Origin of the sequence: Bacillus sp. FJAT-29814 (genome assembly GCF_001510715.1) — a bacterium.
In the GTDB taxonomy this organism is placed as follows: domain Bacteria; phylum Bacillota; class Bacilli; order Bacillales; family Cytobacillaceae; genus Neobacillus.
This window is the reverse complement of record NZ_LMTJ01000001.1, coordinates 343,484-401,154: the sequence shown is the minus strand read 5'-3', so window position 1 is coordinate 401,154 and position 57,671 is coordinate 343,484. Positions and strand designations below refer to the sequence as shown.

Here is a 57,671-nt window from a genome sequence, read left to right as displayed (position 1 = left end):
TGCGGAATACAAACTATTTATATTTGTAAAACCCTTCTCCGGTCTTTTTACCTAATAAACCAGCCTCAACATATCTTTTTACAGTCCCCGGTACCCTGAACGCATCACCGTATTGTTCAAACATTCCTGTGCAGGACATTAAAAATACATCCATCCCGACATGATCCGCTAATTCTAAGGGTCCCATTGGGTGATTCAGTCCAGTCTTGATAATGCCATCTAACGTTTCTTTGTCGCAAATTCCCTCTTCCAAGATTCGCACTCCCTCAGCGATGACCACAGCTGCGATCCGGCTTACAACGAAACCTTGAGCATCATTCACAACGTACGGGGCTTTCCCAATGTCTTTTGTAATCTCCACAACTTTTTCCACAGTATTTTCATCTGTTTTTAATCCACGGATTATTTCAACTAGCTCCATCCGGTGCGGAGGATTTGAAAAGTGCATTCCTAAAAAACGATTCGTTAATTTACACGCACTAGCAATGGAAGTTACACTAATTTGTGAAGTGTTTGTGGCCAAAATGGTATCTTCTGACACCAACGCTTCAATTTCCCTAAAAATTCGTTTCTTAAGTTCAAGATTTTCTGGGACAGCTTCCACAATAAACGGATATTCACTTATTTGCTGGTCAAGCGCTTCGTTTGTTTTAATTCGCTGAATAATGGCCTCTATTTCTTCTTGATTATGCTCAAATGCCAAATACTTTCTCATATAATTAAATGCTCTGTCTAGCTGTTCTTTACTGTTATCAATTAACAATACATCCCATTCAGCCATTGCGAATACTTGTGCAATCCCCCTCCCCATCGTACCTGCTCCAACTACACACACTTTTCTTTCAAACATAGGAATCACCCTCCTAATTATTTTCAAATAAATTGATATTTTGGTTTGTTTGTGAAAACTCATTAGCAATTAATAATTTTTCTTGAACACCTGATAAATGGAGTACCATAAATTCTTCTGCTTTTTTAATGTTTTGTTCTTTAATCATTTCAAAGATTGAACGATGCTCCATTAATAATCTTTCTGGCATACCATCTGTTTCATAAAGTTTTTGTCTGCTCACTTTTAGTGAATTTCTTACAGTTGCAGAAAGTTTTTTCATTAACGAAATTAATATTTTATTATAACTAGCTTCTACTACGGCAAAATGAAATCTCCAATCGGCATCCTCCCCAAAATTTTCTCGTTTCCTAGTTAGATCTAATTCCATTTGTATTAAAGCGCTTTCAATGCGAATTAAATCTTCTTTTGTTCTTCTTTCTGCCGCCAGAGCCACAGCTCCCCTCTCAAGCATTTTACGAACATCTAATAAATCAATAATGTCATCTTTTGCAATAAGGTGATAATCAGGTATTGATTTATTCAAAATGCGAGGGTCAAAGTTACGGACAAATGTCCCTTCCCCTTGTTTTGTCTCAATTAAACCCATTGTTTTTAATACACTTAATGCCTCTCGTATTGTCGACTGGCCAACATTAAATGATCTTGATAATAGCCTTACTGAAGGTAATTTATCCCCCGGTTTCAGATCACCATTTTCAAGGATTTTTTTTATTTGCTCCACTACATCCTCGTACACCTTACGAGATTTAGCTTCATTCACTTCCCACAATTTATTTCCTCCTCAAAATTATTTGTTATTTTAATTACTCCGTTTATTAGGCTAAGTAGAGCTTAAGTTTTTGGGAAAGTTAAATTTGTTATTTGTGGTAATTTAGGTAATTTTTGTAAATAAATGACACAGGAAATGGCTAATTGATTTTATACATATAAAATTCAATTTTTTTATTTCTGCTGTTTGTCTAAGAATGGGTTTACTATTATGGTTATAGTGGTAGGCAACGATGTGTAGTAATTTGTGCAGTGAGTAAAGTGGAATGATTAAAAGAAATAAAAAATCTAGAGGTAATTAATAATAACATGTTGCAAGAAATGGGTATTTAAACCAAGATGTCACCAATCTATTCTTATGTTCATGTGATTCGGTCATCAGATGACTAGATAATATGCTGATTAGGTTTTATAGGTAGTATCGTACCAGCAGTTAAATAAATAGTCAATATATTTTTAATATTTGAAACTTTCAAATGTTAATAACGTTTTATATAAAAAACTTTTAAAAGGGTAGGATCTTCATTCCACCTCTGTTTGTACAATTTTTTTCTATAAAATTGTTTGGATAAAAAAACAAAAAATTTCGGGCTTTCTACCTTCAGGGAAATGTTAAAAATAAATAAAGTTTACAATTTCTGAATGTTTTGAGAAAGTAAGATTATTATGATTGTAGAAAGGGTGATAAAATATGGATCTACTTTTGGTAATATTGCCTGCGTTTTTAATTTTTACAGCTGGGTATATCGGACAAAAGGTTCTTAAATTAAATGTCAAATCCATTTCTACTATGGCCCTATACCTTATGACACCATTCTTAACATTTGAAACTTTCTACAAAAACCAATTAAACATTGACTATTTTTACATGTTTATTTTTTCAGTATTACTTACTGGGATTCTTATAATCATATCCATTATTGCAGGTGTTATAGCAAAAATGGATAAAGTACACGTATCTGCTCTGATGCTGGGGGGAATATTTCCTAATAGTGGGAACTATGGAGCACCGGTTGCTTTGTTTGCTTTCGGTCATGAGGCATTTAACTATGCAGTTATCATCATGGTGATCCATGGGCTCTTAATTAATACAGTTGGTATTTTTATTGCATCTTATGGTAACAAGAACGCTTCAAGTATAAAGACCGCGTTGATGAACGTGGTGAAAATGCCGATTATTTATGGAGTTATTTTAGGATTGTTATTCCAGTTTTTAAATATTAGATTACCGTCTACCATTCTTGATAGTATAAGCTTAGTAGGAGACGCCACCATTCCAACAATCATGCTGGTTCTGGGTATGCAATTATCGGAAATGAAAGTTCAAAATTTCGGTAAAAGATATGTAAATATCATTACTTTTGTGAAAATGATTCTCTCTCCTGCAATTGCAGCAGTTCTAGTTCTCTTCATGCCCGTCGATCAGACGATCAAGCAAGTTTTCATTTTATTAGGTGCTATGCCGGTAGCGGCAAATACTATCATATTAGCTCTTCAATTCGAAATCGAGCCTGACCTCATTTCATATACTACTCTAATAACAACTCTTCTTAGTTTAATAACTGTTCCGTTTACTCTTTTTTTAATTTCTTGATTTTAGAAGGATTTCCTTAAGGTTTTTAACGGATAAAATAAATCTCCATTTAATTGAGGTTTTACTACAAATTTTTTTATAATAAAAAAATTCCTTACATGGTTCTCAAATTTTAATTTTTATATTTTTCTTTGCTTTCTAAGTATTACAAAGTTCCTTTTATAAGCAACAATCCTGATTTTTACCAAAGGATTAAATTTAATTCAACTTGTATTAGCTGCAAAGATCATTAGTAGAAAATATAATTAAACAAAAAACACCAAGCAACTTCCCTAAAAATGGGTGTTGCTTAGTATTCAACTACTAAGTCTGAGCCACTATCCATGAATTCATTTCTCCTAAAGTATACTCAGGCTGTTTTCTACAAAATGAACAAAAGGCAGCGCGTATGCGGCTGCCTTTTTACACTTAACCACTAATTATGTTATATCAAGAAACCATTTAAGGTTCAATTGAAAATTAATGGATTTCAATCCGTTTCTTATCTATGTTGGTAACCATTCTTTTTGGACATTTCAAGGTCAGGATTCCATTTTTGAAAGTTGCATAAATAGCATTTTCATCAAGATCTTCCACATAAAAACGGCGGACAAAATGGCCAGACCGTCTTTCCTGACGGATATAATGTTCATTTTCAACTTTCATATCTGCTTCCCTTTTTGCAGAAATTGTTAAATAATGATTGTTGTATTCTACTGAAATTTCATCCTTATCAAATCCCGGCAATTCCGCCTCGATGACATATTCATCTCCACTATCTTTTATGTCAGTACGGAAATGGTAGGTGTCACCAAGCACAGGTGCAAAGAAATTATTATTGAAGAAATCTGAGAAAGCGTCCCACACATCACTCCTTCTATCACTTGCTTTTCTTTTGAACGGCGATAAAGTAGTCATGATTGATTCCTCCTTTTCTATTCAATTAAAATATATAATTAACTATTAGAATATTCAATATTAAAAATGTGAATTTTTCTCAGTTTACTATTGATTTTAAAAAAATCAGACAGCCATTTTCCGAACCAAAATAAAAAGAGCAAACAGTTTATTCCCGACTGTTTGCCCTTTGCTAAATGATGACTCTATAATTGAGGAACTAAAACGTGATGAGTAAGGAAACTCTAAATAATTCGAATTCTACCAACTCTTCTATTTCGATTATGCTCTTGATTATTCAGTGCTCTTTGGGAATCTGGAATACCTGGAAACGAAATGAGGCCAGCCTTAAACAGAACATATCCAACAAAGGTTGTAAATATCGTGCTGCCGATTAGAAACCAGATGAACTTTCTGCCAACAGAACGCATCATATTTTCACCTCTTTACCCTCTCATTGGTGATAAATATGATGAAATCATTTGTTTTATGTCGGCATATTCAACTCTACCCTAGTTTCATAGATGAATAGTGGTCCGCCAGCATTGAATGTGTGTTTTTCGAAATCCAAGTTTAACCTATCTCCTTGGAACGCTGGCCAGCCATCCTCCCCATCGCAACTTTTACCGCATAAAGGACAGGAACCCCAAGAAGTGACAATCCAGCTAGCAGTCCAAATACAGAGACAGCATCCCCGTAGCCGAAATGATCTAGTAAAAGGCCGCCCAGTGAAGGGCCGACGATACTTCCAATTTGCGTGAATCCCATCGCCCCAAAGTAAGTGCCTCGCAAATCTGATTTTGCGATGGAATCAATAAAGGCATCGGTCATGGCGAACATGAGAATTTCGCCAATGGTAAAAAGAATGATGACTGCTCCCCAAGACGGAATCGACTCCGCAAGTGAAAAAGCAAACACCCCTAGCGCACAAAGCATGTTTCCCACCATGATGGAAACAATCGGCGAATACTTTTTCCCTATTTTTAGCAGCGGATATTGCAACGAGATCACCGTTACCGCATTCAGGATCAAGAAACCTGAAAACATGCCTGCCCCTTTATTCTGGCCAAATGCTCCAGATAGGAACTGGGGCAACGTCGAGTTAAACTGTGCATAACCTGTTGTGGCAAGAATGATGCCAAGCAACGACATAAGGAGTACCTTATCTTTTCTCACTGCCATAGCTGCTTCGGAAAATGTAGCTTTCTTTTGCGAAGGCGTCTCCTCAGTATTCTCCTTGTACCCGGTCTTGCTAAAAGTGAGCACGAGCGATAGCCCATAAATGACATATACACCAGCTGCAATAAAGAAAAGGAAAGTCGTTTCCGATGAGCCGAAATAAAAGCCGAGCATGGGACCGAAAATGACTCCAATATTGATCGCGGTATAACGAAGGTTAAAGATAGCCAGCCTGTTCTTTGGCTTGGTAAGGTCAGCAAGAAGAGCTCTCGATGCCGGTTCAAACACGGATTTACAAAACCCGTTCAGAGCATTGGCAAGAAAGAAGCCAGCAACAGAATCAGCCACCCCGAAGAGGGCAAAAACAGCTGCCCACAAAAAAACGGATAAAAACAGAATAATTTTCCTGCCAAACCAATCTGATAAGTACCCGCCGGCAAAACTAGTGCAAATCCCGACAAGGGAACTTACAGCAATAATCATCCCTGTTTGAGACGGGGAAACGTGCTTGACTTGCGTTAGATAGATCGCCAGGAAAGGAATGCTCATCGAAGTGGCCATCCGACCGAACATGGTGCCGACCAAAATATTAATGGTAAGCGGGTGCAGATTTCGCAAATTCTTTATCAAAATACAATTCTCCTCTATTAAAATTCAAAACCCTAAAGCAATTCAACATTCAATTGTCTAAGCAGCCATTTTGGCACGACAAAACGGGCTGTTACCAGCGGGTCGACTACCTGGCAGATTTCAGTCTGGCCTGCTGCACTCATTAGCATCGTTACTTCACTTAATGGAAGCCCCGTTTTTTCCACAATGCGGTCGATCATTTCTTCCGTCGCGAGTTTAACAGCTTTGTCAAGCGTTTCTGCGGAGGCAATTTGTGTGATTACTTCCTTATTTTCGAGCATCGGATGATTGATTTTAACATTTTTAAGCACTTCAAGTGTGACGGTTACTTTTCCAGGAATTTCAATTCCTGTTACGCTTATTTCTCCGTCCCCCATGGCCGCATGCAGGTCGCCTAATCCGAATAAAGCCCCTTCAACAAATACTGGCAAATAGAGAGTTGCCCCTTCCGCAATCATCTTATTATCCATATTCCCGCCATGTGGACCTGGTGTACCGCAGTTTACCCCTTCACCCTCTGGAGCAACGCCAATTACACCAATCATGGGGTTTAAGGGAATTTCAAGCTCATTAAACATCGCTTTTCCATTAAGGATTGGAATCATTTTCGCTTCCATTTTTGCAATGCGATGGCCCATAACACCTTGATTCGGCTCAACGACCATGACACCTTGTTTCCCAATTTCTAGTTTTTCAATTTTCACCTTTAAAACATCTCCAGGTATTGCCCCTTCGACGAATATAGGTCCGGTTGCCGGATTAATTTCATTCCAATCGAGCTCGTTTAAAGCCATTTCTGCCGATACGATTTGATTTTTAAAGCAATCATAGGTTTCAATTTCAATCGTTGTACCAGATGCAACTGATTTAATGGGCCGATGATTCTTGTTAAAATCATAAACAATGCCCGATTCCTTTGTGATAAAATCCATCTTTCCCCTTTTCCCATGTATGCCGCGGCATCACATGCAGTAAGTTAATTTTATTTTTTACGTTAAATACTCAATAATTAAAAAAAGACCGAATATGCAGTAACATGTCCATCCCTGCATCTTAATTATATTATGTTTATATTATGTTATCACATTATATAATTGTCGTTCACATAATATATTCGACTTAACCTTACCTTCAACAATTTCGTCTAACTAATACAGTTATCCGGCCTACTTTTTCAACATTTTTAAAAATGTGTTGGATATCAGACACATCCAAGAAAGTATTGGTGTTTTTAGATGATAGGAACCACTAAACTAGAATTAAGATTCCTCCAAGGTCATTTGGGGAATCATACTTTACAACTTCAACTAACAAGGGAGAAAGTACAATGGCTTATGTATTACAAGTGGATTTTAAAATGAATGGACCTTTCGGTGATGAAATGGCCGAGGCATTTTCGGACTTAGCAAGAAGTATTAATGAAGAAGAAGGATTCATGTGGAAAATCTGGACAGAGAGTCCTGAAACAAATGAGGCCGGTGGAATTTATATGTTTGAAACAAAAGAAACGGCCGAAAAATATTTAGACATGCACTCAAAACGATTGGCAGGATTCGGAATACCAGAAGTAAACGCAAAAATCTTTGCTATCAATGCGAAACTTACTGAAATTACGAATGGTCCAGTAAAATAAACTTTAAAGATTTGATATCGCATGAATCAAATGAAAAAGGGAGTAGATTGCTACTCCCTTTTTCATACCGCCAAATCATCCTAATGCCACATCGAGAATCATCATTAAAACAAAACCAACCATTAAACTCATTGAAGCCAAATCCTTATTGCCTTTTTCTTGTGAGCTTGGAATGACTTCTTCAGCAACGACGAAAATCATCGCTCCCGCCGCAAAACTTAACGCATATGGTAACAATGGCTCAACAAATGATACAGCAAACGCACCCATAACAGCGGCGATCGGCTCGACCATCCCTGAAAATTGTCCGTACAAAAAGCTCCTCCTTCGTGACATTCCCTCTCCTCTTAAGGGCATGGCCACCGCTACTCCTTCAGGTAAGTTTTGGATGCCGATTCCTAAGGCAAGTGCCAACGCACCCGCTAACGAAGCTTCCGTACCCCCATTGGCAACGGCCCCGAAAGAAATTCCGACGGCCAACCCCTCTGGGATATTATGGAGGGTGATGGCAAGGACTAGCAATGTACTTCTTTTTCTCGCTTTAGGATAAAATCCCTCTGCATGGCTGAGTGGAGTATTCGGATGAAGATGAGGCAGAATCTTATCAATTCCCCATAAAAAAATCCCACCCAATATAAATCCAAATGCTGCAGGAAACCAAGCTCCAACGGCATGGTCCGCTGACATTTCGATTGCCGGTCCCAATAAGGACCAATAACTGGCTGCAATCATGACACCACCGGCAAATCCTAACATGCTGTCTAGTAAGCGCTGGTTTATTGTTTTTGTTGCAAAAACTAGCGCAGCCCCGATTGCCGTCATTCCCCACGTAAATAAAGTAGCGATAAATGCTTGTCCTACAGGACTAAATTGTTGAAAAAAATGAACCATCAAAATGGATTCCCTTTCTAAATAATAAATTTAGTTTACCATGTTTCCTTTAAGGAAAAGTACTATTCTCTATTTTCTCGCAATAATATAGGAGCTTCCTCCAGCTATTATGTTTTAACCCGTATTTTAACCAATACTTCTTCCATTTAGCCGTTTTTCCAAACTAAAAGATCCTCCCCATTTGCATCGATCAATCCTTTTTATCCTTGTTCATCATCTCTTTGTAATGATTGTAGTGAAATAGTAATTCAAAGAGGACAAACATTGGCGCATAAGTATGGAAAAAGCAAAAACTTTTTTTAAAAAGGAGGATTTTTTCGATGGGTATCTTAGCGAAAATTAGTTGTAAGGTAAAGGGTCACGTTTATGAAGAAAAAAATGAGAAACCAGATGGCTTTGGATATATTGCGACTTGGTTAAAATGCAGCCGTTGTGGTCATGAAACAGTCGTCACAAGACGTGAGGATGATGTGTAAGTGTTTAGTTTACAAGTATTACGTTTTTACGAAAACATTATTTAAGATTACATCTTTTTTTCAATCAGATTAGCAATTAGTAACTTTTGTATATCTCCATTTTTAAAACATAATTGTTTAATTACCCTTAAAAACCTCTATCTAAAATCGTTGTTACTTTTAAGGGAGAAATGGAGGGTATGAATGAAATCTTTTATAAGAAGGAAATCAATTGAAGATTTACAAAAGGAGAGCACGAATAGTGTAGGTTTTCAACGGGTTTTAGGATTATGGCAACTGACAGCCATTGGTTTAGGGGGAATCATTGGTGTAGGGATTTTTGTCCTGACAGGTGTGGCAGCCGCAGAACATGCGGGGCCTGCTGTCATTTTATCCTTTCTGATCGCGGGGCTTGCCAGTGCGGCAGCGGCATTGTGCTATGCGGAATTTGCCGGATTGATTCCGGTTGCGGGCAGTGCCTATACCTATAGCTATGCGGTGCTGGGGGAAGGAGCCGCTTGGCTGATTGGATGGGATTTATTGCTTGAATATACCCTGGTCATCGCAGTAGTGGCGATTGGATGGTCAGGTTATATGCAAGAGATGTTGCAACAAATCGGCATTCATCTTCCATTGTGGGCACAGGGGGCTCCAGGGACAGGTGATGGTCATAAAATCGACCTGATTGCGATGTTGATCAGTTTGGCCATAGCAGGGCTGCTTACCATTGGGATGAAATGGGGAGCACGATTTAACAACTTAATGGTCATCATCAAATTAAGCATCGTGGTAGTGGTCATTGCAGTTGGAAGCTTTTTCATTGATACCGCCAACTGGCACCCGTTTATGCCATTTGGGTTTCATGGCGTAATGGGCGGTGCTGCACTAGTATTCTTCGCCGTATTTGGATATGACACCTTAACTACGGCAGCGGAGGAAGCAAAAAATCCACAGCGCGACTTACCTCGGGCAGTGGTTATGTCCTTAACGATTGCTCTCTGTCTTTATATCGGCATGTCGCTCGTGATTACAGGAATGGCCCCATATGAGACATTGGGAAATGCCGCCCCGATTGCGAAGGCTTTTAATCAAGTAGGTCTGAATTGGATCACCTTAATTATCTCTGCAGCTGCCATCACGGGGATTTTATCGGTACTGTTTTCCTTTATGCTCGCCGGTTCACGCATATGGTTCGCCATGAGCCGCGACGGGCTGCTGCCCAACTGGTTTGCCAAAGTCCATTACAAATTTAAAACACCCTATCGTCCAACTCTCATTATCGGTGTGGTTACAGCCATCGTATCAGGTTTAACCCCGATTAATGAGGTCGCTGAGTTAGTGAACATCGGAACACTGTCGGCCTTTATCCTAATTTGCGCCTCTATCATGGTACTGCGTATCAAGCAGCCTAATCTAGAAAGAAGATTTAAAACACCATTTGTGCCATTTGTTCCCTTAATCGGTATTGGTTTTTCAGTTTATCTGATAATCAGTCTGCCCTCGATTACCTGGATCCGCTTTATGATTTGGATGGCGGTGGGCGTGGTTATTTATCTTTTATATGGTATTCGTAAAAGTAACCTTTCAAAAAAATAAGCTTCAATGGCATTGCTTTGCTTGGTGAGAAGATTAACAAGAGAGTTGGCAGACGCCAACTCCCTTTGTTATTTTTTTCCAAAACTACACTGCTGCCTTCACCTAATAAAGGAACAGTTGATCGTGTAACAACACCTTCCTCGGCTGATTAGACTTTTAATTTGTTTCACATTGCTCTTCTTTCATTTGATCCACATAAGTATATTTATAAGCATCCTCTAAATCACTTAAAGTCCATTCATAAAGATGCTTATTATTTCTTTTATAAACACCTAATTGAACAAGACGCTCGATTAAAAATTGTCTTCTTAGCTTAACTACTTTTCTTAGTAATATTCCCAAAAGGATAACCTCCCGTTTTCATATAGAATAATAGTATTTAAATGTCCTACAGTGCTGCAATGGATGGAAGGCAGGGCTCAGTAGTAAAAATGAATCTCCCCCTTTCTCACAAATGCCATTATAAAGCGGCATAAATTTGGAATCTGTCGATTGGGCTCGAATGAGTCAAGTCTTAAAGGAAACGTTATCTTACTTTAATAAAAGTAAGATAGATGTGTTATTTGAAAAAAGGTTTGTTATATTCACAGGGGTGCTCCATCCCTACTCTTATTTGACCGCCCATCGCAATCGTTGTCATTTATAAACGGGAACTAAAACAAAACTTTGGTGGATTACTTTGAGGAAAGCTATAACTTACTAAAAGAAACAGGCGTATTTACAATTGTAGATACGCCTGTTTCGCAGATACGTCTTTTCCTATAAGTTGGACGTTTTAATCAGCAAATCTTAGTATGGGTAGTAATGGTGGTGGTAGTATGGGTAGTAATGATAATACGGATAGTAGTGATGGTAATGCGGATAACCATAACCATAACCAAACCCTGGACCTCCAAATCCGAGACCTGGTCCAAAACCAAAACCTGAACCTGGTCCACCTAAACCAAGACCCGGCGAGAAACCAAAACCTGAGCCTGGTCCACCTAAACCAATCCTGTCATCCATTGTATATTGGGCATAATAATTTGGAATCATGTTGATCCTCCTCATTTCTTTTTACAGTAAAGTTTATGTATAGGTGGGTAAAAGTTCTTGGGTATATGCCCTATTTGATATGAATTTATAATACAATCACAAAATTAGACAGCTGCCTATTATGTTAATTTTATTCAAAACAAAAGGACTTAAATCAATGAAGTCCTTTTGCTTTTTGTATTTAACTAGAACATTAAAAGATGACGTTACATTCGTTTGCCCAAATTGCCTCCTGTTTAGATCAATATTTCCCGATTATTAAGATCCAACACTTCCAACCTCACACAACCACCAAGATGGTGTGATACTAAATCAGACAACTCTTTAAGCGCCATATGAAACTCATCGCTTCTTGTTTCATCGATTAATTCAATACAAAGGAAGGCATTTTTCGTGTTTTCTGTTAGCATCGTCCGCTGTGCTTCACGCCAATTCCAGCATCTGCAAATGGCGCCGGCATCATCTTTATAAACAATTTCCCCTTCGTACGGCGTTGCATTTTCTTCACTTCCCAATGGAATGAATCGTTCATCCCCTTTAGCCCTCGTTAGCAAAATATCTCCAACAAAAGCGTCAATATCTTCTCCGCCACAGGGTAGTCCATATCGTAATGAAATGGAATTATAAAGGTCAACAAGTGGGTTTATGGTCCCGATAGAATTGCCATTCTTCACTCTTTTTAATAAGGCTTCAATGGAACACCTTGCCCCTTTCTTGGTCTTGAATTTCTGAAAAGCTTCCCGCCAAACGGAAATGACCCCATTGCTGCTGAATTCCTCTTGGGCAATGAATTTATGTGCTTCTTTCTCTGCCTCTCGCAGCAGCTGCTCATAGTTCTCAGCGTCCCTTTTAGAATTATCAATTCCCTGACAAATAACAACGCCTATTTTTGCATGCGGGAATAAGGTCCAAAAATCATCTTTAATGATAAATTTAGTCATAAACGCTTTCTCCATTTCTATCCTTCTTGTGACAACACGATAAATTTCATCCTATACCATTCCTAGGATTATTAAACCAATTATTTAAAGACCCAAATTCATATCTCTGCTGGGTACCTTCATTCAATAGATCTCTTTTATAAAAATAAAATTCTTCATCAGTTCCTTTTCACCGATTGATATCCGGTTCGCTAAATCATCGGTTCTCAAAACAAACTCTTTAACCCCAATAAATTCAGATTCACTTACTAAGAAAAATGGAGTCCCTTTTTTATATCCATTAAACTGACGTTTAAGTTTATAAACCTTCATTGCATACCCTCTTGTGAATATATTAGTTATATGTAAACTGTACCACAAAATGCCAGGTACCACTTCAATCATATGAAGGTGCCTGGCATTTTTCTTGTTCGCTTTTAAAACTCCCGGTTTTTAAAGAAGGTCATCGAGATGAAATATGAGATGGCTAATATCATGAGCAGCGGGATCAGCATGATGATCATCCATTGAGGCCCACTATTCATTAATTCCTGCATACTCTGCCCTAAGGTATAATGATCGTTTTTCATCAAATTGCCAATCGTAAAGGTGCCCCCAAAAACGGCAACAAAGAGAAGAATTATGTTGATTATTTTCGATTTTAAGTAGCCATATTTAAAAATCAACGGAAAGCTTATAGAGAACAAAACGGTAATCGCTGCTAGGCTGCCCATTAAGGTTGATGAGTTAAAAGGAACATGAAATGGCACGTTAAACAGGCTGGTCAATAAATCAACGACGTAGAATCCAAGTATCACATAGGCAGCAAAGACATAGATGGAAATATATTTGGATAATACGATGGTCCTTTTGTTGATTGGTAGACTAATGAGAATAATCTCACTGTTTACTTTTTCCTCCAATGCACTTGCACCTAAAACTAACTGGTAGGTGACGGTAATAATCCCCACGATCAGCCCGACCGTCCCCATGTTTGAAAGAGTGAATGAAAAAAAGATAATTAAAACAAGGGACAACAGCAAGGAATTCTTTTGCACCAATACATCCTTTTTAATAAGTTGATACACGGTTAACACCCCTTGTTGAAAATACTAAAATATCTTCTAATGTCGGTTTTTCAATCAACACGGAATCGCCGAATCGTCTCCTAACATCCTTTTTACTAGTTGATAAGGCTTCAAAACCATACGCATTTTCTCTAAGTCCGATGAATGTTTCACGATTGGCTGCATGGAGCTTTTCTTTATCGCCTTTTACAATGCAATACTCTTCGAGCAGTTCATCCTTTGGTTTACTTAACATGATTTCGCCATTGTGGATTAAGGTGATAAAGTCAGCAATTTTATCCAAGTCCGAGGTAATATGCGTTGAAAAGAATATCGATTTATTTTCATCCTCTAACAAGGACTGAAGAACCTCTAATAGTTCTGACCTAACGAGCGGATCCAATCCTGAAGTTGGCTCATCCATAATTAAGAACTCAGCATGGTGCGAAAGGGCGATAGCTAAGGAAAACTTCATTTTCATTCCTTTCGATAACTGCTTAATCTGCTTCTTAACTGGGAGATCGAACGCCGCTACATATTTTTTAAATACCGCCTCGTCCCATCTGCTGTAGAATGGACTGATGATGCTTTTTAATTGTTGAATCGTCAGGTCCTCGTAAAAATGATTTTCATCATAAACAAAGCCGATTCGATCCTTAATCGTCAATTCATCTTTTTCATTATCTAATCCAAACAGGGTAATGTTGCCGCTATCCTTTTTAATTAAATTCATAATCAGTTTGATCGTCGTGCTTTTACCGGCTCCATTTGGGCCGATAAAACCCATGATATACCCTCTTTCCAAGGTAAGATTTATATTTTTTAATGAAAAATCTTTGTAGCTTTTTGATACATTGCTCATTTCTAATATGTTCGTCAACCTATTCACCCCTCATATAGTAACTGCAGCATTTCTTGAAGTTCCTCTAAGGATAACCCCACGAGTTTTGCTGTATGGATGGCTTCAGTCATTTTTTCCTCAATACTTTTCACTTTGGTTTCGCGGAGCATTTCTTTGTTGATAGCGGCCACAAACGACCCTTTTCCGGCAACTGTTACGATGAATCCATCTTTTTCCAACTCATCATAGGCTCTTTTTGTTGTAATGACGCTGATTTTCAGCTCTTTTGCCAGATTTCGAATCGAAGGAAGCGGTTGAGATTCGGGCAATTCCCCCGATACGATCTGTTCCTTGATTTGATTCATAATTTGCAGATAAATTGGTTCATCCGATGAATTTGAAATGAAGATATTCACGGCATTGCATCACCCTATCGTTATTAGTGTATATATACAATATATACAGATATAACAGTTGTGTCAACATCAGATTTTACGTTCAGCAATTAAAGGCAGAAATAAAGAAATAAAAAAACCGAACATGCATTAACATGTCCGGTCCAGATTGGCTGGGTCCCTTGGCCTCCAGTACTCTGTCTATTTTCAACTAAGAAATCTATGCCATCTTTGATTGATTTTCGCTCTCCATCATTACTTCCGTCACTTTGATGTTGGAAGGCAGCAATGGATGGTTTCGAATCACATCCGCATTCGTTTGCGTACTATTGGCTGAGGTTTCGCCGCTTCCCAGCCATTCTCTGATACTGCCATTAAAGTATTCTGGCTTGCAATTTTTAAATAGATAATCCAATGTTTTAATTTTCGTTTGTAATTCTCGATTATCATCTATTTTTTTAAGTGTCTCTTTAGCATTCTTTTTATTAACTTTTGGAACCGCAACAAAAATTTCTTTCACCTTTTCCCGATAAACAGCAAGGATGATGTCCCGCATGAGATCACCGAAGGGTTCAATCTTTGATCCATAAGATTGCATGACTATGATATTTTCCCGTGTATAGCTGGTGATTTGTTTCATCATTCTTTCCGGATTTTGTTCCATTCCCATCACAAACAGAACTTTTTTCTTTTCGTCGGTCTTCATTACGTTCACCCCATATTCAATTGAATCTGTGCAAAACCTCATCAATTTGATAGTTTTTTCTCCAAATCTCCTGTAAGTTTAAAGACCATAACCCTTTCGCCAGTTTGGGTACTGATGTCGGTATAAAAACTTGTTACTTCTTGACCGGTTATTGAAAAAATAATTTGCTTTATATCTGCTTCGCCTGACTCAACAAGACTGTTTCGAGTCATTTTTATCGATAATAAACCCTCTTTGTCCTTACATAAGGCATATTCAGCAGGGGTTAATATTCCATTCAATGTAACAATCACCATATCGCGTAAAATATCTGTCTTGACAGCAATGGAACCACGGCCAAGATAACTTTTCTCCCATTGCGTTAAGGCTTTACTAATTTCGGCTTCAATCGATCCTTTTGACTTCTCCATATGATTTCTACCCTTCTCTACTATATATAAGGCTATATTATTTAAATCCAAAGTTCCTACTTTTCATTTAAACCGAGTCGTACTATGACCAGTTTTTCCAGGTTCCTTCCGGATCAATCGATGCAAGCCGAAGCCAACCGTTTTGTACTTTTTGCCGAAAGGCCCGATCGTGATTCAATAATCTTTCGACATATTCCGTTGGTGCCTGGATAACCACCAGCAGCCTTAATGGTGCATGATAGGCTTGTTGGTCCGATTGCATGACCGACTGCCATGGCAGCCCAGATAATAAATCACTGGCATTTCCCTGCATCACCCCAATTCCCGAGGTTACCGTTTGGGTCGCTTTATTTCCGCTGCCATAATAATGAGGCGCCACGGTGGATGCATAATATTGCAGGTTGATCCATTGACAAACCGTTCCCGGGCCGGCAATGATACCGGCAAGCAGCGAACCGTTTTTATCCTTTTTCCAGTTGTAGTTATGAAGAAAAACTCTTCCCTCCAGATTGCACTCCTTGGTCAAGCTTCGTTCTCCGATGACAAATGCCGCATTACGGGCCAGTCCCCATTCCGGACGCATCTCACTCCAGTCCTCTGAAAACCGTTGTGCTTCCGATTTTGGATGTTTGAAGGTATTTTTGAGATTCGGCAATTTCGAGATTCGCTCGGCGTTAGCCTCCTCACTCACCTTCGGCAGCTCGGCTTGGATTTGTTTATAGGCTTCTTTAGCATCACCCGAAAGATGTGGCAGATAAACCCATTTTAGTTCATCCAGTGATGTGATATGTTCTGCCGCCGCAAAAACGGTATCTTTCGGAATCGAGATCCCTCTTTCCTGGAGGGCCTGGCGTACATGGGGAAGATTACACAATTCCGCCAGCACCCGCGCATTAAAAGCGCTCGAAGCCCCGCCGCATGCTCCGCAATCAAGCGAAGTGGCATATGGATTATTCACGCTGCGGCTCCCATGTCCGCATATCACTACGAATGGAGCGAAATGATCGGTGAGCCCCATCATTTTCAAAGCCTGCTCCGCATATTGCACTTTTTCTCCCTTTGAAAATCCGACCGGTAACTCCGTATTTGTGTGATCCATTCGGTCAAGCGTTAGTTTCACATCAGGTTTTCTGAGCCATGTATCAAGTAGTTTCCTAAAACTGCTGCCGGTACTCCTTGGTAAAAAAGTTCGTGCCAATGTCTGAATACTGAGCCAGGGTCCGCTGACCTCTGGCAGCAATAAGCTGGCAAGCAGGTTGTGTTTCATCTGTTTGAATGTACCAGTAAGTAATTGGACTGCCTCTGTACGCTCATGGAATCGTTGGTACTCCAATTGGTGCAAATATTCTTTTACCTTAAATTGCGGTTTTGACATGATTGGCAAGGATGGATGGCTATGATGGTGATCCAGTTTGCAGGTTTCAATCGGCAAATTGAAAAATCCGGCTGTCCCAAAGGTTTCAAAACCATCTATCTGTTCCAGTTTACGGCGAAAAGGCTCTGACCGCACATCGATACAAAAAACGAATTGTGCCCTTAATGGTTTTGTTTGATAAGAGGTCAACAGTTGCATCGAGATTATTTTATCTTTTAGCTGGTTTTCATACGTTTTTTCCCATGCTTCCAACCAAAGTCTATTTCGGGTAATTTTATCGAACTGCCAAGCAAGGTTCAAACGTGCCCTTTGTTCTGCAGCGGGTAATGGGTACCACTGATTGATGGATAAGTTCCCCCAATGGAGCCAGGCAGAAATGAGCGTTTCCAGTTGCATTGCTCCTTCCGTACCGTGTGTGGGCAAAGGAAGATAAGGCTTCAATAATACAAGCTCCATTGAAATTCGTACAGCTAAATAGTCAGTAAGCAAGGAACGTTCATTTATATTTTGCTGCGAACGCCATAGCATCATTCCCGCCCATCCTGGCAGGGCTAGCAAATGGGCTTCAAAATATTCTTGCGTCTCTGAAAAAGAAATGCCTAATTGGGATAATGCCTCTGTTAAGGCGCTGTCTGCTTCTTTTGGCAGATCCCTTATCTCGTTTCGTGCCTGTTTCGTTAAGGCAGAGTCAAAAGATGCCATTTGCCGCCAAGCAGAATAAAAACCTGCCTCGCGGTTTGGCATTGGCCAGACTGCCTGGGATTCATCCAGGTACAATTTACACCACTTAATCATATGGCGATTCAGTTCCCTTAACGCCCACTCGCCGTCTATCTGTCCGAACCGCTGACTGAGAGTTTTGACGGACGGTCTTGCTTTCAGATGAAACTTGAACCCTTTCAGTTTCTTTGCCAATCGTTTCACTTCAGGAAGTGCCGTCAAATCTTGAGCCGGCAGTTCCTGTCTAAGCGCCGCGCGGCAAAATGGCTCCACTACTGTATGAGGGAGATCGAAAGAATGCGTCTTAAGCCATTGCTGCAGCCCTTCTTCTAAAAAGTTTACATCAATTTCCCCTTGATTCCGTGCCGATTGTAAGACAGAATCATCGGGAAATAGCTCAATATCAGATATACTTTTGAACCGGCGCGCTGTCTGTTCAAAGGATTGCCGTTCCAAACCGGCCCAGGGGCTGCGTGCCGCAAACCTGCTAATCGGGCCGAGCGGTACAATGACTTCGCTAGCAGCTTTTACCACATCCTGAATCGAAAGCTCTTCAACTCGTTTTTCCCAATTTAATGTCTTAGCCAATGACGTTGTCATCTAAAATACCCCCTGTCAGAAAAGGATTTTGCCAAATAGGTTGGATGGCTTTCCACTACATCTTTGTGCGGCTCTCCCAAATGCACCAGCCAAAGATAAACGATGGTAAATGCCTTTGAGGAGCGATTGTTTGCTAACCATAAACCAAAAGCGCTGCCTCCCAGCAAAATAAACAATACCAAGATGGTGGCAGGTGCGGGAGGTTGCATCCCGGTCATGATTGTTTCAAGCAGCAGCTTCTCTAAGGCCATGTGGATGAATTTGAACATCAATACCGCTGCGGCAAGGGTGATAAATCCTGCCAACCGGCCAATCCGGCCGTTTCCAAAAGCAACCAGGCCGGACCAACCTAATATCACGGACCAGCCTAAAATGAGGGCGCTGATGATTTGATAACCCCCACCGCCAGAAGTCAGCCAATACCAAATACCCGTCATGAAACCTAAAATCCCCCCAGTGATTACCCACAAATAGGGAAATGGACGATGATTGAAGGAATGAGTCCTGCTGTGCTGGATAGCGGTTCCAGCCTGTAGAAATAGGCTCGCTTTAAACAGGCCGTGTAAAATCGCATGAATAATGGCAGCCAAATAAGCGCCTAATGCACACTGGATCAGCATGAATCCCATTTGAGCGATAGTGGAGCCGACCAGCTGCCGTTTATAGTCGACATGGACAAGCATCATTCCGGTCCCCATCAGTACGGAAAAACCAGACAAAACGAGTAAAATCAGCTGTGCTGAATCACCGTTAAAAAGGGGAGCAAATCGAGTAAACATAAGACCAGCGGCATTGACAATACCGGCATGCATGACAGCAGAAACCGGCGTTGGAGCCACGACCGTGTCGAGCAGCCAGCGTTGGAAAGGAAATTGTGCTGCGGGAATCATCATCGCCACTATTAACAGGAGGTTGATGCAGGTTCCTTCCCATGATGCAAGTTGTGCAAGATTATTTTTTTCAAGTACAAGCGATAGCTGCCATTGTCCTGTCGATTGTGTAATCCAAATGACAGCCAGAAGCAGGATCATCCAACTGAGTAAAAATAGCCGACCAGCAAAGGCGGCAGCCTTTCTGGCCACATGCCACTGTTTATTTAACCGGATCAGCAACGTCAGTCCCAAAAGGGTGACTCCCCAGCAGACCAACAGCAGGCGAAGGTCATCGCTGAGCCAGGCAAGGGTATCAGCAAATGTAGTGAGTGTGAGTAAAGTAAAATAGTTTCGGTAAAAACGATCGCCAAATAAGTACCGAACCGAAAAGCGCTGCACAATCAAACCAAGGGTTAGGACAAAAAAGGCCAGAAGCCAAGAAAGAGAGTCAAAACGCCAAGGTCCATACAACACCGATCCTTTGTTAGAGAGAAGCCCCCACAAGGCGACGATTGGAGTTAACGATACGATACCGATGTGATAACCAACATAGTGTAAGGGAACCTTTTCCCATAGTAGGAAAATGGCGCTTACCATGGATAAGGTAAGAATGATGAAAAATACAGCTGGTAATGTGATCAACTCAAGATAATGGGACATTCTATCTCTCTCCCCCATAGATTTTTAGAATAGGATTCTGTTTACTTTATAGTTTTTTTAAACAAAAAAACCGGCAAACTCTCAAGTTAATGGCCATGTCAATACCATTAAACATTGTAGATTGCCGGTTTACCTTTAACTGCCTATCAGGCTTTTAAATAGTCTACCTTTATAGTATGTAATTCCAGAAATAAACGGATGCTTATATGATTTTTCTAAAGAATCCCTTTTTCATAAAGCCAATAGGTTCTGATTAACGTTATGCTAAAGGGTTTTATTTTTGAAAAAATCATCAAGTATTATTTGCATTAAAAATATTACTATTGAATAAACTTTCTGTCAAGTTCCTTTTATCGGATGTTGTTTCCACATCAAACGAAAAAGAGGACATTCATGCCCTCTTTTTCTTGATTAGTATTCTATCTTTTACAAAGTATTATCAGTTTGACGGATGTGGATTCTTGATGCGCGGCCCAGCTGGCATAATGTCTGTATCATAAAAAGTTGGGTCCACCTGATATACTTCGCCAGTGACGAACGCCTTTAACGTCTCGTATAACCCATCATAAACCATTTTCACAAACATCCCATTAGCCTTTTGTCCAGTATCGTATATGGATCCACCGCGGAGTTCATAAAGCATAATGGCAGCCCCGTTTAATGTAAATGCGCCAAGCGCTGTTCCTGGGAGATTGACAGCACCATATTTTGTAATGTTAGTTGTAGGGGAATTTCCTTTTTGAGTAAGTTTCTGATAAACAAGACTATTTACTTGCTTAGATAATTTTTCAACCTCAGGATCTAATGGATAATACTTACCATCTAAATCCGTATATCCTTTTCCACTCATAACTTCTGCCAGTATCTGCAAGGAGTTCATCCCATTATCTTCAGTGCTTTGAGCGTAGGTAGGATATTGATGATGAAGATCAATGAAAAGCTTTGGCTTTAGCGCCTTAAACAGAGAAACTGATGCATGAGTTTCAGGTGCCACCATAAACCCAGCCTGAGAACTCGCTCCCCGGTAGGTTGGAGTAGGTTTGTGCTTTGTCTCTGGATTAAGTTTAAAATTGAGGTTTGGGTGATAGTCACGATTAAGATCGAAACCGTTAATACCGAATCTTTGACCATAATAATGTGGTGCTAAGGTATTGGCTGGGAGGCTCCAGGCCTCAGGTGTCCAATTTTGTGCATTGAGGCGTTGCGGCCATCGTTCCCCATCCACTTCAAACATTACGCCGTCAGGATTTAACATGGGAACAATCCAAATCGTTAATTTATCCAGCATTTCTGATACTTCTTTATTTCCGCTGGTCGCCAAAGTCTTAATCAAATCAATAGTCGAAATAATATGTGCTTCCTCGTCTCCGTGGATAGCTGACTGAATCATAATACCCTTTTTACTATCACTCGGTTCCCCGAATTTAGCTACATAGATGGGTCTATCTTTATTCGAATAACCAGCAACCTCCAGTTTCATCCGTCCTTTTGAACGAGACTCGATATTTTTAAGTTCTTTTCCAAGCTCTTCAATCGTCGTAAACGCTTCCAATTTTACTTTTTGATTTGGTTGTACCCATGGACCATTCGGTGTTGTTTGAGGCTCAGCTGAAGCAATAGTAGTAAATAATACGAGGCACATACATACCGTCAATAAGATAGATAACTTTTTCAAATTTCGCTTCCTCCTTTTTTTCTAAAATGTATTTTTGGCCAAATCAATATGCCGCTTCGATTCTTTCCCCCTTCTACTATGTAAATTTATGGACAGCTGACCTTTAAGGTCTTAAACATTATATCATAGTTATTTTAGAAAATTCAGAATAGGTAAATATTTACTTTGATATTATTTCGACAATAGTAACATTCCTTCGACATACTAGGTCAACTAAAACTTTACAATTTTCAACCATTGATTGAAAATAATATATAGGGAAAAATCTCCAATGTTTTAAAGGAGTTGAAACATTTGGTTACACTCAAGCAAATGGAGTACTTTGTTGCGGCTGTTTTATCCGGCAGTCTTACAACCGCTTCTAAAAAACTATTTATCTCGCAACCCGCTCTTACGAAACAACTTCAACAACTAGAAGAGGAACTCGGTTGCCGGTTATTTTATCGAAAGACAACAGGCCTTGAAATCACCGAGGCAGGACAATACTTCTTCGAAAATGCTAATAAAATTGTAAACGATGTTGAAAATCTGACTGAGGATATGAAGACGTTTAATCACAAAAACATTTTACGTATAGGCGCTTTACCCAGTATTGGCAGCTACTTGCTACCTGCCCTTATTTCTAAAATAGGCCCAAACTATAAAATGGAACTCACGATTAAAGATACAACCTCTCAACTCGTATCATTAATAGAAAGTGATAGAATTGAACTTGCGTTTGTTCAAGATGCTTCTATGTACGATGAAATTATTGTTAAACATTTATTTAATGAACCCTATGATGCGATATTATCCCAAAATTCCAACCTATTAAACGTAGAAACGGTTCGTTTAGAGCAACTTGTAAAAGAACCATTCATTATGCATAAAGCTCCTTGTGATATCAGAGCTTTTGTAGATAGGTATTGTGAAAAGATAGGTTTATCGATCAAACCAATAATAGAATTAGAATTTAATGATTCCATCGTTACTTTTGTAACAAAGGGGATTGGTTCCTCTTTTATCCCACGTATGGTATCGACGCAGCTAAAACACTCTACTCCTTCTGCTATTATTAAATCCATTGAGGATCAATACTTCCAAAGAAGCATCGATTTACTTTATAAGGATGCCTACAAAAAGAAAGCAAATGAGGTTTTAACACATTTGGAGGGAGCTTTATAAAACCGGTAAAGAGGTTACTCTATACCGGTTTTTTCATTTCCTATACTTTGAATATGAATTATAACTTTTTCTTATAAACGTGTAATTTTTATGTATTACCATCCTTTGCCAACAAGCTGTATTCTTTAACTAATAAATATGCTTCGACAGGATGTGTAGGGATGACTAAAAATTATTTTTTATTGGTAAAAGAGAAAAACTTTTTGTATTTTTTTATAGCTACCCTAATCGGTGTTCTAGGTGAGGGAATGTTTGGACTTACCTCCATCGTATTAATTTTGAGTAAAACCGGTTCCGCTTTTGAAGTTGGGAAGATGTTCGTGCTCACCCTGTTCCCATCGGTGATTTTAGCGCCCTTTGCCGGTGTGTTGATTGACCGATACGACAAGCGAAAGATAGCAGTGCTTTGCAACTTGGTGCGTCTTATCGCCATTCTCATCATTCCCGTTAGTTTCTACGCTGGGGTTTTTACTATTTCCATTTTTTCTATATCGATTTTCTTTAGCTATATTGCCTGGTATATTCTAGAACCTACGAAAGAAAGCATTTTAAAATCCATCCTGGATAAGGATCATTACCAACAAGGGATTGCCTTAGTTCAAGGCGCTTGGCAGGTTGGCCTCTTGGCTTCGGCAGTCATTGCAGGAATAGTAATCGATTGGATTGGAGTGGAATTTTCCATTCTTATATCGGGGATGACCTATTTGCCAGCTGCCATCTTTTTTCTGCTCATCAAACGGCCGCAAATTCCCCTCACGGTGGAACAGGAAAGCCATCCATTTTCCCTTAAGAAATACACCAATGTTTTCTGGGAAGGATGGACCTATTTCCTTCAAAATAAAAAGGCAAAATTTTTTATATTAACGACAAGCGTCACTTTGCCTTATTTTTACGGAATTAATGTACTCATTGCCCCTTTTAATCATCATGTCCTAAATGGGACTGGAACTACATTAGGTCTCATCGACAGTGGAGCTGGGATCGGAAGCTTACTATCGGCAATGATATGTACTTTTCTAGCAGCAAAAATGAACTCGCAAAAATATCTATTTGCTTCCATTATTTTATTAGGGGTTTCAACAGTTTTATTCAGCTTAACCAATTCAGTGTTAGTTGCTTTTTTTACGTATATCATAATTGGTTTTTTTATAGGAAATGTGAAGGTGTTATCGAGAACCCTTGTTTTCGATTTTGTAGAGGAGAAATTTATCGGCAGGGTGATGACGACTGTTTCACTGCTCAGCTTGGCACAAGCTATCATCATGTCTTTGTTAGTATCTTATTTGGCAGACAAAAGTATATTATTCTCCTATATAACCATTTCATTTCTATTAATTTTCCCGCTTCTGTATACGATTATGGGAATAAAAGCTGCGAAAGAAGCAGCGCGGTATGATCAAAGTTCAAGGAAGGAACATTTCTTTAGGGGGAAAACAATTTAACGTGTTTTATTATATTGGTATTTTATGAAGAATTTGGATATCCAAATAGTTCATATGACGATCCGTTTAGCGATAATCCGTTTGTTCTTAATTTAACAAATGCAATAAAAAATGGCCATCAATTCGTATATGAATTTGATGGCCGTTTTTTTTATTAAGAAATTTCTATTAAAATAAAATCTTATTTTAGAAGACACCATTTTCATTAGGGGAATCCTCGGGTATGGGCTGACCTATATCCCACAATTCGACGATGAGGTTATGATGAAAACGGAAGATATGGACCACAGCCGCCCCAAGGTCCTCTTGATTTTGCTTTATATGGGAGTGAACGACAACCATTTCACCATCAGCAATCACATGTTTTACCTCAAAGACTTTGTGAGGATTCATCGTGTGGTTCTCTTCCATTGCGAGCATAAGAGAGTCAGCATCTCCACGGAAAAAGGGATTATGATGGCGGAAATCCGGTGCAAGGTACTTTTGGAAGGCTTCGCGAATCTCCCCCGAGACAACCAGTTGCAAAAAGGATACAGCCTTTTCTTTTAGAGAATCTTTCATTACACATCATCCTTTCTTTAATGAAATAATATATCTTCATCGTATCTAATGCCAACTTTTTGTTTATAGGAAATTTGTATAAGAATAGGGAATGGAGAAATCCATTCCCTTATTACACGCATATCAAGCCAATTAGTTTTTACAGTAATTTTCCTCCAGAAAAGAAATCATCTTTCTAAATTCATCTGGATGAATAAATTCATCACCTGTCCAATTCCTTTTAATCCATTCAATTAATTCGGTTGGGTTATTAAAAAATTCACCGCTAGAATCTGATTTCCTAAGCATATACCTGCCATTGTCTTCATCAATTGTGACTTCACAAGGCAATGCACTATCATAACAGTTTAAATAAAACTCCATGCCATTACACCTCCTTAACAAATTGTTCCCTCAATGACGAATCATCCGTTCAGCCAAAGTATTTCCATTTGGCGGTATTCCTATTGACTCAGCTCTATTATCTAATCGTCTTATTTCTGATTGGACATACCTGGCTCCCATCCATCGTAAAGGTTCTGGAACCCATTTAGTGGAGGAATGTTGCACCATTGGTAGTTCGGTAAGACTTGATTTTTTTTCATAAATTAAATCACTGAGAATTCGACCTGCCAGGTTAGCGGTCGATACACCTTGTCCGAAATAACCAAAAGCTTTGGCAACCCGGGTTTGCTTATTAAATTGAAAGTTTGGTGTCCAATCACTTGTAACCCCTATGGGACCACCCCATGCATGGGTAAACTTAACCTCTTTTAATAACGGGAACCATTCTTTAAACCTTAGCTGTAACCAGTCGAGAACAGGTTCATATGTGTCAAAGGAATCACTTATTTTTGATGCAAAACGATAGGGACTTCCGTTCCCAAGCCCAAACAGGATTCGGCCGTCAGCAGTTTGCTGGAGATAATCCTGACTCAAGGTATTGGATCCGACTGCTTCCCGGTTTTCCCACCCTATGGCAGACCATTGATCTGTGGACAAAGGCTCGGTTAAGATCATGGATGAATACATGGGAATGATACGACGCCGGAATTTGGCCATTTTACTCAGGTATGCTTCGCCGGCTATGACCACCGCCACATTTGCCGTTACACTGCCGCCATTTGCGACCAATTTGGGAGGTGTGGTGGCTGTTCCTTCCACAAAGTCGATTACTTCCGTCTGCTCATATATGCTAACTCCCCGTTGCTCAAGAATTCTAGCCAGGTTCCTAACCAATTTTCCAGGGTGAAGTACAGCTGAAACCTTGGTCAATATACCACCCTTCAGACTATTTGCCATCATTCGTTCCTTTGTCTGACTCTCGTTTAATAATTGGTAGTAGTCTTCTAAACCGAGCTTCCTGAAGGTGGACATCTCGGTCTCCAAATGAGACAACATATTTTCTCTTAATGCCACCTTTAAAAACCCAGCCTTATTCCAATCTGCATCTATCTTCTCGTGGTTAATAACCCGTTCAACCTCATTTACTGCATCATACATCGCCAATTGTAATTCTTTGGCAGTTTCCAACCCAAACCGCTCAATCGCGATTTCAGGGGTAATCGAAAATTTAGGAGAACACCAGCCTGCATTTCTTCCGGAGGCTCCAAAACCAACAATATGTTTATCCATGATTACGATTTTTAAAGATGGATTCTGCTGTAATAAATAATAGGCAGTCCAAAGACCTGTATAGCCAGCCCCTAAAATCGCGACATCTACATGTAGTTCTTCTGTTAACTGCGACCTGGGACTTAAATCATCCATACTACTTTCAAGCCAATAACTTCTCGAAGCATAGTAGTTGAGTAAATTTGTCTGTCCTTCTGTCAATCTTGAGCACCTCCTGAAACCTTTCCAAGCACCCAGTCAGATTGCAAGCCTAGTTTTTTATCAAAACTAGGCCCGCAACCATCAATTATTTAGGAGAACTTTTTAGGTTAGCTTTATATCCTCCAATTTTTCAGTAGAAATAGCTTGCTTGCTGTCTGGAGCTACCAAACTGACAACCACCCCTGCAATCAGAGCAAGAACTAAGGTTGCTCCACGAGATGTAACGATGCCCTCAAGTGGTGTATTAATCCAGATGATAGTACTAATACAACCAGTAAGTAATGCGGCAAGAACCCCAGCTCCGGACATTCGTTTCCAGAAGAAGGTGAGAAGAATGGCGGCAGCAAAGCTATTCCCTACACCAGCCCATGCCCAGCCAATGACCACATAAATCAGAGATTTAGACATCAGTCCGATGACCAGGCCAAAGACTCCAACAAGCGAAACGATAATACGGGAGATCATGACTAATTGTTTCTCCGTAAATTTCATCTTCATGATCTTGACTAAAACATCTTCACTAATGGAACTCGCAACAACTAATAATTGAGAAGAGGCTGTTGACATGATGGCCGCGAGGATACCAGCCAGTAGAATGCCGACTAACCATCCTGGTAGTAGTTCAGTTAGCATAAACGGCAGGATCATTTCAACATTATCAATGCCATCTTTCCCGTATAAGGTTAAACCAGTTAAACCAATCATGAAGGCACCGCCGTAGGCAATGACTCCCCAAAAGATCGCTGCATTTCTGCCAATTCTAGCGTCCTTTTCACTTTTTAACGCCATAAATCTGGCACTAATATGCGGCTGTCCTCCCAAATACCCCAACGCCCAGGAGAGATTTGCGTAGATGAGCATCCCCGCAGCAAATCCAGTAACGCCGCCTGTCCAAGAATCAGCTCCATTTCCAGCCTGTACAAGAGCATCGGTGATCGATAAATCCATCGAAGATATTTTGATCAAAGCAACAATTGGAAGAACACCAAGTGTCAAGATCATTAAAATGGCTTGAATGGCATCTGTCCAAACTACTGATAAGAATCCCCCAAGACAGGAATAAACGATAACAACCACTGCTACAATTATGATGCCAACTAAAGGCTTAATACCCATCGTTTGTTCTAATGTTTGACCAGTTCCTCCGAATTGAGTCCCTACATATAGCGTAAAGAAAGGAACGATGATGATAGCCCCAATCCCTCTGATCCAGTTTGCATGGTTAGGAAATCTCGCTGATAGATAATCCGGAAGAGTTAGGGCGTTGTACTTGATTCGTTCTTCCATGAATTTTTTAGCCAGAAATAACCAGGAAACGATTATGCCTAGTAACATTCCCACGAACAGCCAAATACTGGAGAGACCGGTTGAAAAAGCAAATCCGGTAGCCCCGAGTAAGAGCCAGGCTGAAGCTTCCGTTGATCGTTCGGAAAATGCCAAGGCCCAGCCCGGAATTTTATTGCCGCCAAGGTGATAATCGTCATACCCCAACTTTTTACGGCTAAAATAAACCCCGATTCCAATCATGGCCACAAAATAAATGATAAGTTCAATAAGTACAACCATATCCATACATATCCACTTCCCTCTCCAATTTTATACAGGCAAATACCTTTTATAGGATTCATAATACTGCGAATACTCACGACAATTCTTTATCAATGTAAATATTGATTTTAGAAAGTTACTTCGGTCAAGTTGTCAAAAGCAAGGAATGGATTTTGGAAAATCAAGTTGGTAGTTTTGCATTTTTAATTGGCTGTAGAATTTGAAGTTCCATTAAAGAAATGAGTTATATCTTAGAAGTTTTAACTATAATGGGGCATTTTTAAAGATGAAGCATCTAGTCCTTAAACAAGAGTTTAGATGCTTCATCCCGATTAACTAATGTTTCTTCCAATTAGCTGGATATAAAGAAAATAGGAAGGTACCGTGAGAAAGGGCTTCATATATGATTGGAGTCCCTTTCTCAATAAAAAAGGAATCCCCTTCTTTTCCAACCATTCTTTCACCATTTGATTCGATGATGATTTCACCTTCTGTTACATACAGGATCTCATCATATCGAACCGTCCAAGGAAATTTGCAGTTTTCCATTTTGACGATTCCTCCGCCAAGAGTAGCGGATAGTTCGTCTGTAACAAAACGGGCTATTTTTGCCTCGCCAGGTCCAATTGTTCCATCTAACGGTTCAAAGAGATATCCGGTCTCTTCTAATAATTTTACACCCATGAAGCTCCTCCTTCATTACCATCCGCCATAGGCGACCCAGCCGCCATCCACATTATAAATGGAGCCTGTTACATAACTTGATTCATCGGATGCCAGAAATAAGACAACATCCGCCACCTCTTTTGTCGTACCGAAACGTTTTAATGGCGTTCTCCTAATGACATCTCCGTCATCATATCCGCCTGCTTCCTGATCCGTTTCATCTAGAGGTGTTTTAATATAACCCGGAGCAACCCCATTCACGCGAATATTCTGCTCCGCCCATTCCACTGCCAACACTTTTGTCAACCCGTTCAGAGCGAATTTGGTTGAACTGTAGGCAGCCCGCATCGGAACACAGACCTGGCCGTAAACGGAAGTAATATTGATAATCGAACCTCCACCATTTTGCATATACTTGGCAGCTTCCTGCGCACCAAAAAAGGTACCGGTAAGATTCGTGTCCAAAACAGTCCGCCAGTCTTCTTCACTTAATTCAATAGAGGGTCCAATCCGATTAACGCCGGCATTGTTGACCAAAACATCGATCTTACCAAACGCTTCAACGGTTTTCTTCATCAATTCCACGACAGACTGCTTATTGGACATATCTGCCCCGATAGCGATGACATCATACCCTTTTTCCTTTAAGGGTGCCGCCACCTTGTCTGCCCGTTCTTGACTTCTGGAGTTTACAACAACCTTTGCGCCCTCCTCGGCAAAGCGTTGAGCAATTGCCTCACCAATTCCCATGCTGGAACCTGTTACAATACACACCTTATCTTTTAAACGCAATTTTAATCACTCCTAATCTATCAATTTATGAATTAAAAATGGACACCTGTTTACGTAACTGTTTTGCCTTACCCACACTCTCAATTCTTCGCTCTGCCAATAAGTCAGCCGCTTTGTAGGTTGGAATATTTTCAGTTTTTGAGATATGGATTAAATTTGTCATCGTTTCATAGATGCGTTTGACTGAATTGATTCCTCTTTGCTCATTAAAACCGCCGGGCTTAATGCGATCCGTATCGAAAATAGTCCCTCCAGCATTTGCAATATAATCAGGGGCATAAAGGATCCCTAACTCCTGTAGGAAATCACCATGTTTTTCTTCGGTAAGCTGGTTATTGGCAGAACCTGCGATAATCGAACATTTAAATTCTTCTATTGTCCGGTCATTGACAACCTTCCCAAGTGCACATGGAGAAAAAATATCAACATCCAGAGCATGTATTCGATCAGGTGTTTCAATATTTGCGCCGAATTCTTCGGCTACTTCTTTGACCCTTTTTTCATCAATATCAGCAATGGTAAGGATGGCCCCATCTTTAGCCAAGTACTTGACGAGATTGTAGCCTACACTCCCGACTCCCTGAACAGCAACCCTTACACCTTCAAGACTGTCAGTGCCTAACTTCTCCTTCGCACATGCCCTGATAGCTTGGTAGACACCTAGTGCTGTACTTGGTGAAATTTCCCCCGCTCCGCCAAACTCTCTCGGAAGTGTGACAACATAAGGCGTTTCCAGCCGGATGGTTTCCATATCGCGCAAAGTAGTTCCCACATCTTGGCCAGTGATATAGAGTCCATTTAACCGATTAATAAACCGCCCAAAGGCTCTAAACAAGGCTTCGCTTTTTTGCTTCTTAGGATCGCCGATAATAACTGCTTTTCCTCCGCCAAGGTCAACCCCGGCCGCAGCATATTTATAGGTCATTCCTCTTCCAAGGCGAAGGGCATCCTCAATGGCATCCCATTCATTTTGATAGGTCCACATCCTTAAACCACCTGTCGCTGGCCCCAAAGTGGTGTCGTGGATGCAAACGACACCCTTCAAACCCGTTTCATTATCATTAAAAAAGAAGAGATTTTCATAATTGTACTTCTCTAAGTATTCATAGATTTTGCCTTCCATTATCTTCACTCCCGTTTATAGCTTATAAGTATTTTAGATTTAAATAATATTTGATTTTAAGTAGGATATAACGTCGCTTTCTACAACCTGTTTCCCCTTATATCGAGAACCGCTCGTTTTCTTTTCCCAAAGCACGCCGACATTGAAAGGGTTTTCAGAAAGTAACGATACTAGTTCAGGCGCTGATGCTGCTGGCTGTTCCTGATAGGTGATATTCTGTTTATAAAAATCATACCCTTGTGCTTTATTGAAAACGACACACGGACTAAATACATTTATTAACGAAAACCCTTCATGCTGGATCCCTCTTATAACCAACTCTTCCAAATGTTTTATGTCTCCTGAAAAGCCTTGGCCGATAAAGCTGGCACCGGAAGACCAGGCTAACAGTAAAGGATTAATGGGCTGATCAAGATTTCCCGTAGGTGAAGTGGATGATTCATATCCTAATGGACTAGTTGGTGATGTCTGCCCTTTTGTATTTCCATAAACAGAATTATCCATGACGATATAGGTAACTGGCAGATTTCGTCTTGCCGCATGGACAAGATGACCAACTCCGATTCCATAGCCATCCCCGTCACCGCCTGCAGCAATAACGGTCAATTCTGGTCTTGATGATTTGATTCCTAAAGCGGTTGGCAGGGTTCTGCCATGTGTAGTATGAATCGAATATCCGCCAAAATAATGTCCGATTTTTCCGCTGCAACCTATTCCTGACACAAGGACAGCATTTTCTGGTTGAACATTTAATTTTGCCAATCCCCTTTGGATCGCGCTTAACACGCCATAGTCTCCGCATCCTGGACACCAAGTTGGGGAGTTCCCATTGGAAAAGTCCTTTGCCTTAACAGTTTCCACCATTTTATCCCCCCTAATTTGTTAGATTACTTGTAAATCCGTCTAATATAGCAGCAATTTCTTGCTCAAACTCTTGGTCTGTAAAATGTTCCCCATCAAACCTTAATAAGGAATGGACCTCTTTGTCCGTTAAGGCAGCTTCGAGGATGGTACGAATCTGAGCTTTGGCATTATATTCTGCCACTACGACTCTTTTTGAATGCTTCAAGGCTTCCTGTAATTCTTGCTTTGGCGACGGTGCAAGTTGTCGAACAAGTAATCCTTGGTAAATGGCACCGTTCTCCTTCACAAAGTTTTCTATAAGTTCTCCCATTGCGCCTGTACCAATTATGGTAATTGGAGCCTCCGGATTACCAACTCTAGAAAATGGCCGATTATAATGGATTGAATTAGCCTTATTCAGTCTTCTGATATGCAGAGAACCACGAACCTGTTTAAAGTCAGGCTCCATAAATCCCCTTTCATCATGCTCATCCCCACTGGCGACATAGGCTCCACCTTTCACACCCGGAACGGTTCGCTGTGGCGGCAGGCCTCCGACTGATTCGTACCTTTTATAGGTTCCTGTAATGGTTTCATTTAATATAGTAGGTCCACGATCAATCGCAACGGATCTGATAGCGTTTTCAATTTTTGCCCATGGAATGGATATTCTTCTGAGTGCTAGATCTAAATCTAAAGCGATGATGACGGGGCATTGATAATACTCTGAGAGGTTTAGTGCTTCTTGTATGGTGACAATACAATCTAAAACACTTGTTGGGGTTAGAAGGATCCGGGCAAATTCCCCGTGTCCTGCATTCATTAGATGGAACAAATCACTTTGCTCTGTTTTTGTAGGCATTCCTGTTGATGGACCGCCACGCTGGTTATCTACCAAAACGAGTGGAATTTCTGTTGCTGCTGCATAGCCCAGTCCCTCAGTCATTAGGGCCAATCCAGGTCCACTTGTGGCAACAAAGGTTCGTTTACCTGCGTAACTGCAACCTAATGCGGCATGGATCGCCGCTATTTCATCTTCCACTTGGAATACTGCACCTCCTAATGGCGGCAGCCACTTAGAGAAGTTTTCCAAGATTTCAGAAGCTGGAGTGATTGGATACCCATAGTAATAGCGAACATCTCCTGCAATTGCCCCTAGACATAAAGCATCGTTACCGGAGATGGTTGCGTTCTCGACGGATAAATCCTGGAGCGGATCTTCACATGCAACCGTTAAGCCCAATTGATAGCCAGCTTCAAATAACTCAGTGTTTTTTCCTTTTTTAAATTTATGTTCTACCTCAACCTTTACCTTTTCAAATGCTATACCAAGGTATCCAGTAATAATTCCTAATGCCCAAACATTAAAGCCAAGCTTTGGTGGATTCCCTTGATGGGCAATTGGGATACCCTTCACATTTTCGGGTCCAAAGATCATGGATTGATCTTTTAACCTTGGTAAATACCGATCGACACCTTCTTCTGTCCAAACAACAGCCAAATCAATATTTTCCAGCCTTGGCGGCGAATCCGATTCATATTGGTCGGAAATGTAAATTTCAAATGAAGTATTTCCTCCCCGAATAATCGTTGAAAAATCTCGCCAATTCCGATGTGTGTAACCAAGGGATTGAATCAGCTGTGATAAAATTTCCCCGGCTGTTTCAATCCCTTGCCCTGTTAATCCAAAGAGTGCAATGGTTTTCAAAAAATTCCCTCCTTCTGTAACATTTATTACTGGCTCTGATATAAAATATCTGATATATTAGATAATAATATCAATATTCCCAATTGTCAATCATTTCTGAATATAAATATTAATTGAAGGAGAATGTAAAATGAGCAACGTTGCCTTTGATAACCGCAATTTAAATGAAAAAATTTATTATTACCTCAGAGACAAAATTGTCAGTACTGAATTAAAACCTGGAACAAGAATTGATTACAATGAAATTGCTAATGAGTTAGGCGTTAGCAAAACACCCGTGCGGGACGCATTACAATTACTTCAGCAGGATGGGTTAATCGAAGTGAAGAGTAGATCCGGTACATTTGTAAGTGTGCCTAAAGTAAAGGATATTGAAGAAATTTATGAAGTAAGGAAAGCATTAGAAAGGCTAGCGATCCAACTTGCCATGATGAACCTCCCGAAACAGACTATAGAACAACTTTATCAAAATGCTTTAGATGTGGATAAGGACATTAATGCAGGGAACTTCCACTCCTTTTTTCAATCTGACCGAAATTTGCACAAAACATTAATCACCTATTCCCAGAACAGCCGGTTAATTAAAATAATGGAATCCATCGAGGCACAAATGCATTGGATTGGCGTCATCATTGCCCATTCCCAGGAAAGGCCCCGAAAGGCCAATGAGGAACATAAAGAAATCTTACAAGCACTATTAAACTCAGATATCATATTGGCACAAAATCTTATGGAAAAACACATCGAGGGTATTAAACAAATGACGTTAAAAGATTTTAAGTAATAATGAGAGAATATAAAAATAATCCATCTCACTTCAGTGGACATGGTTCTAAAAAAAGGGTCATGCCCCCATCGCGTTAAAGCTTTAGCGAGTTGGGGGTATGACCCTTTGCCTTTTGGCCTCAAAAAAATTAATCAAATATTCATATTTAATTCATATAAAATTTATCGAAAAGGTCTAAATTAGAATTAGGAACATGAAATTGAATGTTAGGGGATCTTTATTGTGAGCAGTTTGTTGGATATATTTTTGCATCTTGATCAGCATTTGAGTGTTTATATGAATGAGTATGGACCGTTTATTTATCTGATCCTGTTTATCATTGTATTTTGTGAAACAGGTCTTGTCATTATGCCGTTTTTACCAGGGGACTCCCTCCTATTTGCGACCGGGGCTTTAGCGGCAGCTGGTTCGATCAAATTACTACCTATTTACCTTATCTTTTCTATTGCTGCAATTGCCGGTGATACAGTGAATTACGCCATTGGTCATTATTTAAGGGACAAGGTAGTTGCGCGTGAGAACATTCGTTTTATAAAGAAGGAATACCTTGACCGGACAACTGAATTCTTTAATAAGCACGGTTCAGCTACCATTATCCTTGCACGGTTCGTTCCGATTATCAGGACATTTGCACCGTTTGTAGCGGGAGTAGGTTCGATGCCTTACAGAAAATTTTTATCGTTCAATGCGATCGGTGGGATCCTTTGGGTTAGCATTGCCCTTTTTGCTGGCTATTTCTTTGGGAATATACCAGTTGTAAAAGATAACTTCAGCATTGTGGTTCTAGGAATCGTAGTCGTTTCGCTGCTTCCTGTTGTTTTTACGATGATAAAAAACAAAAAGGCCACAAAAAACAGTTAGAGGAAATGGTTACCATATTATAGGCCGTCTTATAGAAAATAGCGTTAATCCTGGGAATAACGCTATTTCTTTCATCTTAATTAAATTGTGAAGGCAAAACCACTATTACCTCAGTCCCAGCCCCTTCTTTGCTTTTAATGCTGATTTCCCCTTTGTGTAACTGCATGATCCTTTGAGCAATATGAAGGCCCAAACCAGAACCTCCCGTTTCCCGGCTCCTTGCTTTATCCACCCGGTAAAACCGTTCAAAGATATTCTCTATTTCCTCTTGCGGTATACCGATACCATAATCTTTCACGCGAATAATGATAGTATGATCTTTTTTTTCTAAGAAAACATCAATTTTATCAATACTATATTTGATTGCATTATCGAGTAAGATAATAATGACCTGCTTCAGCTTTAATTCATCACCATGAATCAGAACCACTGATTCCTCGAAGTGAAGATTAATCTCACGTTTATATACGTCTTTCATCTGTTTTAAAATGGAGTGACATAGCGAAACGAGATTGACCATACTCATTTCCAATTCCATTTCTCTCTCTAATGAAGCCACTTCTAAAAAGGTCTCGGTCATTTTTTGAATCCTGGTAGCCTCTAAGTGAATCGCTTCGATAGCTTCCTCTACCATCTCCCTATCTTCGAGCCCGTGCCGTCTTAATAAATTGGCATAACTCTTAATTACAGTTAATGGTGTCTTCAACTCGTGGGAGGCATCAGATACAAACTGAGATTGCTTTTCAAAATTTTTTTCTAACCTGTCAATCATCCGATTAAACGTGTTGGCTAATGTTTGAAGTTCATCCTTTGTATCATTATGAATCGTGATTTTCTTCGGTACACCGCTCTTCTCAATATCTTCCATCGTATTAATCATGTTAGAAATCGGCCGCATAATAATATTCGATAGCCATCTGCCACTAAGTAATGACAAAATAACGGCTAATAACGTGCTGACACCAAGAATCCACAAAAGGAGATCTTTCCGTGTTTCCAGTCCCTCTAGTTCTTCTCCCATCTCTATACTTCCATTAAATTGAGGAACATTTTGCATTGGAACGCGAACAATTAGCACCTGCTTTTCCTTTTCTTCTATCCTTAAAGTACGTCTCTCAGCTTGCTGGGTATAGACAAATTTCGCTTTAACTTTCTTGGCTAGTTCCTTTTCGTTTGTTACCTCATAAAGCACCTGTCCATCGGGCTTGATGATACGGATATAGGAATGTGCGGTTAAGTTATTCTTTAATTCCCTTTCGATTTCTTCACGTTTATCATTGTCACGAATGTTTTGAACGATGTCTCCAGCCTTTTGAATCGCCAAATCCTCTTCCATATTAACGGTTGTTTTCATAAATAAAACAAACACGACTATATTAATCAAAATTAAAATTAGGAGCATCCAGCCCGTCGTTAACAAATTAATTTTTTGAGTAATCCTCATCGGTTTTCTCCTTTATGGTATAGCCGATACCTCTGACGGTGGTAATCAATGGAGAGGAAAAGTCCTCTTCTATTTTTTTTCGTAAATGCCGAATGAACACGTCAATGACATTCGTTTCCCCCTCATAATCATAGCCCCAAACGTTGAGAAGAATATTCTCTCTTGTTACCACTTTATTTTTATTTACGATTAAATACACCAATAGGTCGTATTCCTTGGGCGTTAAGGTAATGGATGTACCTGATCTTGTAACCTCCCGTGTTTCAGTGTTAATGACTAGATCTTCTATTGTAAGATCGGAATCATCTCCCACCTGGCCATTTTTCGAATAATGGCGGAGACAGGAACGAATTCTAGCTAATAATTCTTCAATTTCAAATGGTTTAGTAACGTAGTCATTAGCACCTTGATCCAGTCCGGCAACCTTATCAAAAGTGGTATTTCGAGCAGTAAGGAGAATCACTGGAATGTCTTCTTTTTCCTTTCTTAATCTCCTTAACACTTCGATGCCACTTAATTTTGGCAGCATGACATCCAATAGAATTAAGTCTATGTCCGTATGTAAGGCCGTTTCCAGTCCGTCCTTCCCATTATGTTCGACGGTCACTTTGTATCCTTCATATTCTAGTTCCATTTTTAAAACACGGGCTATTTGAAATTCATCCTCGACCACTAATATATGCGTTTTCATCTATATTCCCCCTGCAGCATCAAGAACATCTTCTTCATTTTCACTCTACCATTAAATAGGGAACAATTCATTTTTTAATGGAATCTTAATGTTTTTTTCATCGCCTGTTTAGTTTTCTTTTTTATAGTTAAGGTACCCGCTTGGGGCCAAAAGCACTTTCAATTGACACAATATAAGGAGAACTGCTATGAACTACAATCTATTTAAATCGATAAATCAATTATCAGGTCAACACCCTTATTTAGATGAATTAATGGCCGGTGTGACGAACTACGCCTTGTTCATCTTTGCCATTATTCTGCTCCTCATTTGGATTTTTGGAAATGATCAATACAAGAAAACGGTTGTTTTCGCTGCAATTACCGGTATCCTCGGTTTATTCATAAACTTTGTCATCGGTCATCTGTATTTTGAACAACGGCCGTTTGTTACCCATCATGTCCATTTATTAATTCAACATGCAGCGGACGCCTCTTTTCCTAGTGACCATACAACAGGCGCTTTCGCCTTAGCGCTGGCAGTCCTATTTGTTCATCGAAAAATAGGAATTGGGATGCTCTTGTTTGCCTTATTAACAGGTTTTTCCCGGATTTATGTCGGGCATCATTATCCATTTGATATCTTAGGAAGTATCATCGTTTCGTTAGTCATTAGTATTATTGTATACAAGATGAGCCCATATCTTGAGCCAATTGCAAATGGTATTATCAACATCTATAACCGAATCCCGCTTGTTCCTAAAACGGCTGAACCGGAAAACAGCAAAAATCTTTAAATTCATAACAAAAACACTGGCTATGCTGCAGCCAGTGTTTTTGTTATTTCTTCTTACATCACCTTGTACAAATAAATCTTCCAATAAGCTTCCTTAGATTGAAAAACCTTTTGCAGTTGGAGCTGAATGTCCTTCGCATTTTCAATTGGAACAGCGGATAGAAGGTACTCTCCTCCCATCTGTTTAAATGCTTCAATATTTAAATCCAAATGCTGAATGACCCTTGAGGAATGCTTAGAAAAGAGATAGTTTTTCCCTAGCTCATCGACAAAAAGATAACAACGCCCGCCCCATTGATCAAAGTAATTTTTCAACGCTTTATTTTTTGCCAATTCTGGAGCCATGATTTTCCGAAATTGATGTTTGTAAGACAGTGGGTAAAAGTTATTGTACGTATCTAATGTATACAACCCATTATATTGAGCAATCGCTGGATGCAGGCCGATGCTTGCGACCCGGTAGTCCTGAACAGGCTTGCCAATAAACTTCTTTATATCGGCAAATTCCTTCACTGCGTAAAACTCTCCGAATGACGGAGCATTATGGTACCAGATTTGTTCATTTGAAGGAATCAATACACCTAACTGCAGTACTGCACAAACCACTGCTGCGATGCGCCATTTTTTATGAGAGCGCCATAGGATTTGCAAAGATAGAGCAAATAAAACGTAAATAATCATCGGCCGCAAATAATGATAGCGTGAAAAATTAAACGTGCTTAAAATACTCATTTTTTGCTTCAACGGCACCCAGCCGTCATACCACCAAAAGGCATACCAGACTGATAGCAGAAAGTTAGTAAGGTGCAGCCTAATAAATAGCTTATCCCTATTCCAGCTCTTTTGTAATATCACAATCACAAGGGCAATCATGGATAGTGGAAAGATGATGATCCCAAACAGGGTTTGATCCTGATTATGGCCGACAATATAATTCTTAAAGATGAGCATAATCGTTTGCGTCAGATTATTTTTCGATTCAAAGAACTCTGATCGATTGGTTTGTTCATGTGAAAAAACAAGCGAAGCAAGCGCCCGATATTCAATCGCTAAATAAATCAGTGTCATATAAGCAATCGAGAAAAACAGCCGCCACTGCAGCTTTTTTGTCCTGATGATATCCACCAGCCAAAATACCCCCATCGCACTTAAGAAAAAGAAAAATCCTAACATAAAGGTTGAATAAAACGGCAATAACGTGATCGTCACGATACTAATCACCGTTTGCTCACGATGGTGGATATTTAAGAATGCCCATAAGGCTAACGGCATTCCTATAATACTTAGCATTCCATTCGGCCAGAATGGGATCAAAGCAAAGGTTAAGGCCGAAATCGTGATGATAAATCCTTGTTTTTCTCCTTTGATCACATATTTCTTTAAAAGTAAATACATGCCCAAAAAGGCGAAAAAGCGTGAAATCGCTTGATTGAGCCCGTAGGCAATGACCGGAGGAAAAAAGCGAAACAGCTCAACAATCCCATAGTATTCTGAGTAATAGGCGTTTCTCGAAAGCTCCCCGTTTATAATCTGAGGAATATTTGCCTGTATGGAACCAAATAACTGGCCGCTGTCGTCTAATACCTTGTACCAGGCGATATTCGAATCCAAATTGTCATGTATCCTCATATGGGCATGTTCACCAAGAACAAAGTAAGGTGCAACCCAAAGGGCGATGATCATGATGGCAACTAGTAAATAAATCCTCTCTCGCGTAACTGTTCTATTCATTTTCTCCATTCCTCATCACGTTAATAAACACCGGTCGTTATTAAGCCGGTGTTTTTGCGCTTTTCTCTCGAAAAACAATAAATTTTTGTAAAGCATAATTTAATAATGTATATAAACACGTACTGCCTAAAATCGCTAAATCTGTTGACATAGTAGCTGAAAAGATATGGGTTTGATTTAACACCAAATCGACAGCCTGCTTTCCAATGTAGAAGGAAACAAAGTAGCAGAATAAAATAACGCCTGCAAACCGAACAAGGCTTTTAGAAACTGTTGCCTTGCTTTTAAACGTAAAACTTCGATTCAAGTAATAGCTGACACTTGCCCCTACTGTATTCCCTAAAAAGGTAGCCATCCAATAAGAAAATCCGAATAAATGATAAAAAAGAAACATAACCGACAAGCCGATAATCGTGTTGGCAATACCTACCAAGAGAAAACGTATAAAGGTAAATTTCATTTTCCCACCGTATTCGTAACGACTTCTAGCTTATGTTTACCTTCTATCTTATTTGAAAATGCATCCACCTCAATCGCATATCTTGGACGCCGCTTCACTTCACGATAAATTTTTCCAATATATTCCCCAATAATCCCCACAGCTAAGAGCTGCAAGCCGCCGACAAACCAAATGGATATGATAATGGAAGTCCATCCTGATTCCGTATGACCGGACAGTTCTTGAAAAATCGCATACCCGCCGGCCATCGCGCTAATGATCACAGCCAGGAAGCCTATAAAGGTCACAAAGCGAATCGGGGTAATACTAAAGGAAGTGATTCCGTCAAACGCAAAGGCTAGCATTTTTTTCAATGGATACTTGGACTCCCCTGCCATCCTTTCCTTTCTATCATAGAAAACCTTCGTAGATGGAAAGCCGACAAGAGGAATGAGTCCCCGCAAGAAAAGGTTCGTTTCTTTATAGTTAAATAATTCAGCTAATGCCCGCTTGCTCATCAGGCGGAAATCAGCATGATTGGGAATTAAGTGAATACCAATTTTATTCATAAACCGGTAAAACCCTAATGCCGTTGTCCGTTTGAAAAATGTATCGGTTTCCCGGCTGTCTCTTACCCCATACACTACATCGTAGCCATCCCGATATTTTTCAACAAACGTACGGATGACCTTAATATCATCCTGAAGATCCGCATCAATGGAAATCACACAATCTGATTGTGGTGATGCTGTTTCCAGCCCTGCTAAAAGGGCATTCTGATGTCCGGCATTTCTTGCCAATTTTAACCCTTTTATGACTGGATTTTTTGCCATTTCAGTTTCAATTAAGGCCCAAGTCCTGTCCTTGCTGCCATCATCCACAAAAAGGATTTTACTTTCCTTTGAAATAAGGAAATCATCGATTAAATCAGTTAATACAGCGGATAATTGTTTTGCCGTTTCCGGTAAAACCTCTTCTTCGTTGTAACACGGAACAACGATGGTTAAGATAGGTCCTTTCATTAGATTGCCTCTCCCTTATCATCTGAAATCGATTATTTCTAAGAAATTACTAATTCATCAACAGTGACACATGTGAATCCTTGTGTTCTCACTGTTATTAATACATCCTTTAATGCATTAATGGTATTTCTAGGAGCATCCAACTCCGCTCCCGGCGTATCTCCGCAGTCATGAAGCAGGATGACGTCCCCGCCTTCTATGTTGGATAGACGCTTTTTAATTTTTTCACTGCCGCCAGTGGTTCGCCAATCTTCGGCCATGATCGACCAGAGAATGATCTTGTATTTACTTCTCTTGACGAAATCAAAAAGATTGAGCATTCCCCATGGCGGCCGATAATAGATGGGTCTGACCCCAGTGATATTTTCAATAATTCTCGCTGTATCCTCGAGCCCCTTGCGCACTTTCCACGGAGACATAAACCAGTTCGAATGGTGAACATAATTGTGGATCCCAATTAAATGGCCTTCTTGATGCATTCGCCGGATCAGTCCAGGATGCTTTCCCGCTTTAGAACCGACCACAAAAAAGGTGGCCTTTACCTCATTATCCTTCAACAAATCAAGCAGCATTGGAGTGTAAATCGGGTCCGGGCCGTCATCAAAGGTAAACGCAATCTTAGATGACTCGCTCCCCCGTTTAAATACCTTCATGCCTAAACCACGTGAAAGAATATATGGGACAACGGTGTATAATAAAATGAAAAAGATAATAGCAGAAATCATGTACGTCATACTCTATACTCACCTCATTTCCTTTCTATCCAATTCTTTCATTACATTTTTCCTCTTACAATTCTATGCTCTAGCTAGCCGGTAAACTTTCGACTGTTCCCCATGTCTTGCAGGAATGAGAGATGTATGTTCCAAAATCCCGTTCATAATTTCGGCGATCCTTGTTGGTCCTTCGATTTCGATTCCCTGTTGATAAGCATTGATGGATTGTTCCCAGTGATTCATTTTTATTGAGTCGTTTAAAATAGTCAGCATTTCCTGTTCAAACGAATCTTTTTGGCTAAGCTGAAAAACTAGGCCCTTTTTGGTTAAATACCGCAGGTTGATTTCTTCCTGTCCCGGAAGGACGGATTGAACAAAAACTGGCAGCCGTTTTTGCAGCGCTTCACTAATGGTGACCCCGCCTGGCTTTGTAACAATCGCGTCCATCTCATCATACAATTGATTCATTTCAGCCCTTGATGAAATGTAGGGGAGCGGTCTGATATGACCCACATTCCATGATCGTATTTCGCTGTACAATTTCTGATTGTTACCACATAGAACGTAGAAGTCGAATGGTGAGGATTGCTTCGATTTTCCCAAGAGCTTGTCAATCCCGCCCAAACCATTATTTCCACCAGAGAGTAATATTTTTGGCCTGCTCCCTTGTTTTTTCTGTTTTGTGGTTTGGGTCATTTCCTGATGTACTGGAATACCCGTAACCATCATCCTTTGTTCTGGTATTTGATACTTTTTACTAAAGTCTTGTTTTACGTCCTGGCTGGGAAGGAAATGATATTCAATTTCCTCTTTCCCCCAAAATTTGTTGATAAAGAAATCCGTATAAACATTGATGACCGGAACATCACATCTTCCCTTTCTTTTTAACTGGCTGAGAAGATAGGATGGGAAGCCATGTGTGCAAACAATTAAATCAGGCTTCTCTTCGATTAACAGCTTCTCCATTTTTTTCAAAAAGAAATAATGATACCATTTAAACGAATGGTCGTTTGCTGACGGAGCATAGAAAAATTTCTTATATGCAAGGTCATAGGTTTCCGGCGCATAGCGAATCCATTTTAAATAACTGCTCGTAATCATTTTCTCAAACTGTGGATTCGCATAGCTTAATAGGTCGACTTTTTTCATCATGGTTCCATTTAATTGCTTTTCCACTATGTCCATTACTGCCTCGGCAACCTGATGATGCCCTGAGCGCATTTGTAAAAAGGGTAAAAACAAAATCTTTTTCATCTCGATATCCTCTCCTGTTTGCAGGAATCTTTAACATGATTACTACCCTTTTAATCTAACATCGATTTTTTTTAAACTTTTTATTTTCATCAATTTTTAATGAAAGTGACAGGAAATTTTTAAGTTCAGGAACGGCAATAAGAAAAGAGCCGCACCCAGTTTTAAGTGGGTGCGGCTCTTTGTATTAAGCTTTTCTTTTTTTAAAAAAATTCACCAAAACGAACAGCAAGAATACTAGGAAAAAGACCAGTCCTAAATAGGGAACATAGTTTGGATTAATGTGAAAGGCGCTTCCGGCATAATAACCGGCTAAAATAAACGGAAGTGTCCACAAAACCGTTCCTAGAAAGGACGAAAAAAGAAAATCCAACAATGAAATCTTGTTCATCCCTGCAAAGTAAGGGCTGATTTGCCGGATACCGGGCAGATAAAAGCCGAATATAATCGTTTTGCGGACATTTTTTATATATTTATTGTTCACTTTTGCCCAGCGTTCTTCCGTAAATCCAACGTACTTACCATATTTACCGAAAAAAGTACTACTGATATATTTTCCCGCCATATAGGCTGATAGCATGCCGGTAAAAGCACCGATAAAGGCCGACAGGAAGGCAGGTATAAAGGCCAGACTGCGTTGGTCAATCAACATCCCTATTAAGAATAACAGTGATTCTTCCGGTGCGGGAATACCCACGATCCCAAAGAATAAAAAGACGATAATAATCCAATAGCCATACGCGTTAAGATATTGTAAGAGTGTATCAATATTCATAATTCTTCCCTAGTTAACGCTTCCGGAACAGAAAATGATAGTAAGAATGACATCTAATGGCCCCCCATTTATCAAAAAGAGAAACGCTTAATTCAAAATCGGACTCACCATTAGGATATCACGTGCTATAAATGAATAAGTTATCTTAATGAATTCTTAATGCATTATTAAGGGAACCAAAAGATTCTTCTTTTCAGTAATATTAATGAATCCTTTGTAAAAATTGTAGTGAAATTAGTACGTCGAAGGCCGCCCGAAAAAAATCGGACGGCCATACGGCGTGTTACAGGCTAAACAGTTGCTTTGCGAATCATGATAAACGACAGGAAGACATTGATGACCGCTCCAACAAACAACCACGAAGCTAATTGGGCGGCGGAATGTCCACTTAGCCAATTGAAAATGTCCGTCCACCAGCCGAAATACGTGCACAAAAACCCAAGCACAGACCCCCCAAGAAAAATAACGGGAAACATAACAAACAGACCCATCCTCCCGAAACGCCGGTATACGGCGACAATGACGAAGCCAAGGAAGGTCAGATGGAACGCTGTAGCGAACAAGGTCCACCACCGTTCCACCAAGGAACCATCACTCAAATAAGGAAGATTGAAAAAATGAAGGCCGACTCCCCAGGCCCAATCACCCTCCACAACCGAAAGCGCCAAAAGCACGACGGATATACCCAAGCAAACAACGGTGGTCATCATGAGTGTCCCAAGAAAAAAGTCCGTTCTTCGAATGCTCAGGCCAAGCGCAAACGGAAAGCTTTTCGTCAGCGTAACAATGCCGACAACCATCATGCAAATGAAGATGGAAGCCAAACCGCCGGTATATAATCCTTTTTCCAGCTGGGCTAGCCATCCAATTAAGAGATTGACTATAAAAGCAGGAAGTAACGCAAAACACCATGGAACGATAAACCATAACATTTTATCCTTGGCATGAATTTTCATAACCGCTGTAATTCGATTCATCGGATATCCACCGCCCTTTGATCAGATTTTTGTTTGTTCAAATGAACGATCAACTGTTGAAGTGATACCGGGATAAGCTCCAGCCCTAGTAATTCGGCTTGCTTCCGCCTTTCTGAATCGAGACTGCCAAGCACCGTCGCCGACAATAGGCCGCCGAATAGTTTACGGTCGATCGTTTCCTGACCGGTAATGAAGGACTCTACTTTCTCCATCTGGCCAATGGCGCTGTAAGCTTGCCCGCGAATGGCATCTGCATCCTCATTTAGAATTAGCTTGCCGTTATCAATGACAATCACATGCTCCAAAATCCGGCTCACCTCGTCGATTAAATGTGTAGACAAAACGATTGTTCGGGGGTGCTCCGCATAATCCTCGATCAACCGATCATAGAACAACTCCCGTGCGACAGCGTCCAGCCCTAGGTAAGGCTCGTCGAACATCGTCAGCGGCGCGCGACTCGCCAAACCAATGATGACGCCGACCGACGACAGCATACCTCGCGACAGCTTCTTTATCGGACATTTCAGTGGCAGACGGAAATCATTCACCAATTGATCAGCAAATTGCTGCTCCCAATTAGGAAAAATAGACTGACACAACTCTAGCACGTCGATCACTCGAAAATGATCGGGATACTTCTGGCTTTCTTTAATAAAACAAACCTTGCTCAAAACTCGATTGTTCTCGTAAGGAGTCTCCCCGAACACGTGCAGCTTCCCGCTTGTCGGGAACATCTGCGCCGTCAACATGTGCATGATCGTTGTTTTTCCCGCACCGTTTCGGCCAAGCAATCCGTAAATTTTGTCCGATTCCATCGTAAAGCTGACATCGTCCACTGCATTGATGCCGCCATACCTTTTGGTCAGCCCTTGGACTTCAACAATGTTCTTCATTTCGTCCCTTCTCCCCTCCGGATCATATCCGTCAATTGTTCTATCGTAATCCCCAGCTTTTCCGCCTCGCGAATCATAGCAACAACATACTGTTCGTAGAAACTGTCCTTCCGTTTCTCCATCAACCTTGCTTTTGCGCCTGTCGATACAAACATGCCAATCCCCCGCTTTTTGTACAAAATGTTCTCATCAACCAGCAAATTAACCCCTTTGGCAGCCGTTGCCGGATTGATTTGAAAAAACGATGCAAATTGAGTCGTTGACGGCACTTGCGATTCCTCCTGCAACCGGCCTTCGATAATATCGTCTTCGATATGCTCGGCAATTTGCAAAAAAATCGGACGGCTGTCATCCATCTTTAAAACCATAATACACACCACCACATTGGTTAGTTACTCGTGTAATTAACCATATAACAAAAGAACCGCTAAGTCAACGGACATTTACCCAAAAAAACATTTTTATGAATTTTGACCATCAATTGCATAGCTGGGTGTTTAATTGAATAGGAGGATTTCTTATGTAAGGGAAGTAACTTGAGGATAGAACGTTTGGAATGGACGGGCTCATGGTAGAATTAAAAAGTTTACGAAAACTGCCTTAATAAAGAAAAATAGATGTATTTCCTAAAATAAAAACGCTTATTTTTATAGGGGCTTTAAAATGAAAATACCCGCCAATTTCTTAATGGCGGGGTAATGGCTTCTCTTTCCATAGGTTGTGAAATTTAAGGTCAGACCCCATCGCGTTAAATCTTTAGCGAGTTGGGGAGCTGACCCTTTGGACTTCGATGGATGATCAAACAAGTTTTTGTCCGCAGTTTGGACAGAAGTTGGCTCCTTCGTTTTTTGTACCACAATTGGGGCAGAAATTTGGCCGCTTTTGCCCTTCTGTCGATGCTGGTGCTGCAGGCGCTGGAGGTGCAGGTTGATTCTGGGGCTGCTGGTTCATTTGGTTCAGCATTTTGCCCGCGATGTTCATTCCCATCATCATTCCGGCCATATCCGATGCCGCCCCACCGCCGCTCATTTTTCCTGAGGCCATGCCATCGGTTAACTCAATTTGCTGGTAGCGGCCAAGATCGCTGACCATGCCATGCGAAGCATTTTTGGTAATGCGGTCTTGGATCTCTTTTGGATAGCTGAAGCTCATCACATTAAATCCGGTCACTGAGATGCCGGTTTTGATCATTTGCATATCCAAATCATCTTGAATACCTTTGGAAATATCGAAGGAATTCGCCTGAAGATTGAACATATCCTTACCTTCTTTTGTAATCCATTTCATCAACAGCTGGTCAAGGACGGCGGTGATTCGGATTTTGACATCCTCCACCAAATATTGCTCACGGACGCCGGCAATTTGATCAATTAACGCAATATAATCTACCACTTTAAAATTAAACGTTCCGTTTGCCCGGATTGGCATCCCGCCTGGAAGCCCCGGCGCTGGAATATTAATCGCGTTTTGCGTACCCCATTTCACGACAAATTCCTTTGTGTTCACAAACAGCACTTCCACCCGCATGCCGCTGTTGAAACCGAATTTGAACCCTTTTAACGTTGATAGGAAGGGAATGATTTGCGATTCAATATCATACTCGCCTTCGTCTTGGAACACCCCTTCGATTTTTCCATTGTTGAAAAAGATGGCATCTTGGCCAGGGCGAATAATCAATCGGCTCCCCTTCTTGATTTCACGATTGCTCCATTTATAGAAAATCAAATCATCGCGAAATTCCTGCCATTCTACTACGTTTGCAAATTGATTTTTAAAAAAAGACATCAATCAACTACTCCCTTCCACTTTTAAAACTTGCCTCTGCTGCCGCTATGCGAGTGGCCGCCGCCAGTGATTCCGCCACCCCCGCCGCTGCTTGTATTATTTTGCGGTTTTCTTTGCCGTGTTACGGTTTGATGGGTAAAGTTATCGTACTTGCTAAGTACTCTCGATTTATTACGATCCATATAGGTCTGGCCATTGACCGTGACTCTTCCGCCGGAGCGATAGGCCATGATGGTAACAACGATACCTGCCACAACAAGGGAGGAAATTAATTGAAACAACCATTGAAAAAAGATGTTTTCCACATCGGAGCCCGTCTCATAGCTATTTTGCCCAACATAACCACCGCTGGACCCATAGTCCGTGTATCCACCGGAGTCACTAGTTGGCTCTTGGCCCATGTATTCATATGAGATATTTAAAAACTGCGAAAATGCTTGAAAATATTGCCCATCTGATAAAGCAGGTGTAATTTCCTCGCGAATCACATCAAGCCTTCCATCATTCAAATACTGCTCGGCTTTTTTAAACCCCGCCAAGTAGATATCCCGCTCCTGCATATCAATGGCTAGTATCGCAGTATTTCCATGGGGTTGGTCATAGCCGGGAGCATTTTCATCATAGTAATCCTCCACATACTGGACAATGTCCTTTCCATCCGTCCCATTCAACGTAAGGATGATAAAGGATGTTTCCCTTTGTCCTCCCAAATCCGCCGCCAAAGTTTGCAGTTCCGCCGCTTCCTGTTCTGTCAGCAAATGAGCATCATCATAAATATAATGCGTCCGATCAAATTCTTGCGCTTTCGCCATCTGAGGGAACCCAAATGGCAGCACCAACAGAAAAACCATTAAAAAGAACAGCAGGCTTTGTTTTTTAAAATCATTCACACTCACCAAAAGCCACCCCCCATAAAATAGGAGACACATTTCAACGCAAAGAAGGTACCCACGGCAATACCGCTAAACCACGAGGCCACTTTTCCTTTGCTAATCGGTGGTTTGCCGACAACCTTGCCCGTTTGTCCATTCATCGCAAATATATAATTTGAATGGTTATAATCATAACTGACCAGCCATACAGGCAAAAGAACATAATTACTTTTTTGGTTTTTTGTATCAATCTGCTTATCTCTTATCCTGATAGAATGATAGCCTGTTAATGTCGATTGGATATAGGATTCGATATAATCGCTGATTTTGTCTTTTGCTCGTGGGAGCAGCTCTTCGTCTGAATAATTGTATTTCTCGGCAAGATAGCCAGCCAAATACGGGGTTTTAAAATCCTTTAATTGGTCATACGGGTACGGCTCTAATTTATCCATTAATTCATCATTCATTTTTTCCGATGCATCAACAGGAATCTTGACATAATCAAGGTTAATATCGCGAAAAACATCATAATATTTTGTTTCCGTATAAATGTAATCACCCTGCGTGTAGGTCCTGACCCTTGTACCTGTTGCAGTTACCTGCACCTTGCTGTTTAAATCATATAGCCAAAAAGGGACGTACAGTCCTGTCATACTTTTGATTCGGTCACCATTCATGAAACCTTTCGGGGTGAGCAACCCCTTTCTGCACCACTTTTGAAACGCCGTTGTGGCCTGTTCCTTGCTAATGGTAAAAGGAATGACCTTTGCCGGTGCCAAATTACCTGATAATCGGTCAGCAATCACAACACCCGCACCGCAGAAGCTGCAATGGGTCGCCGTTGTTTCCGCCTCGGTTATGAGCACAGCACCGCAATTCTCGCAATGGTACTCATTTGCCTCATCCTCTGAAAACCGAAGTGATTTCAATTCTTCCGGATAATGTTCAATATTTTCGTGCCGGCCGCAAGCTTCACAGGTTAACTCACCTGAATCGGCATCAAAGCTCATATCACTCCCGCAGCCGGGGCATTTATAATGGAGGATCATGTCCCCCTCACCTCTCTTGTATGAACAAATTCAAATCTGCCATCTGGTCTTCAGGATAATCTTGCCCGCTCCCACTCCTCGATTTCCTTCATCAGTTTATCATGCATTTGCTTCATTTGGTTGGATTTTTCAGTTGACAACTGGTACGTTGTTTGAAGTTCCGATAATTCGGCTGTTAGCAGCGCTTTTTTTTCCTGGAACTTCCTTGCGTCCCTCTCCTGCGCCTTGAGAGTGTAGCGCTCCATTTTATTTATCTCATCCTGGCACTCATCCAGCTTCCGTTTTGCCCGTTGCTCCTCCGCCATTACCAACGCCTTTTCTGCTTTTACTTTACCAAAATCCTTCTTCAAATTCTGCAAATACTGATCAATCATTTTCTCTGGGTCATCCGCCTTATCCAACAACGCATTAATGTTGCTGGTCATAATCTCTTTAAATCTTGCCAAAATACTCATCCCTGCCCCCCACCTTCCAAAAAACATCATATTCAATATACTGTTTTATTTTCAAAAAGTTTCATATTTTACTGACGCAATCCCGCAAAATTATAGTAGATACGACCTAAGAGAAATTTATCACAATTCCAACGCCAATCCTTCGGGGGACCACTTCTCGAAATTAGCCGTTTCTCCGAAAAAAGGTTTTGTTTTGTCCAGCAGAGGGTACGCACAGGGTACAACCTAAAAAGGAGTGACTTTTATGGACAAGCAGTTAAATGAGCAAGAAATAGAAACTCATATGTACAAAAACGGAGATTCTTTAACAAGTTTTGATGATTTTAGGGAATATTTGAGAGGTAAAATTAATTTAGGTAAAAAGCTAGGCATGGACGAAGAGCAATTAGCCAATTCGGCTCAAAAAGTGGCAGAGTACCTAGCAGATAAAGTTCCGCCTAAAAATTCCGAGGAACGCTTATTACAGGAGCTTTGGAACGTGGGTACGGAGGAAGAACAGCACAAGCTGGCACACATGCTTGTACGGTTAGTCCAGAACTGATGGAATATTAGATTTAACTATTACAAGAAACGAACCCATGCCTAAGGGGTGGGTTCGTTTCTTTTTTAAAATAATATGTTCACCGAACCGTCCAAGCACTATCCACTGTTAAAACTTCACCATTTACAAATTTGGAATCATCAGAAGCGAGGAATAACACTGCAGCGGCTATATCTTCTGGAACTCCTCTATTAAATGGACCGAGGTCCGTGAACGCCGCCATGCCTATCTCATCTATGCTCGAAGTATCCTTTGGAGTAATATTGGTTAAGATAGACCCAGGGGCAATTGCATTTGCCCGGATTTTTCCGTTATTCCTACCATAAAACGCCGCTATGTTTTTAGTGAGACCAATAACTGCATGTTTTGCCATGGTATACCCTGTACCGCCACGGGCTCCAAAAGTACCTGCAACAGAAGCGATATTCACAATCGTCCCACCTGTTTCCTGCTTTTTGAATACTCTGACTGCTGCGCGTGCTGCAAAAAATGGCCCATTTACGTTAACCGCCATGACACGTTCAAGTAATTCATTGGAGTAATTTTCAATGGAAGTCATCCTATCCGTAACACCAGCAACATTTGCTAAGATATCCAGTCTTCCATATTCATCTAATGCCTTGCTGATCATTTTCTCACAATCAGATTCTTTTGATACATCTGTTTTAATTGCTACAGCAACTCCACCGTTAGAATTAATTTCATCCAATACTTCATTCATCGTAGCTTCATTAAACTCGGCTAAAACAACTTTAGCCCCTTCTTTTGCAAGTAATTTTGCACTCGCACGCCCTATACCAGAGCCGGCTCCAGTTACAACAGCCACTTTACCTTTTAATTTGCCCAAACGTCATACCTCCTGAAAATACTGTCTAAACCCATCCGTTTCTATGAAAATGGTTTTTAACTTTGAACTTCATAGCCGGCGCGCTCACGGTCCCAAGTATCCAAAGTAATACCTTCCTGACGAAGTTTATATTTTTCTACCCTTTGGGACGTATTTCTAGGTAACTCTTTTACGAGCCTTATATACCGTGGAATAGCAAAATGGGCCATTCTTGGTTTACAAAACTCAAGCAACTCTTCAGGTTCTAGTGTTGCACCATCTTTGACCATAATTACGGCAAGTACCTCTTCATCGCCATTATTTTCAGCAGGAACCCCAACCGCAGCAGAATCATATACACTAGGATGAGAATTGATGACCCGCTCTACCTCATAGGAGGAAATGTTCTCCCCTCTTCTTCGAATGGCATCTTTTTTCCGGTCAATAAAGTAAATATAGCCATCCTCATCTTTCATTCCCCGGTCCCCGGAATGGAACCAGAGATTTTTCCATGCTTCCACTGTTTCTTTTTCCATCTTGTAATAACCCGTAAACATAACTCCCGGTTCCTTTGGACGAAGCACAATCTCACCCGCTACACCCTGTGGACAAGGGCGGTCATCTTCATCGTGAATCTCTATTTCGTAGAAAGGAACTGCGCGGCCACAAGAGCCTTTCCTGAAGGAATCTGCAAGATTGTTCGTCACAGTACCCACTTCTGTTAAGCCATAAATTTCAGTCACTTTTACATTAAACCTTTCCCGGAAAGCATCATAAAGTTCTGGAGGAGTGGGTCCGCCATAAGCTTTTCGAACCAAATGATCTGCATCATCCGGCCTCTCTGGCAGCTTCATAAGTAAAGTGAAAAGCGAACCAAGAGCATTAAACGAGGTTATTTTCTCAGCTCGGCAAATATCCCAAAATTTCGAAGTAGAAAATTTCTCATGCAGGACGACATCGCTGTCAGCCAGCAATGCTGCCAGAACCGTCGTAAAACGTGCATTCCCATGAAATAGCGGATATCCAGTGAATAAACGGTCCTCCGGTCCATAATCCATGATTTCACAACAATTTTCAGCAAGTTTAAAGTTATGGATGTGTGTCAATACAACTCCCTTTGACGGACCTGTGGTACCCGATGTAAAAAGGATAACAGAAGGATCATCTGGGGTGATTTCTACATCGATCTCCGAATCACTAGCTTGAGAGAGTAATTCCTCAAAGGAATGAACAGATACGGAATCTACACTAGACTTAGAAAAGCCGCCAACGATGATAATATGACGCAAATTCTCTAATTCTCCTATAACAGCCTCCACACGGTCTACCAAATCTGCTGAAATCACGATGGCCTGACATTCAGCTTTATTAAGCATGTAAGTCAAAAGATCACCTCTAAAAGAGGTATTGATAGGAACCTCAATGACGCCAATCCGTGACAGCCCCAGCCATGTAAAGAGAAACTCTGGGCAATTTGGTAACATAACAGCACAGGTTTGTCCCTTCGACAATCCCAGTGACTTCATAAAATCGGCAACTTTGTTTCCATTTTTATGAAACTCATTATAAGTAACATCAGTATGTTCAAAGCGGACAAATCGTTTAAAAGGAGAGGTTTTCGTACGAAATTCTACTACTTTACCAAATGTCCATATCCCTTTATACATATAATACCTCCTATAAGTCCAAATAAAGTTATTCTACGAAGGCCTTTATATAGAATTTCACTTAAATTCAGGTGGTCTACCCCATCCGTTAACCTCAATGGTATTTCTTACAATGGCCCGGCTGCCTGGTTCACACAAAAATCCCACTACATCCGCAACATCTTTTGGATGCATCCAATCGGTTGTATCAGCGTCTGTTCCGTTTGCTAAATCTGTCAATACATTCCCCGGACATAATGTAATGACACGAACCCGATAGGGATGACACTCTTCGGACAAACATTTGCTCATCCCAACCAATGCGTGCTTCGAGGCGGCGTAAGCGGCACGGCCGCTCGCCCCCCTTAATCCCCATATCGAAGCGATGTTAACAATCAGTCCGTTTTTCTGTTCCATCATTTTTGGGAGGACCTTTTGGCTGAGTAAAAAGGGGCCTCGGACATTGACAGCAAAGGTTTGATCCCATTCAGAAACACTGTAATCTACTAAAGCGTTCAATCGGCCAATACCGGCATTATTGACGAGAACATCAATGGGACCAAGCGTTTTGGAAATACTTTCGTATGCGCGCTCCACATCATTTTCATTAGAAATATCGACTACTTCTGCAGCACAAGCGACTCCCAAGGACTGAATTTCTTCAAGTGTTTTCCGAACATCGGGTGAGATATCACATAAACCTACGGCAATACCTCTTTTAGCCAGTGTCAGTGCAATTTCACGGCCAATCCCCCTTGCTGCTCCAGTTACAATAGCAGCTTTGTATAGACTCTTTTCTTCAATGGACATAAACGTTTCCCTCCTCGAAACAAAAATAAAATGCTGTTTGGCAAATTAAATTTGCCGAAACAGCTTTTTATTTCTTTAAAATCGGATAACAGAACTAATCAGTTTTTAAACTCAAACGGAGGCTCAAGCCCTTCTTCTTCCATAATCTTCAGGACACCATCGACCAGCTTTTTCCCGTCATAACCCTTTTTATCTGCTTCCTTAATCCATTCCTTCCAGACGGCTTCGGCAGGTGCAGTAAACTTCGCTAACTCCTTAGGAGAAAGTTCAATAATTTCTCCTTTTCCTTTTAATTCAGCTTTAATCTTTTCTTTGCTTTCTTTGGCCCCATCAGCATAAGCAACATTAAGGGCTTCTTCTAAATTTGCATCTAGAGATTCGTCAAACTTTTTCTGGGTCTCAGGAGACAAACTATCCCATTTAGCCTGATTCATGATAACGGCTTGAACTGAGTTGGACACTGGTAAGTTTGTAATATATGGTGCAGGTTCATAAAACTTTTGTGAGTACATGCCCCCAAATGCATAAATGGCCACGTCCATAGTCCCTTTTTCAAGTCCAGAATAAATATCCTCAATAGCCATAGAGACTGGTACAGCCCCCCATGATTTAAATAACGGCTCATAGCTGGGCAAGTCGAATTGTGTTTTCTTGCCTTTCAGGTCTTCTACTGTACGAATCGGTTTTGTGCTCGCAAGAACGGCAGGGTCAGAGAGATAAATACTTACGATTTTCACTCCTAATTTCTTTAAATCTTCTTCTAAATACTTCTCCATAAACTTCTTTGCGATTTTCGCCTTTAAAAGATGATCATCTGACTTGGAAAATAAGAACGGTAAATCTAGCACAGTTGATTTAAAGAGAGGTGAGTCAGGGAAGAATTTACCAACAGCTAAGCCTATGTCGTATACGCCGCCGCTGACATCCTGGATAACCGTTTTTGTGCCCCCTAATACTCCTCCTGCCTGAATATTAATAGTTGCTGATCCATTCGTTTCTTGCTTTACTTTCTCAGCCCAAGGTTCAATACCTTTTACATTAATAACATGAGAAGCTGGAACCGCTATTCCAAATATTAACTCCGTTGATTTTCCACCGGTCTTGTTCCCATTCCCTTTTGCATTTGAGGTACTTGATGTTTGATTTCCACCACAGGCTGTTAAAATCATCGAGAGTGCTAGAATAATAGCGGCAAAACTATACAAAGATCCTTTGGTCCGGTTCTTCATTTACGATATTCCTCCCTAAAGGGTAGATTCTTAAAATTATTATCATCTTTGAAAGATCCCTGCGTTGCCATAATGTGGTTATTGTTTACTAGCTGCATCCTCAATGATTTTCAAATCCTTTGCAGAAAGCCCCAAATAGGCTACTGGGTTATCAAATAAGATTTTTCTCCGCAGGTCAGCCGGAATTTTATTAAAGGCGGCCTTCGGTGCGTCAAACTCCCAGTGTGGATAATCGCTAGAAAAGATCAAACGATCCGTTCCAATCATTTCAATTAGTTTTACGATGTTTTGCGGATCCTCATGAGACTCGATAAATGGTTGTGTTCCAAACCAGAAATGCTCCTTTACATATTCACTCGGATAACGCTTCACCCATGGGGTTTCCAGACGCAAAGCTTTCCAGTGAGTATCCATTGTGTACATCATGTTTGGCACCCAGCCAAAGCCGCCTTCAACAAAACCAACCTTTAGTTCCGGGAATTTCTCGAAAACACCGCCAAAAACCATACTGGCCATTTGCGCCTGAAAGGTTAAGCAATTAAGCGTTTGGTATTCCCCGTAGTATTTTTGTGCACCAGTGGCGTGATACTTGTTTTGTCCCCCCGGCAAGGAAACATGGAAGGTACAGACCAAATTATTGCGGACGGCCGCTTCCCAAATCGGATCATAGAAAGAATCTCCATAGCCACGGTGCGGGGAATGAATCGCCAATCCAACTTGAACCATTTGCGGGTGTCCGCCAACACGGTCGATTTCACGCGCTGCAGCAATCGGATCGGCCGCAGCAATGGAAACTGTTCCTTTGAAACGGGGATCCTTTGATAACCAGCGGTCAATTAACCAATCGTTTAACGCAGCACCTATGGCAGAAGCCCAATGATCCTGCGGCAAGCTATTCAAACAGAAGGTATCGTTCGGGTACAATACCGCCATATTTACACCGTGTTCTTCCATCAATTGTTTTCTCAAGAAATCAGGAGATGTTCCAGGATAGGCGCCGTCTGGGGTCCATGAATCTTTTCGGACTCCTCCATTTGCCACAATCGCATAGCTAATACTCATTACTTGTCTGAACTGCGAGGCAGATTTGGCGAAATTCTTCCAATGATTATCCATGTATTCTATCAATTCATCAAACGAATTTTCATGTACATGAACATCACAATCAATCACTTTAAGCGAGTTTCCCTTTTTAGTTAATTCTTCCTGGGTCATTGCCATAGTAAATCCCCTCCATATAGGTTTGAAAATTCAATAAATTATAGGTAATCCACGATTTCACCAAGAATTTTGACGAAACCCCTAAATGTCAATTAATACATTTTCTTCTGCCACTTCAACACTGTAGCTTTTCAGTTTATAGTTACAATCGAAGAGTGATTTGCCTGTTGTAACATCAAATTCATAATGATGCCAAGGACAAGTCAGCACCAGATTCTCCTTCCCAAAGCAATAAACCCCTACGTCCGATTCTAATGTTGTCCCTTTCAGTGCTCCTTCTCCCATCGACGCTGCTTGGTGTGGACAAATACCACTTACTGCATAAAAATCATTTCCGTTTCTAACCAAGACAATTTCACGGTTCTTAATTTTAAAGGTTTTCTTTTCTCCTGATAGGAGGTCATCTACCCTACAAAGCAACTGTTTCATCTTTCAATTACCACCTCTTGTATAGTTGTATTTAAACCTCTTTCTAGGACAGTCAATTTCTACATTTCCCGAGAACCCTTACATGATAATGTAGCGGGTAAATCCCGTGTACTCAATGAAAAGACACAAAGTATTAAATCTTTGCAAAGCCAAGTAAAGTTTGATCCCCAACCTTGTAAAACGTTGCTTTAACCGGCATATCCGCTTTCAGCGAGAACCGATCATCGCTAGGAATTAATCTTCCTAATATCTTGGCCCCTTCCTCTAATTCGACAGTAAGGACCGTGTAGGGTAAGTCTTCAGCAAAGGCCGGGTCAAATGCACGATGGACAACAGTCCAGGAGAACACCTTTCCCTGCCCAGAAGTCTTAACCCATTCCCAGTTCTTACTTGCGCAGTAAGGACAGCGGTATACAGGTGGAAACCATTTCTTTTCACAATCATGACATGCCTGAACATGAAGCTCATGTTCGCTGATTTTCTCCCACCAAAATTCACTTTCTGGGGTCATTTCCGGAGTAATTCCCGTACTCTGTTTTTGAGTCATCTTTAATCCCTCCTTAAAATGAGTGCTGAACCGTCGGCTTGGTTTCCGCTGGTAACAACGCCGATATTCGCATTCGCCACCTGTCGGGATCCGCTTCTTCCCTGTAACTGCATAACCGCCTCAGCTACTGAATTCATCCCATGTATATATCCTTCACAAAGGAGTCCGCCATGCGTATTCACCGGCAGCCTTCCGCCAAGTCCTGTCTCTCCCGCCCGAACAAAGGCCCCTGCTTCCCCTCGTCCAGTAAAGCCCAGACCTTCCAAGGCAAATAATACGGCACTTGAAAAACAATCATAAAACTCGGCAAAGTCTACTTCTTTTGGGGTGATTCCTGCACTTTCCCATAAGGGCTGAGCCAATAGATTGGTATAGTTCGTTGTAATGTCATCCCAAAGCAATTTATCATTCATATCAAGACCTGATCTTGGTCCGCAAACATATGCAGCCCCTTCGATGATGACTGGAGGATGATTTAATTGGCGGG

General features: G+C 40.6%; 60 protein-coding genes and 1 pseudogene (1 of these 61 cut by a window edge). 10 read left to right on the top strand and 51 right to left on the bottom strand.

Annotated elements, in window-relative coordinates; genetic code table 11:
- Nucleotides 1-13: 13 nt before the first annotated feature.
- Together AR334_RS01915 and AR334_RS01910 are read right to left on the bottom strand one after the other, a co-directional pair.
- Nucleotides 14-850, bottom strand: coding sequence for a 3-hydroxyacyl-CoA dehydrogenase family protein (locus AR334_RS01915; RefSeq protein WP_066304280.1), 837 nt, complete (start codon nucleotides 848-850; stop codon nucleotides 14-16).
- 13 nt (nucleotides 851-863) lie between these two features.
- On the bottom strand, nucleotides 864-1,613 hold the full coding sequence (locus tag AR334_RS01910) for a FadR/GntR family transcriptional regulator (protein ID WP_253701176.1): 750 nt from the start codon (nucleotides 1,611-1,613) through the stop codon (nucleotides 864-866).
- Between the two features lie 699 nt (nucleotides 1,614-2,312).
- Between AR334_RS01910 and AR334_RS01905 the strand changes: the two genes are divergently transcribed.
- Entirely contained in the window at nucleotides 2,313-3,215 is a 903-nt protein-coding gene (locus AR334_RS01905) for an AEC family transporter (protein ID WP_066304276.1), read from the top strand.
- Nucleotides 3,216-3,674: 459 nt separating this feature from the next.
- Here the strand turns inward: AR334_RS01905 and AR334_RS01900 are convergent, their stop codons facing one another.
- From AR334_RS01900 to AR334_RS01885, 4 genes are all read right to left on the bottom strand, one after another.
- Entirely contained in the window at nucleotides 3,675-4,112 is a 438-nt protein-coding gene (locus tag AR334_RS01900) for an Hsp20/alpha crystallin family protein (RefSeq protein WP_066304272.1), read from the bottom strand.
- A 224-nt stretch (nucleotides 4,113-4,336) separates the two neighbouring features.
- Nucleotides 4,337-4,525, bottom strand: coding sequence for a hypothetical protein (locus AR334_RS01895; RefSeq protein ID WP_066304270.1), 189 nt, complete (start codon nucleotides 4,523-4,525; stop codon nucleotides 4,337-4,339).
- A gap of 139 nt (nucleotides 4,526-4,664) precedes the next feature.
- Nucleotides 4,665-5,900, bottom strand: coding sequence for an MFS transporter (locus AR334_RS01890; RefSeq protein ID WP_082692735.1), 1,236 nt, complete (start codon nucleotides 5,898-5,900; stop codon nucleotides 4,665-4,667).
- A gap of 32 nt (nucleotides 5,901-5,932) precedes the next feature.
- Entirely contained in the window at nucleotides 5,933-6,832 is a 900-nt protein-coding gene (locus AR334_RS01885; protein WP_066304268.1) for an acetamidase/formamidase family protein, read from the bottom strand.
- Nucleotides 6,833-7,227: 395 nt separating this feature from the next.
- Here AR334_RS01885 and AR334_RS01880 point away from each other — a divergent pair, with 395 nt between their 5' ends.
- Nucleotides 7,228-7,533, top strand: a complete 306-nt coding sequence (locus AR334_RS01880; RefSeq protein ID WP_066304267.1) for a monooxygenase — start codon at nucleotides 7,228-7,230, stop codon at nucleotides 7,531-7,533.
- A gap of 75 nt (nucleotides 7,534-7,608) precedes the next feature.
- On the opposite strand, the gene AR334_RS01875 is transcribed toward AR334_RS01880, so the two are convergent.
- The gene (locus tag AR334_RS01875) at nucleotides 7,609-8,424 is read right to left on the bottom strand and encodes a ZIP family metal transporter (RefSeq protein WP_066304266.1); all 816 of its coding nucleotides are present in this window, start codon (nucleotides 8,422-8,424) and stop codon (nucleotides 7,609-7,611) included.
- 320 nt (nucleotides 8,425-8,744) lie between these two features.
- Here AR334_RS01875 and AR334_RS29305 point away from each other — a divergent pair, with 320 nt between their 5' ends.
- On the top strand, nucleotides 8,745-8,900 hold the full coding sequence (locus AR334_RS29305) for a hypothetical protein (protein WP_156431150.1): 156 nt from the start codon (nucleotides 8,745-8,747) through the stop codon (nucleotides 8,898-8,900).
- Nucleotides 8,901-9,083: 183 nt separating this feature from the next.
- Nucleotides 9,084-10,475 (top strand): amino acid permease, encoded by a 1,392-nt coding sequence (locus AR334_RS01870; protein WP_066304265.1) that lies wholly within the window; start codon nucleotides 9,084-9,086, stop codon nucleotides 10,473-10,475.
- A gap of 156 nt (nucleotides 10,476-10,631) precedes the next feature.
- Here AR334_RS01870 and AR334_RS01865 read toward each other — a convergent pair whose 3' ends face one another.
- The 12 genes from AR334_RS01865 to AR334_RS01810 all read right to left on the bottom strand — a co-directional run bounded on the left by AR334_RS01865 (nucleotide 10,632) and on the right by AR334_RS01810 (nucleotide 21,751).
- The gene (locus tag AR334_RS01865) at nucleotides 10,632-10,817 is read right to left on the bottom strand and encodes a Fur-regulated basic protein FbpA (protein WP_066304264.1); all 186 of its coding nucleotides are present in this window, start codon (nucleotides 10,815-10,817) and stop codon (nucleotides 10,632-10,634) included.
- 447 nt (nucleotides 10,818-11,264) lie between these two features.
- Nucleotides 11,265-11,510, bottom strand: a complete 246-nt coding sequence (locus tag AR334_RS01860) for a hypothetical protein (protein ID WP_156431149.1) — start codon at nucleotides 11,508-11,510, stop codon at nucleotides 11,265-11,267.
- A gap of 236 nt (nucleotides 11,511-11,746) precedes the next feature.
- Nucleotides 11,747-12,451 carry a B3/4 domain-containing protein gene (locus AR334_RS01855; RefSeq protein ID WP_066304263.1) on the bottom strand — a complete coding sequence of 235 codons (705 nt, stop codon included), beginning with the start codon at nucleotides 12,449-12,451 and terminating at the stop codon, nucleotides 11,747-11,749.
- Nucleotides 12,452-12,574: 123 nt separating this feature from the next.
- Entirely contained in the window at nucleotides 12,575-12,763 is a 189-nt protein-coding gene (locus tag AR334_RS01850; RefSeq protein WP_066304262.1) for a hypothetical protein, read from the bottom strand.
- A 104-nt stretch (nucleotides 12,764-12,867) separates the two neighbouring features.
- Nucleotides 12,868-13,518: an ABC-2 transporter permease gene (locus AR334_RS01845; protein ID WP_066304261.1), complete on the bottom strand. Its 651-nt coding sequence runs from the start codon at nucleotides 13,516-13,518 to the stop codon at nucleotides 12,868-12,870.
- Nucleotides 13,502-14,377 carry an ABC transporter ATP-binding protein gene (locus AR334_RS01840; protein ID WP_156431148.1) on the bottom strand — a complete coding sequence of 292 codons (876 nt, stop codon included), beginning with the start codon at nucleotides 14,375-14,377 and terminating at the stop codon, nucleotides 13,502-13,504. Before AR334_RS01840 ends, AR334_RS01845 begins: the two co-directional genes overlap by 17 nt.
- A gap of 5 nt (nucleotides 14,378-14,382) precedes the next feature.
- Complete coding sequence (locus AR334_RS01835; RefSeq protein ID WP_066304260.1) at nucleotides 14,383-14,754, bottom strand: GntR family transcriptional regulator; 372 nt, start codon at nucleotides 14,752-14,754, stop codon at nucleotides 14,383-14,385.
- Nucleotides 14,755-14,953: 199 nt separating this feature from the next.
- Nucleotides 14,954-15,439, bottom strand: coding sequence for a carbonic anhydrase (locus tag AR334_RS01830; RefSeq protein ID WP_156431147.1), 486 nt, complete (start codon nucleotides 15,437-15,439; stop codon nucleotides 14,954-14,956).
- Between the two features lie 41 nt (nucleotides 15,440-15,480).
- Nucleotides 15,481-15,849, bottom strand: a complete 369-nt coding sequence (locus AR334_RS01825; RefSeq protein WP_066304258.1) for a DUF2294 domain-containing protein — start codon at nucleotides 15,847-15,849, stop codon at nucleotides 15,481-15,483.
- 82 nt (nucleotides 15,850-15,931) lie between these two features.
- Nucleotides 15,932-18,544 (bottom strand): DUF2309 domain-containing protein, encoded by a 2,613-nt coding sequence (locus AR334_RS01820; RefSeq protein WP_066304257.1) that lies wholly within the window; start codon nucleotides 18,542-18,544, stop codon nucleotides 15,932-15,934.
- Entirely contained in the window at nucleotides 18,541-20,076 is a 1,536-nt protein-coding gene (locus AR334_RS01815; protein ID WP_066304256.1) for an NADH dehydrogenase subunit 5, read from the bottom strand. The genes AR334_RS01820 and AR334_RS01815 overlap by 4 nt, the downstream gene beginning before the upstream one ends.
- A gap of 439 nt (nucleotides 20,077-20,515) precedes the next feature.
- Nucleotides 20,516-21,751, bottom strand: coding sequence for a M14 family zinc carboxypeptidase (locus AR334_RS01810; RefSeq protein ID WP_066304255.1), 1,236 nt, complete (start codon nucleotides 21,749-21,751; stop codon nucleotides 20,516-20,518).
- Between the two features lie 294 nt (nucleotides 21,752-22,045).
- Between AR334_RS01810 and AR334_RS01805 the strand changes: the two genes are divergently transcribed.
- Nucleotides 22,046-22,915, top strand: a complete 870-nt coding sequence (locus tag AR334_RS01805) for a LysR family transcriptional regulator (RefSeq protein WP_066304254.1) — start codon at nucleotides 22,046-22,048, stop codon at nucleotides 22,913-22,915.
- A 161-nt stretch (nucleotides 22,916-23,076) separates the two neighbouring features.
- Complete coding sequence (locus AR334_RS01800) at nucleotides 23,077-24,357, top strand: MFS transporter (RefSeq protein WP_066304253.1); 1,281 nt, start codon at nucleotides 23,077-23,079, stop codon at nucleotides 24,355-24,357.
- A 186-nt stretch (nucleotides 24,358-24,543) separates the two neighbouring features.
- Here AR334_RS01800 and AR334_RS01795 read toward each other — a convergent pair whose 3' ends face one another.
- The 9 genes from AR334_RS01795 to AR334_RS01755 form a co-directional block, all read right to left on the bottom strand.
- The gene (locus AR334_RS01795) at nucleotides 24,544-24,918 is read right to left on the bottom strand and encodes a nuclear transport factor 2 family protein (protein WP_066304252.1); all 375 of its coding nucleotides are present in this window, start codon (nucleotides 24,916-24,918) and stop codon (nucleotides 24,544-24,546) included.
- Nucleotides 24,919-25,050: 132 nt separating this feature from the next.
- Nucleotides 25,051-25,281 carry a threonine dehydratase gene (locus AR334_RS01790; protein ID WP_066304251.1) on the bottom strand — a complete coding sequence of 77 codons (231 nt, stop codon included), beginning with the start codon at nucleotides 25,279-25,281 and terminating at the stop codon, nucleotides 25,051-25,053.
- A gap of 30 nt (nucleotides 25,282-25,311) precedes the next feature.
- On the bottom strand, nucleotides 25,312-26,733 hold the full coding sequence (locus AR334_RS01785; protein ID WP_066304250.1) for an FAD-binding oxidoreductase: 1,422 nt from the start codon (nucleotides 26,731-26,733) through the stop codon (nucleotides 25,312-25,314).
- 102 nt (nucleotides 26,734-26,835) lie between these two features.
- The gene (locus tag AR334_RS01780) at nucleotides 26,836-28,305 is read right to left on the bottom strand and encodes a sodium/proline symporter (protein ID WP_066304249.1); all 1,470 of its coding nucleotides are present in this window, start codon (nucleotides 28,303-28,305) and stop codon (nucleotides 26,836-26,838) included.
- Between the two features lie 312 nt (nucleotides 28,306-28,617).
- Nucleotides 28,618-28,965, bottom strand: coding sequence for a cupin domain-containing protein (locus AR334_RS01775; protein ID WP_066304248.1), 348 nt, complete (start codon nucleotides 28,963-28,965; stop codon nucleotides 28,618-28,620).
- Nucleotides 28,966-28,980: 15 nt separating this feature from the next.
- Nucleotides 28,981-29,739: an SDR family NAD(P)-dependent oxidoreductase gene (locus AR334_RS01770; protein WP_216638002.1), complete on the bottom strand. Its 759-nt coding sequence runs from the start codon at nucleotides 29,737-29,739 to the stop codon at nucleotides 28,981-28,983.
- Between the two features lie 25 nt (nucleotides 29,740-29,764).
- Nucleotides 29,765-30,862, bottom strand: coding sequence for a Glu/Leu/Phe/Val dehydrogenase (locus AR334_RS01765; RefSeq protein ID WP_066304247.1), 1,098 nt, complete (start codon nucleotides 30,860-30,862; stop codon nucleotides 29,765-29,767).
- Nucleotides 30,863-30,901: 39 nt separating this feature from the next.
- Nucleotides 30,902-31,726: a thiamine pyrophosphate-dependent enzyme gene (locus AR334_RS01760; RefSeq protein ID WP_066304246.1), complete on the bottom strand. Its 825-nt coding sequence runs from the start codon at nucleotides 31,724-31,726 to the stop codon at nucleotides 30,902-30,904.
- 10 nt (nucleotides 31,727-31,736) lie between these two features.
- Nucleotides 31,737-33,413, bottom strand: a complete 1,677-nt coding sequence (locus AR334_RS01755; RefSeq protein WP_066304245.1) for a 2-oxoacid:acceptor oxidoreductase family protein — start codon at nucleotides 33,411-33,413, stop codon at nucleotides 31,737-31,739.
- Nucleotides 33,414-33,543: 130 nt separating this feature from the next.
- Between AR334_RS01755 and AR334_RS01750 the strand changes: the two genes are divergently transcribed.
- Nucleotides 33,544-34,197 carry a GntR family transcriptional regulator gene (locus AR334_RS01750; protein ID WP_066304244.1) on the top strand — a complete coding sequence of 218 codons (654 nt, stop codon included), beginning with the start codon at nucleotides 33,544-33,546 and terminating at the stop codon, nucleotides 34,195-34,197.
- 216 nt (nucleotides 34,198-34,413) lie between these two features.
- The gene (locus AR334_RS01745) at nucleotides 34,414-35,061 is read left to right on the top strand and encodes a DedA family protein (RefSeq protein ID WP_066304243.1); all 648 of its coding nucleotides are present in this window, start codon (nucleotides 34,414-34,416) and stop codon (nucleotides 35,059-35,061) included.
- A gap of 76 nt (nucleotides 35,062-35,137) precedes the next feature.
- Here the strand turns inward: AR334_RS01745 and AR334_RS01740 are convergent, their stop codons facing one another.
- Nucleotides 35,138-36,505 (bottom strand): HAMP domain-containing sensor histidine kinase, encoded by a 1,368-nt coding sequence (locus tag AR334_RS01740; protein WP_066304242.1) that lies wholly within the window; start codon nucleotides 36,503-36,505, stop codon nucleotides 35,138-35,140.
- Nucleotides 36,483-37,196: a response regulator transcription factor gene (locus AR334_RS01735; RefSeq protein ID WP_066304241.1), complete on the bottom strand. Its 714-nt coding sequence runs from the start codon at nucleotides 37,194-37,196 to the stop codon at nucleotides 36,483-36,485. Before AR334_RS01735 ends, AR334_RS01740 begins: the two co-directional genes overlap by 23 nt.
- A gap of 187 nt (nucleotides 37,197-37,383) precedes the next feature.
- Between AR334_RS01735 and AR334_RS01730 the strand changes: the two genes are divergently transcribed.
- The gene (locus AR334_RS01730) at nucleotides 37,384-37,971 is read left to right on the top strand and encodes an undecaprenyl-diphosphatase (RefSeq protein ID WP_066304240.1); all 588 of its coding nucleotides are present in this window, start codon (nucleotides 37,384-37,386) and stop codon (nucleotides 37,969-37,971) included.
- A 53-nt stretch (nucleotides 37,972-38,024) separates the two neighbouring features.
- Here the strand turns inward: AR334_RS01730 and AR334_RS01725 are convergent, their stop codons facing one another.
- From AR334_RS01725 to AR334_RS01665, 13 genes and pseudogenes are all read right to left on the bottom strand, one after another.
- On the bottom strand, nucleotides 38,025-39,701 hold the full coding sequence (locus tag AR334_RS01725) for a DUF6044 family protein (RefSeq protein WP_066304239.1): 1,677 nt from the start codon (nucleotides 39,699-39,701) through the stop codon (nucleotides 38,025-38,027).
- Between the two features lie 40 nt (nucleotides 39,702-39,741).
- Nucleotides 39,742-40,161, bottom strand: coding sequence for a GtrA family protein (locus AR334_RS01720; protein ID WP_066304238.1), 420 nt, complete (start codon nucleotides 40,159-40,161; stop codon nucleotides 39,742-39,744).
- On the bottom strand, nucleotides 40,158-41,162 hold the full coding sequence (locus tag AR334_RS01715) for a glycosyltransferase family 2 protein (RefSeq protein ID WP_066304237.1): 1,005 nt from the start codon (nucleotides 41,160-41,162) through the stop codon (nucleotides 40,158-40,160). The genes AR334_RS01720 and AR334_RS01715 overlap by 4 nt, the downstream gene beginning before the upstream one ends.
- Before the next feature lie 38 nt (nucleotides 41,163-41,200).
- Nucleotides 41,201-41,896 carry a polysaccharide deacetylase family protein gene (locus AR334_RS01710; protein WP_066304236.1) on the bottom strand — a complete coding sequence of 232 codons (696 nt, stop codon included), beginning with the start codon at nucleotides 41,894-41,896 and terminating at the stop codon, nucleotides 41,201-41,203.
- A 63-nt stretch (nucleotides 41,897-41,959) separates the two neighbouring features.
- Nucleotides 41,960-43,132 carry a glycosyltransferase gene (locus tag AR334_RS01705; RefSeq protein WP_082692732.1) on the bottom strand — a complete coding sequence of 391 codons (1,173 nt, stop codon included), beginning with the start codon at nucleotides 43,130-43,132 and terminating at the stop codon, nucleotides 41,960-41,962.
- Between the two features lie 184 nt (nucleotides 43,133-43,316).
- Nucleotides 43,317-43,904 carry a DedA family protein gene (locus AR334_RS01700; protein WP_066304235.1) on the bottom strand — a complete coding sequence of 196 codons (588 nt, stop codon included), beginning with the start codon at nucleotides 43,902-43,904 and terminating at the stop codon, nucleotides 43,317-43,319.
- Nucleotides 43,905-44,194: 290 nt separating this feature from the next.
- The gene (locus AR334_RS01695; RefSeq protein WP_066304234.1) at nucleotides 44,195-44,881 is read right to left on the bottom strand and encodes a hypothetical protein; all 687 of its coding nucleotides are present in this window, start codon (nucleotides 44,879-44,881) and stop codon (nucleotides 44,195-44,197) included.
- A complete protein-coding gene (locus AR334_RS01690; protein WP_066304233.1) occupies nucleotides 44,878-45,774 on the bottom strand; it encodes an ABC transporter ATP-binding protein in 897 nt (298 codons plus the stop codon). The genes AR334_RS01695 and AR334_RS01690 overlap by 4 nt, the downstream gene beginning before the upstream one ends.
- Nucleotides 45,771-46,142 carry a GntR family transcriptional regulator gene (locus tag AR334_RS01685; protein WP_066304232.1) on the bottom strand — a complete coding sequence of 124 codons (372 nt, stop codon included), beginning with the start codon at nucleotides 46,140-46,142 and terminating at the stop codon, nucleotides 45,771-45,773. Before AR334_RS01685 ends, AR334_RS01690 begins: the two co-directional genes overlap by 4 nt.
- Before the next feature lie 430 nt (nucleotides 46,143-46,572).
- Complete coding sequence (locus AR334_RS01680; RefSeq protein WP_066304231.1) at nucleotides 46,573-47,559, bottom strand: SPFH domain-containing protein; 987 nt, start codon at nucleotides 47,557-47,559, stop codon at nucleotides 46,573-46,575.
- A 23-nt stretch (nucleotides 47,560-47,582) separates the two neighbouring features.
- Nucleotides 47,583-48,455 (bottom strand): TPM domain-containing protein, encoded by an 873-nt coding sequence (locus AR334_RS01675; RefSeq protein WP_253701157.1) that lies wholly within the window; start codon nucleotides 48,453-48,455, stop codon nucleotides 47,583-47,585.
- Entirely contained in the window at nucleotides 48,452-49,480 is a 1,029-nt protein-coding gene (locus AR334_RS01670; protein WP_066304229.1) for a TFIIB-type zinc ribbon-containing protein, read from the bottom strand. Before AR334_RS01670 ends, AR334_RS01675 begins: the two co-directional genes overlap by 4 nt.
- A gap of 68 nt (nucleotides 49,481-49,548) precedes the next feature.
- Nucleotides 49,549-49,935 (bottom strand): annotated as a pseudogene (locus AR334_RS01665) (PspA/IM30 family protein); the annotation flags it as partial.
- A gap of 244 nt (nucleotides 49,936-50,179) precedes the next feature.
- Between AR334_RS01665 and AR334_RS01660 the strand changes: the two are divergent.
- Nucleotides 50,180-50,476, top strand: a complete 297-nt coding sequence (locus AR334_RS01660; RefSeq protein ID WP_066304227.1) for a DUF3243 domain-containing protein — start codon at nucleotides 50,180-50,182, stop codon at nucleotides 50,474-50,476.
- 79 nt (nucleotides 50,477-50,555) lie between these two features.
- Here the strand turns inward: AR334_RS01660 and AR334_RS01655 are convergent, their stop codons facing one another.
- From AR334_RS01655 to AR334_RS01620, 8 genes are all read right to left on the bottom strand, one after another.
- Nucleotides 50,556-51,323: an SDR family NAD(P)-dependent oxidoreductase gene (locus AR334_RS01655; RefSeq protein WP_066304226.1), complete on the bottom strand. Its 768-nt coding sequence runs from the start codon at nucleotides 51,321-51,323 to the stop codon at nucleotides 50,556-50,558.
- 56 nt (nucleotides 51,324-51,379) lie between these two features.
- On the bottom strand, nucleotides 51,380-52,969 hold the full coding sequence (locus AR334_RS01650) for an AMP-binding protein (RefSeq protein ID WP_066304225.1): 1,590 nt from the start codon (nucleotides 52,967-52,969) through the stop codon (nucleotides 51,380-51,382).
- Nucleotides 52,970-53,026: 57 nt separating this feature from the next.
- Nucleotides 53,027-53,758 carry an SDR family NAD(P)-dependent oxidoreductase gene (locus AR334_RS01645; protein WP_066304224.1) on the bottom strand — a complete coding sequence of 244 codons (732 nt, stop codon included), beginning with the start codon at nucleotides 53,756-53,758 and terminating at the stop codon, nucleotides 53,027-53,029.
- 98 nt (nucleotides 53,759-53,856) lie between these two features.
- Nucleotides 53,857-54,987, bottom strand: a complete 1,131-nt coding sequence (locus tag AR334_RS01640; RefSeq protein WP_066304223.1) for a TRAP transporter substrate-binding protein — start codon at nucleotides 54,985-54,987, stop codon at nucleotides 53,857-53,859.
- 78 nt (nucleotides 54,988-55,065) lie between these two features.
- Nucleotides 55,066-56,208 carry an amidohydrolase family protein gene (locus AR334_RS01635; RefSeq protein WP_066304222.1) on the bottom strand — a complete coding sequence of 381 codons (1,143 nt, stop codon included), beginning with the start codon at nucleotides 56,206-56,208 and terminating at the stop codon, nucleotides 55,066-55,068.
- A gap of 81 nt (nucleotides 56,209-56,289) precedes the next feature.
- Entirely contained in the window at nucleotides 56,290-56,637 is a 348-nt protein-coding gene (locus tag AR334_RS01630; protein ID WP_066304221.1) for a Rieske (2Fe-2S) protein, read from the bottom strand.
- 133 nt (nucleotides 56,638-56,770) lie between these two features.
- Nucleotides 56,771-57,184: a Zn-ribbon domain-containing OB-fold protein gene (locus AR334_RS01625; RefSeq protein ID WP_066304220.1), complete on the bottom strand. Its 414-nt coding sequence runs from the start codon at nucleotides 57,182-57,184 to the stop codon at nucleotides 56,771-56,773.
- A 2-nt stretch (nucleotides 57,185-57,186) separates the two neighbouring features.
- A protein-coding gene (locus AR334_RS01620) for a hypothetical protein (protein WP_066304219.1) crosses the window boundary here: on the bottom strand, nucleotides 57,187-57,671 show its final stretch. 685 nt of this gene lie beyond the right edge of the window; the window shows 485 of its 1,170 coding nt (coding positions 686-1,170); its start codon lies off the right edge, out of view — the gene reads right to left on this strand; the stop codon is at nucleotides 57,187-57,189.

Coding starts and splice junctions, on each gene's coding strand:
- AR334_RS01915 (WP_066304280.1), bottom strand. CDS start 850: ATGTTTGAAAGAAAAGTGTGTGTAGTTGGAGCAGGTACGATGGGGAGG.
- AR334_RS01905 (WP_066304276.1), top strand. CDS start 2,313: ATGGATCTACTTTTGGTAATATTGCCTGCGTTTTTAATTTTTACAGCT.
- AR334_RS01900 (WP_066304272.1), bottom strand. CDS start 4,112: ATGACTACTTTATCGCCGTTCAAAAGAAAAGCAAGTGATAGAAGGAGT.
- AR334_RS01895 (WP_066304270.1), bottom strand. CDS start 4,525: ATGATGCGTTCTGTTGGCAGAAAGTTCATCTGGTTTCTAATCGGCAGC.
- AR334_RS01885 (WP_066304268.1), bottom strand. CDS start 6,832: ATGGATTTTATCACAAAGGAATCGGGCATTGTTTATGATTTTAACAAG.
- AR334_RS01880 (WP_066304267.1), top strand. CDS start 7,228: ATGGCTTATGTATTACAAGTGGATTTTAAAATGAATGGACCTTTCGGT.
- AR334_RS01875 (WP_066304266.1), bottom strand. CDS start 8,424: ATGGTTCATTTTTTTCAACAATTTAGTCCTGTAGGACAAGCATTTATC.
- AR334_RS29305 (WP_156431150.1), top strand. CDS start 8,745: ATGGGTATCTTAGCGAAAATTAGTTGTAAGGTAAAGGGTCACGTTTAT.
- AR334_RS01870 (WP_066304265.1), top strand. CDS start 9,084: ATGAAATCTTTTATAAGAAGGAAATCAATTGAAGATTTACAAAAGGAG.
- AR334_RS01860 (WP_156431149.1), bottom strand. CDS start 11,510: ATGATTCCAAATTATTATGCCCAATATACAATGGATGACAGGATTGGT.
- AR334_RS01855 (WP_066304263.1), bottom strand. CDS start 12,451: ATGACTAAATTTATCATTAAAGATGATTTTTGGACCTTATTCCCGCAT.
- AR334_RS01850 (WP_066304262.1), bottom strand. CDS start 12,763: ATGAAGGTTTATAAACTTAAACGTCAGTTTAATGGATATAAAAAAGGG.
- AR334_RS01830 (WP_156431147.1), bottom strand. CDS start 15,439: ATGAAGACCGACGAAAAGAAAAAAGTTCTGTTTGTGATGGGAATGGAA.
- AR334_RS01825 (WP_066304258.1), bottom strand. CDS start 15,849: ATGGAGAAGTCAAAAGGATCGATTGAAGCCGAAATTAGTAAAGCCTTA.
- AR334_RS01820 (WP_066304257.1), bottom strand. CDS start 18,544: ATGACAACGTCATTGGCTAAGACATTAAATTGGGAAAAACGAGTTGAA.
- AR334_RS01815 (WP_066304256.1), bottom strand. CDS start 20,076: ATGTCCCATTATCTTGAGTTGATCACATTACCAGCTGTATTTTTCATC.
- AR334_RS01800 (WP_066304253.1), top strand. CDS start 23,077: ATGACTAAAAATTATTTTTTATTGGTAAAAGAGAAAAACTTTTTGTAT.
- AR334_RS01795 (WP_066304252.1), bottom strand. CDS start 24,918: ATGAAAGATTCTCTAAAAGAAAAGGCTGTATCCTTTTTGCAACTGGTT.
- AR334_RS01790 (WP_066304251.1), bottom strand. CDS start 25,281: ATGGAGTTTTATTTAAACTGTTATGATAGTGCATTGCCTTGTGAAGTC.
- AR334_RS01780 (WP_066304249.1), bottom strand. CDS start 28,305: ATGGATATGGTTGTACTTATTGAACTTATCATTTATTTTGTGGCCATG.
- AR334_RS01775 (WP_066304248.1), bottom strand. CDS start 28,965: ATGGGTGTAAAATTATTAGAAGAGACCGGATATCTCTTTGAACCGTTA.
- AR334_RS01765 (WP_066304247.1), bottom strand. CDS start 30,862: ATGGAAGGCAAAATCTATGAATACTTAGAGAAGTACAATTATGAAAAT.
- AR334_RS01760 (WP_066304246.1), bottom strand. CDS start 31,726: ATGGTGGAAACTGTTAAGGCAAAGGACTTTTCCAATGGGAACTCCCCA.
- AR334_RS01750 (WP_066304244.1), top strand. CDS start 33,544: ATGAGCAACGTTGCCTTTGATAACCGCAATTTAAATGAAAAAATTTAT.
- AR334_RS01740 (WP_066304242.1), bottom strand. CDS start 36,505: ATGAGGATTACTCAAAAAATTAATTTGTTAACGACGGGCTGGATGCTC.
- AR334_RS01735 (WP_066304241.1), bottom strand. CDS start 37,196: ATGAAAACGCATATATTAGTGGTCGAGGATGAATTTCAAATAGCCCGT.
- AR334_RS01730 (WP_066304240.1), top strand. CDS start 37,384: ATGAACTACAATCTATTTAAATCGATAAATCAATTATCAGGTCAACAC.
- AR334_RS01725 (WP_066304239.1), bottom strand. CDS start 39,701: ATGAATAGAACAGTTACGCGAGAGAGGATTTATTTACTAGTTGCCATC.
- AR334_RS01720 (WP_066304238.1), bottom strand. CDS start 40,161: ATGAAATTTACCTTTATACGTTTTCTCTTGGTAGGTATTGCCAACACG.
- AR334_RS01715 (WP_066304237.1), bottom strand. CDS start 41,162: ATGAAAGGACCTATCTTAACCATCGTTGTTCCGTGTTACAACGAAGAA.
- AR334_RS01710 (WP_066304236.1), bottom strand. CDS start 41,896: ATGACGTACATGATTTCTGCTATTATCTTTTTCATTTTATTATACACC.
- AR334_RS01705 (WP_082692732.1), bottom strand. CDS start 43,132: ATGAAAAAGATTTTGTTTTTACCCTTTTTACAAATGCGCTCAGGGCAT.
- AR334_RS01700 (WP_066304235.1), bottom strand. CDS start 43,904: ATGAATATTGATACACTCTTACAATATCTTAACGCGTATGGCTATTGG.
- AR334_RS01695 (WP_066304234.1), bottom strand. CDS start 44,881: ATGAATCGAATTACAGCGGTTATGAAAATTCATGCCAAGGATAAAATG.
- AR334_RS01690 (WP_066304233.1), bottom strand. CDS start 45,774: ATGAAGAACATTGTTGAAGTCCAAGGGCTGACCAAAAGGTATGGCGGC.
- AR334_RS01685 (WP_066304232.1), bottom strand. CDS start 46,142: ATGGTTTTAAAGATGGATGACAGCCGTCCGATTTTTTTGCAAATTGCC.
- AR334_RS01680 (WP_066304231.1), bottom strand. CDS start 47,559: ATGTCTTTTTTTAAAAATCAATTTGCAAACGTAGTAGAATGGCAGGAA.
- AR334_RS01670 (WP_066304229.1), bottom strand. CDS start 49,480: ATGATCCTCCATTATAAATGCCCCGGCTGCGGGAGTGATATGAGCTTT.
- AR334_RS01660 (WP_066304227.1), top strand. CDS start 50,180: ATGGACAAGCAGTTAAATGAGCAAGAAATAGAAACTCATATGTACAAA.
- AR334_RS01650 (WP_066304225.1), bottom strand. CDS start 52,969: ATGTATAAAGGGATATGGACATTTGGTAAAGTAGTAGAATTTCGTACG.
- AR334_RS01645 (WP_066304224.1), bottom strand. CDS start 53,758: ATGTCCATTGAAGAAAAGAGTCTATACAAAGCTGCTATTGTAACTGGA.
- AR334_RS01640 (WP_066304223.1), bottom strand. CDS start 54,987: ATGAAGAACCGGACCAAAGGATCTTTGTATAGTTTTGCCGCTATTATT.
- AR334_RS01635 (WP_066304222.1), bottom strand. CDS start 56,208: ATGGCAATGACCCAGGAAGAATTAACTAAAAAGGGAAACTCGCTTAAA.
- AR334_RS01630 (WP_066304221.1), bottom strand. CDS start 56,637: ATGAAACAGTTGCTTTGTAGGGTAGATGACCTCCTATCAGGAGAAAAG.
- AR334_RS01625 (WP_066304220.1), bottom strand. CDS start 57,184: ATGACTCAAAAACAGAGTACGGGAATTACTCCGGAAATGACCCCAGAA.